The sequence below is a fragment of the Streptomyces sp. NPDC055632 genome (assembly GCF_053618675.1).
In genome coordinates this window covers 114,288-160,600 of the sequence record NZ_JBSHHY010000018.1, presented here as the reverse complement: position 1 = coordinate 160,600, position 46,313 = coordinate 114,288, and the positions used below count along the sequence as shown (strand labels likewise).

At 76.4% G+C, this 46,313-nt stretch carries 23 protein-coding genes (1 of these 23 only partly in view); 14 read left to right on the top strand and 9 right to left on the bottom strand.

Going from position 1 to position 46,313, the window contains the following annotated elements:
* Positions 1-89: 89 nt before the first annotated feature.
* The 5 genes from ACWGSR_RS23175 to xylA all read right to left on the bottom strand — a co-directional run bounded on the left by ACWGSR_RS23175 (position 90) and on the right by xylA (position 4,627).
* Positions 90-347, bottom strand: coding sequence for a hypothetical protein (locus tag ACWGSR_RS23175; protein ID WP_376238627.1), 258 nt, complete (start codon positions 345-347; stop codon positions 90-92).
* A gap of 134 nt (positions 348-481) precedes the next feature.
* Complete coding sequence (locus ACWGSR_RS23170; RefSeq protein ID WP_453568600.1) at positions 482-1,117, bottom strand: LutC/YkgG family protein; 636 nt, start codon at positions 1,115-1,117, stop codon at positions 482-484.
* Positions 1,114-2,511: a lactate utilization protein B gene (locus ACWGSR_RS23165; RefSeq protein ID WP_376238693.1), complete on the bottom strand. Its 1,398-nt coding sequence runs from the start codon at positions 2,509-2,511 to the stop codon at positions 1,114-1,116. The genes ACWGSR_RS23170 and ACWGSR_RS23165 overlap by 4 nt, the downstream gene beginning before the upstream one ends.
* Positions 2,512-2,561: 50 nt before the next feature.
* Entirely contained in the window at positions 2,562-3,287 is a 726-nt protein-coding gene (locus ACWGSR_RS23160) for a (Fe-S)-binding protein (RefSeq protein WP_453568598.1), read from the bottom strand.
* Positions 3,288-3,454: 167 nt separating this feature from the next.
* Positions 3,455-4,627, bottom strand: a complete 1,173-nt coding sequence (gene xylA, locus ACWGSR_RS23155; protein ID WP_453568596.1) for a xylose isomerase — start codon at positions 4,625-4,627, stop codon at positions 3,455-3,457.
* 288 nt (positions 4,628-4,915) lie between these two features.
* On the opposite strand from xylA, the gene xylB reads away from it, so the two are divergent.
* The 5 genes from xylB to ACWGSR_RS23130 all read left to right on the top strand — a co-directional run bounded on the left by xylB (position 4,916) and on the right by ACWGSR_RS23130 (position 10,191).
* A complete protein-coding gene (xylB, locus tag ACWGSR_RS23150; RefSeq protein WP_453568594.1) occupies positions 4,916-6,424 on the top strand; it encodes a xylulokinase in 1,509 nt (502 codons plus the stop codon).
* 73 nt (positions 6,425-6,497) lie between these two features.
* A complete protein-coding gene (locus ACWGSR_RS23145; RefSeq protein WP_376238639.1) occupies positions 6,498-6,731 on the top strand; it encodes a hypothetical protein in 234 nt (77 codons plus the stop codon).
* A 264-nt stretch (positions 6,732-6,995) separates the two neighbouring features.
* A complete protein-coding gene (locus tag ACWGSR_RS23140) occupies positions 6,996-8,213 on the top strand; it encodes an ROK family protein (RefSeq protein ID WP_453568591.1) in 1,218 nt (405 codons plus the stop codon).
* A 56-nt stretch (positions 8,214-8,269) separates the two neighbouring features.
* Positions 8,270-9,703, top strand: a complete 1,434-nt coding sequence (locus ACWGSR_RS23135; protein WP_376238643.1) for a WGR domain-containing protein — start codon at positions 8,270-8,272, stop codon at positions 9,701-9,703.
* Complete coding sequence (locus tag ACWGSR_RS23130; protein WP_453568589.1) at positions 9,700-10,191, top strand: hypothetical protein; 492 nt, start codon at positions 9,700-9,702, stop codon at positions 10,189-10,191. Before ACWGSR_RS23135 ends, ACWGSR_RS23130 begins: the two co-directional genes overlap by 4 nt.
* A gap of 10 nt (positions 10,192-10,201) precedes the next feature.
* Here the strand turns inward: ACWGSR_RS23130 and ACWGSR_RS23125 are convergent, their stop codons facing one another.
* The 3 genes from ACWGSR_RS23125 to ACWGSR_RS23115 form a co-directional block, all read right to left on the bottom strand.
* Complete coding sequence (locus ACWGSR_RS23125) at positions 10,202-10,624, bottom strand: DUF350 domain-containing protein (RefSeq protein WP_376238648.1); 423 nt, start codon at positions 10,622-10,624, stop codon at positions 10,202-10,204.
* 146 nt (positions 10,625-10,770) lie between these two features.
* A complete protein-coding gene (locus ACWGSR_RS23120; RefSeq protein ID WP_376238650.1) occupies positions 10,771-11,385 on the bottom strand; it encodes an HdeD family acid-resistance protein in 615 nt (204 codons plus the stop codon).
* A 32-nt stretch (positions 11,386-11,417) separates the two neighbouring features.
* Positions 11,418-12,794, bottom strand: a complete 1,377-nt coding sequence (locus ACWGSR_RS23115) for a M20/M25/M40 family metallo-hydrolase (RefSeq protein ID WP_453568586.1) — start codon at positions 12,792-12,794, stop codon at positions 11,418-11,420.
* A gap of 207 nt (positions 12,795-13,001) precedes the next feature.
* On the opposite strand from ACWGSR_RS23115, the gene ACWGSR_RS23110 reads away from it, so the two are divergent.
* Positions 13,002-13,535: a DoxX family protein gene (locus ACWGSR_RS23110; RefSeq protein WP_376238656.1), complete on the top strand. Its 534-nt coding sequence runs from the start codon at positions 13,002-13,004 to the stop codon at positions 13,533-13,535.
* Positions 13,536-13,651: 116 nt separating this feature from the next.
* Positions 13,652-14,563, top strand: a complete 912-nt coding sequence (gene opcA / locus ACWGSR_RS23105; RefSeq protein WP_376238659.1) for a glucose-6-phosphate dehydrogenase assembly protein OpcA — start codon at positions 13,652-13,654, stop codon at positions 14,561-14,563.
* Positions 14,564-14,752: 189 nt separating this feature from the next.
* On the opposite strand, the gene ACWGSR_RS23100 is transcribed toward opcA, so the two are convergent.
* Complete coding sequence (locus tag ACWGSR_RS23100; protein ID WP_376238662.1) at positions 14,753-15,391, bottom strand: 4'-phosphopantetheinyl transferase family protein; 639 nt, start codon at positions 15,389-15,391, stop codon at positions 14,753-14,755.
* 363 nt (positions 15,392-15,754) lie between these two features.
* Between ACWGSR_RS23100 and ACWGSR_RS23095 the strand changes: the two genes are divergently transcribed.
* From ACWGSR_RS23095 to ACWGSR_RS23065, 7 genes are all read left to right on the top strand, one after another.
* Positions 15,755-16,783, top strand: coding sequence for a 3-oxoacyl-ACP synthase III family protein (locus tag ACWGSR_RS23095; protein ID WP_376238667.1), 1,029 nt, complete (start codon positions 15,755-15,757; stop codon positions 16,781-16,783).
* 1 nt (position 16,784) lies between these two features.
* Positions 16,785-17,030, top strand: a complete 246-nt coding sequence (locus ACWGSR_RS23090; RefSeq protein ID WP_366378908.1) for a phosphopantetheine-binding protein — start codon at positions 16,785-16,787, stop codon at positions 17,028-17,030.
* Positions 17,027-17,782 carry a 2-oxo acid dehydrogenase subunit E2 gene (locus ACWGSR_RS23085; protein WP_376238671.1) on the top strand — a complete coding sequence of 252 codons (756 nt, stop codon included), beginning with the start codon at positions 17,027-17,029 and terminating at the stop codon, positions 17,780-17,782. Before ACWGSR_RS23090 ends, ACWGSR_RS23085 begins: the two co-directional genes overlap by 4 nt.
* Positions 17,779-18,897 (top strand): alpha/beta hydrolase, encoded by a 1,119-nt coding sequence (locus ACWGSR_RS23080; RefSeq protein ID WP_453568582.1) that lies wholly within the window; start codon positions 17,779-17,781, stop codon positions 18,895-18,897. The genes ACWGSR_RS23085 and ACWGSR_RS23080 overlap by 4 nt, the downstream gene beginning before the upstream one ends.
* Complete coding sequence (locus tag ACWGSR_RS23075) at positions 18,894-19,760, top strand: thioesterase II family protein (RefSeq protein ID WP_453568580.1); 867 nt, start codon at positions 18,894-18,896, stop codon at positions 19,758-19,760. The genes ACWGSR_RS23080 and ACWGSR_RS23075 overlap by 4 nt, the downstream gene beginning before the upstream one ends.
* Positions 19,761-19,778: 18 nt before the next feature.
* Entirely contained in the window at positions 19,779-38,822 is a 19,044-nt protein-coding gene (locus ACWGSR_RS23070; protein ID WP_453568578.1) for an SDR family NAD(P)-dependent oxidoreductase, read from the top strand.
* Positions 38,823-39,030: 208 nt separating this feature from the next.
* On the top strand, positions 39,031-46,313 hold the 5' portion of the coding sequence (locus ACWGSR_RS23065) for an SDR family NAD(P)-dependent oxidoreductase (RefSeq protein WP_453568576.1). The gene runs 3,427 nt beyond the window's last position; the window shows 7,283 of its 10,710 coding nt (coding positions 1-7,283); its start codon is at positions 39,031-39,033; its stop codon lies off the right edge, out of view.

Below are 46,313 nucleotides of genomic sequence, written 5' to 3'. Positions count from 1 at the left end.
GGCCGTACCCCGCTCGCGGGAGGGGTACGGCCACCGGCCGGGACGGTTTCGGCGCGGGGCCTCTGTTCATCCGGCCACGAGCGACGAGGTCACGCGCTCGCCACGACGGCACCGAGGATCATGCCGCCGACCAGGCCCGCGGCGCTGACCACGAGGGCGACGGTGGCGAGCCGCTCGTGCCGGACGAACTTGGCGACGGCGGCCAGCACCAGGGCGATCACGCCGAACACGATCGGGAAGAAGACCAGCGAGATCACACCCAGCACGATCGCGATGATGCTCATCACGTTGCCGTTGGTCCCGCGGGTCTGCTGATCGGCCGGACGGTTGTCATACTGCGTCGTCATGTTCCACTCCTTCGGGACGATCACTCCGAGGGCTGATCCGGAGGTGGACCGGCCCACCACCCGGGTACCCCGAAGTTCCTTGCCCACACGGTGACTTGAGGGAGGGATGAGGAGCGTCGCCCCGGCCGGGCCCGTCAGGGTCCCGTCACCAGGACCACCTCCAGGGTCCGGGGCCCGTGGACGCCCTCGACGCGGTCGAGTTCGATGTCGCTCGTCGCGGACGGGCCCGAGATCCAGGTCAGCGGGCGTGCCGGGTCGAGGCGGGGGAGGGCCCGGGGGACCGAGGCGACGACCTGTTCCGGGGCCCGGACCACGCACAGGTGCAGGTCGGGGACGAGGGTGAGGGCGCGGCGGCCCTGTCCCGGGCCGCCGTCGAGGACGATCGTGCCGGTCTCGGCGACCGCCACCGCGCACCCCGTCACCACGGCGTCGGCGCCGTCCAGTTCGTACGGGGTCAGCCGGGGGTCGTCGGTCCGCCGGACGGCCTCCGTGGCGGCGAGCCAGCCGGCGGGCAGTCCGGGCGGTACGACGACGCTGCGGGCGCCGCGCTCCGCGAGGAGCCGGGCGATCAGCCCGGCCAGGCCGTCCGGGGCGGTCCGGTGGACGTGGGCCCGGTAGTCGACGAGGTTCTCGTGGAGCAGGTCGAGGAGGGCCGCCGGGTCCTCGGCGGTGTGGCTCGTCCGGTAGTCGCGGGCGGTGGCGGGCGCCTCGGGCGCGTCCGCGACGGCGGCGCGGATCCGGGCGAGTACGCGCGCGCGTGCGTCGGTCATGTGCGGTTCTTCCTCCACCAGTCGCGGAACGGTTCGGCGGGCATCTCCGGCAGGTCGCGGCTCCCGGTCCACCGGCGGACGCCCGGACCCGGCGCCCGCCGGGGGTGCAGCGCGCGGGTGCGGGAGGCCAGGCGCTCCCCGGCCGCCAGCACGCCCGGGTGGTCCAGTACCCAGGCGGAGGCCTTGACCGCCGCCCTTTCGAGGGGGTGACCGCCCTGTTCCGCGACCTTTCCGCGCAGGTGGACCAGGACCTCGGGGATGTCGATGGCGACCGGGCACACCTCGTAGCAGGCGCCGCAGAGGGAGGAGGCGTGGGGCAGGGAGGCGTCGATCTCGCTGGTGGTGCCCCGGAGTTGGGGGGTGAGGATCGCGCCGATGGGGCCGGGGTAGACCGAGCCGTAGGCGTGGCCGCCGGCCCGTTCGTACACCGGGCAGACGTTGAGGCAGGCCGAGCAGCGGATGCAGCGCAGGGCCTGGCGGCCGACCTCGTCGGCGAGGGCGGTGGTGCGCCCGTTGTCGAGGAGGACGAGGTGGAAGGACCGGGGGCCGTCGCCGTCGGTGGTGCCGGTCCACATCGAGGTGTACGGGTTCATCCGCTCGGCCGTGGAGGAGCGGGGCAGGGTCTGGAGGAAGACCTCCAGGTCCCGCCAGGTCGGCACGACCTTCTCGATGCCGACGACCGAGATCAGGGTCTCGGGCAGGGTCAGGCACATGCGGCCGTTGCCCTCGGACTCCACGACGACCAGGGTGCCGGTCTCGGCGACCATGAAGTTCGCCCCGGAGATCCCGACCCCGGCGCGCAGGAACTTCTCCCGCAGGTGCAGCCGGGCCGCCTCCGCCAGCTCGGCCGGGGTGTCGCTCAGCCCCTCCGGCGCCGGGCGCCCCCAACTCCCCATCCTGTCGCGGAAGATGTCGCGGATCTCGCCCCGGTTGCGGTGGACGGCCGGGACCAGGATGTGCGAGGGGCGGTCCTCGCCGAGCTGCACGATCAGTTCCGCGAGGTCCGTCTCGTAGGCGGCGATCCCCTCGGCCTCCAGGTGCTCGTTGAGCCCGATCTCCTGCGTGGCCATCGACTTGACCTTGACGACCTCGCGCTCGCCGGTGGCCCGCACGAGATCGGTGACGATCCGGTTCGCCTCGGCCGCGTCCTCCGCCCAGTGCACGGTGCCGCCCGCCGCCGTCACCGCCTCCTCCAGCCGGAGCAGGTGCGCGTCGAGGTGGCGGAGCGTCTCGTCCTTGATCCGCTTCCCGGCCTCGCGCAGGGCGGCCCAGTCGTCCAGCTCGGCCACCGCCCGCGCCCGCTTGTCCCGGATCGTGTGCGTGGCGTGCCGGAGGTTGGCCCGCAGGGTCGTGTCGCCGACGGCCCGCCGCGCCGCCTCCGGGAACGCCGGCATGCCGACGAAGGCCGGACCGGACCTCGTCGGGGGTGTCCTCTCCTCGCCGCTCAACGCCAGGGCTCCTCTTCCGTGCTCGCCAGGATCTCCGCCAGGTGCAGGGGGCGCAGCGGCGCCTCCCGTCTGCTCGCCATGCCGCCCAGGTGCAGCAGACAGGAGTTGTCCGCGCCGCACAACACCTCCGCGCCCGTCGCCAGCGCGTTCGCGAGCTTGTCGGCGCCCATGGCGGCCGAGACGTCGGGGTTCTTCACCGCGAAGGTCCCGCCGAAGCCGCAGCACTCCTCCGCGCCCGGCAGCTCCACCAGGTCCAGGCCCTTCACCGCCTCCAGGAGCCGCCGGGGCCGCTCCCCGAGCCCGAGCAGGCGCAGGCCGTGGCAGGAGGGGTGGTACGTCACCCGGTGCGGGAAGTACGCGCCCACGTCCGTCACGCCGAGCACGTCCACCAGGAACTCCGTCAGCTCGTACACGCGCGGCGCCAGGCCTGCCGCTCCCGGCACCTCCGCGCCGAACGTCCCGTAGTGGTGCCGCACCATGGCCGCGCACGAACCGGACGGGACGACGACGTGCTCGTACCCCTCGAAGGCGCGCACCGTGCGCCGTACGAGGGGCACGGTCTCCCCGCGGTAGCCGGTGTTGAACTGCGGCTGTCCGCAGCAGGTCTGCGCGGCCGGGAAGTCGACCTCCACGCCGAGTCGTTCGAGCAGCCGGACCGTGGCCACGCCCGTCGAGGGGAAGACGGCGTCGTTGACGCAGGTGACGAAGAGGGCGACACGCATGGCGGATTCCTCGGGGACGGCTCGGCGCGGGGTCTGACGCGGTCCGTAGTCTGGCAGGGGGCGCGGCCGGACGCCCGGCCGACGCCCCGCGCGGCCGCGGGCGTCCGTACGTCCACCGACCCCCGTACGCCCACTGACGCCCGCGCGCCCACCTGCGTCCCGTCTGCCTACCGGCGCACCCCGAGCAGGTGCTCCAGGGCCAGCTGGTCGAGGCGCTCGAAGGCCATCGAGCGCTCCGCCGCCGCGTCCGCGTCGAACGTCTCGTACGCCGTGGGGTCGGCGAGCAGACCGGCGAGGCCGTCGGCGGCCGTGGGCACGGCCAGCTCGGGCAGCCGGGAGGCGTCGAGCGCCGCCACGACGTCCGGGTCGGCGCGGAAGGCCGCCGAACGCTCCTTCAGGATCAGGTAGTTGCGCATGCAGTTCTTCGCGGACTCCCACACCCCGTCGAAGCCGTCCGTGCGCACCGGCTTGAAGTCGAAGTGGCGCGGCCCCTCGTACCCGGCCGTCTCCAGGAGGTCCACCAGCCAGAACGCCTGGCGCAGGTCGCCCGCCCCGAAGCGGAAGTCCTGGTCGTACTTGATGCCCGACTGCCCGTTGAGGTCGATGTGGAACAGCTTGCCCGCCCACAGCGCCTGCGCGATGCCGTGCGGGAAGTTGAGCCCCGCCATCTGCTCGTGCCCGGTCTCCGGGTTCACCCCGACGAGGTCCGGGCGCTCCAGGCGCTCGATGAAGGCGAGCGCGTGCCCGATCGTGGGCAGCAGGATGTCGCCGCGCGGCTCGTTCGGCTTGGGCTCGATCGCGAAGCGCAGGTCGTAGCCCTGCTCGGTGACGTACTGGCCGAGCAGGTCGAAGGCCTCCTTCATGCGGTCCAGCGCGACCCGCACGTCCTTCGCCGCGCCGGACTCGGCGCCCTCCCGGCCGCCCCACGCCACGTAGACGCCGGCGCCGAGCTCGGCGGCGAGGTCGATGTTGCGGAGCGTCTTGCGCAGGGCGAAGCGGCGCACGTCCCGGTCGTTGGCGGTGAACGCGCCGTCCTTGAAGACGGGGTGGGCGAAGAGGTTCGTGGTGGCCATCGGCACCGCGAGCCCCGTGCGGTCCAGGGCGTCCCGGAAGCGCTTCACGACCGCGTCGCGCTCGGACTCCGGCGCGCCGAAGGGGATCAGGTCGTCGTCGTGGAAGGTGACGCCGTACGCGCCGAGCCCGGCGAGCCGCTCGACGGCCTCCACGGGGTCGAGGGCGGGGCGCGTGGCCTCGCCGAAGGGGTCGCGGCCCTGCCAGCCGACGGTCCAGAGACCGAAGGTGAAGCGGTCCGCGGGGGTGGGGGAGAAGCGCTCCGGCATGGGGTGTCCTTCTTTCGTGCGCCGGGGGCCGCGCTCCGTGAGCGGCGGGCCCGTGCCGTGCGAGCGGGGGACCGTCCGGCGGCCGGGTACTGGCCACCGGATTTGTTTTCTGAGATAACTAATACGGGACGGGGCGCCGCCGCGCCAGACCCGCCCCGGAACGAAAGCCCCGGAACGAAAGCTCCGGAACGAAAGCTCCGGAACGAACCCTCGGGACGAACCCGAACGAACCCCAGGACGCTCCTCGGTGCCACCCATCGAGAGACGAGACCGAGACGAGGTGAGGGCGTGCCCGCGAGCCGCTCCGTCGTGATCGGCGTGGACAGCTCCACGCAGTCCACCAAGGCCGCCGCCGTCGACGCCGACACCGGTGCGCTCCTCGCCGTCGGCCGCGCCCCGCACACCGTCACCGGGGCCGGCGGCGCGCGCGAGAGCGACCCGGAGGAGTGGTGGACGGCGCTCGTCACCGCCGTCCGCTCGGCCGTACGGGACGCCGGCGTCCCCGCCGGAGCCGTCACCGGCATCGCGGTCGCGGGCCAGCAGCACGGCCTCGTCACCCTCGGCCCCGGCGGACGGCCCCTGCGGCCCGCGCTGCTCTGGAACGACACCCGCTCCGCGCCCCAGGCCGCCGCGCTCGCCGCCCGCCTCGGCGGCCCCGAGGCCTGGCCGGCCCGCACCGGCTCCGTCCCCGTCGCCTCCATGACCGCCGCCAAGTGGCAGTGGCTGCGCGAGCACGAGCCCGAGCGGGCCGACGCCGTCACCGGCGTCCGCCTCCCGCACGACCACCTCACCGAGCGCCTCTCGGGAACCGCCGTGACCGACCCCGGGGACGCCTCCGGGACCTGCTGGTACGGCACCGCCACCGGCGCCTACGACCGGGAGGTCCTCGACCTCCTCGGCCTCGACCCGGCCCTGCTGCCCGCCCTCGCCCCCACCGGCGCCACCCGCGTCGGCACCCTCGCCCCGGCCGCCGCCGGGGCCCTCGGCCTGCCCCGCACGGTCGCCGTCGCCGCCGGGACCGGCGACAACATGGCCGCCGCCGTCGGGCTCGGCCTCGGCGGCGCGGGCCTGCTCGACCACCCCGTCGTCAGCCTCGGCACCTCCGGCACGGTCTTCGCCGCGACCCGCGTCCGTCCCGCCGCCCCCGGGCTCGCCGGCTTCGCCGCCACCGACGGCACGTACCTCCCGCTCGGCTGCACGCTCAACTGCACCCTCGCCGTCGACCGGTTCGCCGCCCTCCTCGGCCTGGACCGGGAGGACGCCGTGCCCGGCGGCGGGGTCGTCGTCCTGCCGTACCTCGACGGCGAACGCACCCCCGACCTCCCGCACGCCGCCGGACTCGTCACCGGCCTCCGGCACGGCACGGACCCCCGGGCGGTCCTCGGCGCCGCCTACGAGGGGGCCGCCTTCACCGTCCTGCGCGCCCTCGACGAACTCCTCGCCGCCTGCGGCCTCGACCCGGCCGCGCCGGACGCGCGGGACCGGCCGCTGCGCCTGATCGGGGGCGGCGCGCGCGGCCGGGCCTGGACCGACACCGTCCGCAGGCTCTCCGGGCGCCCCCTGGTCGTCCCCGCCGCCGGTGAACTCGTCGCCCTCGGCGCGGCCGCCCTCGCGGCGGGCGCGGTCACCGGCGCCGACCCCGTCGCCCTGGCCGCCGCGTGGGGCACGGGCGCCGGCGAGGTCCTGCCCCCGCTGCCCCGCGACGGAGAGGCCTGGGACCGGATCGCCGGAGTCCTGACGGCCGCGACGCCGACCCTGCTGAGGGACCGACAGGGCACGCAAGCGGAACGGAGATGATCTACTTCGCCGCCGGGACCTGGTCCGGTCGTGATCTCCGGGTTACCCTGCCGTCAACCACGGGGAGGCACACATGATCGCTCTGCTCATCCTGTTCGGGGTCATCATCGGCGCGGGGGCACTGGCGTTCGTCGTCGTGCACCGCCGGGGCGGAAGCAGGACGGACACGGTCGAGGGCCTGCTCCAGGAGCAGGAGGCCGGGCGCCAGGCCCGGATGGACAGGGTCTCCTTCAACTCCCGGTCCGTCCACAACTCCCTGCCGACCACCAGCGACGCCCACCACCGCCGGGGCGGCAACCGGTACTAGCGCGCGTGCCGGGCGCCGCCGGGCAGGCGGGACTTTCGACACACCTGGGGCCTGTCCGGCGGATCAGGGGCGGGGCCGCGACGCCCGGCACGGCTGCCCGTCGCGTTCATCGCTGCTCTCCGGCCCACTGCGCGGCCCGCACCCCGCCCTCCGCGAAGTCCCGGCGCGACGGGCCCGGCACCGGGGGAGCCGTACGGCGCCGGGGACACGGCACCGGACGCCGTTGTCGTGCGAACGAAACGGGCGACTAGGCTCTCGCTCACCATGAACCAGCCCACGGAACCCAAGGCCGACAAGTCGGGAGTGCGACGGCACAACCTGAGCCTCGTCCTGCGGACCGTCCACGAGGCGGGCGAGACCACCCGGGCCGCCGTCGCGGCCCGCGTCGGACTCACCCGGCCCGCCGTCTCCTCCCTCGTGGAGCAGCTCCTCGACCTCGGCCTCCTCGTCGAGTCGGGCAAGACCTTCAGCGGGCAGGCGGGCCGGCCGGGCACCGTCCTGAAGCCGGCCGACACCGGCCCCGCCGGACTCGGCGTCGAGATCAACGTCGACTACGTCACCGCCTGCGTCGCCGACCTGACCGGCACCGACCGCGTCCGGCGCACCGAGCGCCTCGACAACCGCGCGGCCGGCGCCGGCGAGGTGCTGGCCGGGGCCGCCCGCATCGCCGCCGGAGCCCTGGACGAAGCGGCCGGCCTCGGCCTCTTCCCGGCGGGGGCCGGACTCGCCCTGCCCGGCCTCGTCTCCGGCGGGACCGTCCGGCAGGCCCCCAACCTCGGCTGGAACGAGGTCCCCGCCGAACGCCTCTTCGCCGAGGCCCTCGCCGCCCTGCGCCCCGCCACCACCGGCCTCCCCGTCGCCTCCGACAACGAGGCGAACTCGGCGGCCCTCGCCGAGCTGTGGTCCGGCTCCCTCGGCGAGGTGCGCACCTTCCTGCACCTGACGGGGGAGATCGGCGTCGGCGGCGCGATCGTCGTCCACGGCGAACTCCTGCGCGGCGCGCACGGGTTCGCGGGCGAGATCGGGCACATGGCCGTCGACGCCGAGGGCCCCCGCTGCCGCTGCGGCTCGCGCGGCTGCCTGGAGCAGTACGCCGGGCAGGCGGCCCTCCTCGCCTCGGCCGGGGCGACCGGCGTCCCCGACCTGGCGCGCCGCGCAGGAGCGGGGGAGCCGCGCGCCCTCGCCGCCCTCGCGAAGGCGGGCCGCATGCTCGGACGCGCCCTGTCGGGGGCCGTGAACCTCCTGGACCCCGAGGCCGTCGTCCTGGGCGGCATCTACCCGCGCCTGATGCCCTGGCTGGCGCCCGCCCTGACGGAGGAGCTCGCCGACCGGGTCGTCTCCGGCCTCTGGACCCCGGACGCGGGCCGTCTGCGCCCGGCCTCCGCCGCCGCGGACGCGGCCCGGGGCGCGGCGGCCCTGGTCCTCCGCGACGTCCTGGCCGACCCGCTGGCCCACGCCGCGGCGGGCGACCGGGGGGCGTGAGGGCGCCGGCACCGTCTCCGGGGACGTTGTCAGTGGTCGCCCCTAACGTTCTCCCCATGACGACGACTTACCTGGAGCTGTCGCAGGACGGCGGCGGTGCCCACAAGTTCTACGAAGTGACCGTCGAGGACCTCGCGGTGTCGGTCCGCTACGGCCGGATCGGCGCGGACGGGCAGACGCAGCGCTCCACCTTCCCGACCGCGCAGAAGGCCCAGGCCGCCGCCGCGAAGAAGATAGGGGAGAAGGTCCGCAAGGGCTACGCCCCCGCGGTGCGCGGAGCGCGCGCCGCCCGCGCGGTGACGCGCCGCGCGGTGACCTCGGCGCCCTCCACCGCGCGGGCCGTCGCCCCGGTGCTCTGGCGCTTCCGGACGGGCTCGGCGGCCTTCGGCGTCCACGTCGACGAGGAGCGCTGCTGGGTGGGGAACCAGGCGGGGGACGTCTTCACGCTCGACCGCACCGGCGAGGTCCAGGCCCGCTTCAGCCTGCCGGACGGCGTCAAGTGCCTGGTGGCCGACGACTTCTGGATCTACGCGGGCTGCGACGACGGCAAGGTGTACGACCTGTCGTCCAAGCTCCCCTTCGCCGCGTACGACATCGCCACCGACGTCGACATCTTCTGGCTCGACATCCACGAGGGCGTCCTGCACGTCGCCGACCGCTCGGGCCGGCTCACCGTCATCGACCACGAGGACGAGCACCAGTGGGCGCGCGGCGGCCAGGGCGAGCACGCCTGGATGGTCCGCGCCGACGGCGACGCCGTCTACTACGGGGACACGCGCGGCGTCGCGGCCCACGCGCCGGACGGCGGCGGCGAGCTGTGGCACACGGCCACCGACGGCGCGGTCCTCTTCGGCTGGCAGGAGGACACCGCGGTCTACGCGGGCACGGGCCGCAGGAAGGTGCAGCGGCTCGCGAAGAAGGACGGGCGCGTGGAGGCGGTGTACTCCTGCGACAGCGCGGTGTACTCCTGCGCCACCTCGCCCGGCGGCCGGTTCGTCTTCGCGGGCGACTCGTCCTCCTCCGTCTACTGCTTCGCGGAGGACGGCACCCGGCTGTGGAAGCTCGGCACGGGCGGCGGCTCGGCGCTCTCCATGCAGTACCGGGACGAGCGGCTCTACCTGGTGACCACCGACGGCTCGCTGGTCTGCGTGGACGCGAGTGAGGCGGCGATCACGGCCGCCCAGCGGGGCACGGTCCCGGTCGCCCGGGACGTCAAGCTGGCCGCCGCGATGCCGGTGTACGAGCCCGCCACGACCGCCACGGCCGTGACCGTCGTCAGCGACGCCCCGGCCGGCGCGGTGGTCGTGGAGTGCGTGAACGAGTCGGGCCGGACCCGGGTGCGGGTCGTCTCGGGGGGCTACGACTCCTCGTGGAACGTGCAGTTCCCGCGCGCGATCCGCGAGCCCGGCGCGCGGTACGTGGTCGACGCCCTGCACCCCGCCGCGGGCGGCTTCTACCGGGTCCGCGGCGACATCCGGCGGCTGCGGTGACGGTGCGGGGAGCCGGCGGCGGGGGCGGCGCCGGCGTCTTCGAGGCGGCCACGGGCGACGGCCCGCCCCTGCCCCCGGCCGACGCCGAGCAGCGCTCCCGGGAGGTCCGGGCGGCCCTCGACGGGCTGCTCCGGATCAGAGGGCTGACCGGGGAGCGGGGCGAGGACCCGAAGGCCGTGCCCGCCGACTGGGAGCGCCGGCAGCCGGTCCGGGCGGTGGCCCTGGCCCTGGAGTCCGGCGGGATCGCGCCCTCGTCCGTGGACGCCGCCGGGGCGCGGAGCTCCACCGGCTACCGGGTCGCCGCGGGGGAGAGGCCCGGCACGGCCGTGGTCGAGTGGCTGGGGCCGCCGGGCGCGGGCGCCGCGCGGGAGGAGGCGGAGGCGCTCGGCGCGTGCGTTCCCGTCCTGGCCCGGCTCGGCTGGGACGCCCTGCTCTACAAGGGGCCGCGCGGCCGCCGCTTCCTGGAGGTGGAGCCGATGGGGGCCTGAGCCCCGGGGCTCAGGCGATCGAGGCGGAGACGATCGCCGAGACCGCGATGTTGCAGGAGGCGGTGACCCAGACCGCCGGGTGCGGCTCGGGGTCGACGAGGGTGGCGCCCAGCTTCCCCGGCGTGACCAGGTCGACGACGAGGAAGGCCACCGCCATCATCACCAGGCCGAGGAGGCCGAACGCGGCGGTCGAGACGAGGCCCTTGCCGAAGTCGTCGTACGTGGTCCAGATCGAGGTGAAGACGATGCCGCCGATGCCGAGGAGCGCCGAGCTGAGCAGGATCGCGGCGTTGCGGTTGCGGTCCTCCCAGATCTGCCGCCCGAGCTTGCCGGGGGTCAGCACGTCCACGAGCACGATGCCGAGGATCAGCAGGACCACGCCGAGGGCGCCGTAGGCGCCGGTCCGGCCGAGGCCGTTGACGATGTCGCTCATGGGATGCGGGCTCCGGAGGGTTCACGATCGCGGGGGATCGGACGGTCGGGGACCGGCAAAATGTAGCGCACGCGTCAACGACGACCGCCGCCCGCCCGGGGACCGGACGGACGGCGGAGGACGACGATCGGGCAGGTGAGCCCCGGTCAGGTCCCCGGCGGCAGGTTCCTGGCGCGCGAGCGGACCTGGAGGGCCGTGACGATCTCGACGGCGCCGACGGCGACCAGCCAGATGCCGCCGAGGAGCGTGAGCACCGCCGCCGACTCCAGCGGGGACACGATGAGCACCACCCCGGCCAGCGCGCTGACGATGCCGAGGAAGACCTGCCAGCCGCGGGCCGGCATCGCCGGGTCGGAGGCCGCCGCCACGGTCTGGGTGATGCCCCGGAAGAGCCAGCCGATGCCGATCCAGAGCGCGAGCAGCAGGATCGACTGCATCGCGCCCCGGAAGCAGAGCAGACCGAGCAGGATCGAGAGGGCGCCGCTGATGAAGGCCATGACCCGCAGCGCGGTGCTCACATGGGTGCCGAAGGCGGCGACCAGCTGCATCACACCGCTGAACAGCAGGTACAGGCCGAAGAGCACACCGGCCACGACCAGCGAGGCGCCGGGCCAGACCAGGACGAGGACGCCGAGGACCAGCGCCGCCAGACCGGCGAGGAGCAGGGCCTGCCAGGCGGCGCCCGCCAGCATGCCGAGGGGCCCGGTCGGTACGTCCCGGTCCTGGGGCCTTTCGTGGGACCGGTCATGAGTCTGTGTCATGGGACGGAAACCGTTCTGTTCGCGGGGGAGGTTCAGAGGGGGGTGGCGTAACCGCTGAGGAAGAGCGCCTCGGTCAGCGCCATGTGCTCGATCTCCGAGGGGTCCACGCTCTCGTTGGGCGCGTGGATGAGGCAGCCCGGCTCCTCGACGCCGATGAGCGCGATCTCGGCGTCCGGGAAGTGCGCGGCGAGCACGTTGCACAGCGGGATCGACCCGCCCTGCCCCGCCTGCACCATGTCCTTCCCGTACGCCTCGCGGAACGCCGTCGCCAGGGCCCGGTAGGCGGGGCCGTCGGTGCGCGCCCGGAAGGGCTGGCCCGCGCTCTCCGGCTCCACCTCCACCCGGGCGCCCCACGGGGCTGCCGAGGTCAGGTGGTCGGTCAGGGCGCGCAGGGCGTCGTCCGCGTCGATCCCCGGTGGGACCCGCAGGCTGACCCTGGCCCGTACCTTCGCCTGCACCGCCGCCGAGGAGCCCACGACCGGCGGGCAGTCGATGCCGAGGACGGTGACGGCCGGCCGGGCCCACAGCTCGTCGGCGACCGAGCCCGTACCGACCAGGGACACCCCGTCCAGGACGCCGGCGTCGGAGCGGAACTGCTCGGCCGGGTAGTCGACGCCCTGCCAGGAGCCGTCGCCCGCGAGCCCCTTGACCGCCGTGTCGCCGTGCTCGTCGCGGAGGCCGTCGAGCATCCGGACGAGCGCGGCCAGGGCGTCGGGCGCGGGCCCGCCGAACATGCCGGAGTGCATCTCCCCCTTCAGGGTGGAGACGGTCACCACGACGTTGGTGAGCCCGCGCAGCGAGGTGGTCGCGGTGGGCAGGCCGCGCGCGAAGTTGCCGGTGTCGCAGATCAGCAGGGCGTCGGCCGCGAACAGCTCCGGCTGGAGCGGGACGAGCCTCTCCAGACCGGCCGTCCCCTGCTCCTCGGAGCCCTCCGCCACGAACTTGACGTGCACGGGGAAGCCCCGCCCCTCCGGCCCGCCGAGCGCGCGCAGCGCCGTCAGGTGCATGGCGATGTTGCCCTTGCAGTCGGCGGCGCCGCGGCCGTACCAGCGCCCTTCGTGCTCGGTGAGCTCGAAGGGCGGGGTGCGCCAGGCGGCGTCGTCGAGCGGCGGCTGCACGTCGTAGTGGCAGTACAGCAGGACGGTCGGCGCCCCCTCGGGGCCCGGCGCGTGCCCCACGACCGCGTCCGTGCCGTCCGGGGTCGTCACCCGCCGCATGTCCCTGAGTCCGGCCTCCGTGAAGGCCCGGACGAGGAAGTCGGCGGCCTTCGCGCACTCCTCGGGCGGGAACTGGCGCGGGTCGGCGACGGAGCGCATCACCACCAGCTCGGTCAGGTCCTCCTTCGCCCGTGGCATCAGGGCCCGGACCCTCTCCCGCAGGGCTGCGGTCTCGGTGGACTCGGCGGTCATGCGTACCCACTTCCCTCGGGCCGCTTCCGGGGGCACGGCTCGCGACGGTCCCGGGACGGCGACAGCCCTCTCACTAAAGCAACAGCCGACAAAAGCCGCAAAAGGGTACTCGAATGGAGTACGGATCCGGGGCCCGGACGGCGGGAGTCCCGGCGGACGCGGACAGTGGACGGCGTACGCGTCCCCCTCCCGCACCTGGAGAACCCCATGGCCCACCCCAACCGACGCGATCTCGGGCTGCTCGTGCTCAGGGTCGGCACCGGCGCCGTGCTCGCCGCGCACGGCACGCAGAAGCTCTTCGGCTGGTTCGGCGGCGGGGGCGTCGAGGGCACGAGCGAGGCGATGGAGGCCATGGGCTTCTCGCCGGGCCGGCAGAGCGCGATCGCCGCCGGTCTCGGCGAGGCGGGCGGCGGCGCCCTCCTCGCCCTCGGCATCGCCACCCCGGCCGCCGGGGCCGCCGCGGCCGGCGCCATGGCGGGCGCCGTCTCGGTGCACGCCCCGGCCGGCTTCTTCGCCCAGGGCGGCGGCTACGAGTACCCGGCCTTCCTCGGCTTCACCGCCGCCGCGATCGGTGTCACCGGCGCCGGGCGGTACTCCCTGGACCACCTCACCGGCCACGCCCTCGACCGGCCCTGGGTGGTGGCCGTCGCCTTCCTCGGCACCGCGCTCGCGGCCGCCGCCGTCGTCGGCCGCCGCGCCCAGGGCCAGGCCGCCCCCGAACCGGACCCCGAGCAGGCCTAGGGCCTGTCCGGCGGATCAGGGTCGGACGGGCCCTGGAGGGATCCGCCAGGGGCCCGCACGCGTTCGCCGCGCGGGGGAGTTAGGCTCGCCGGAGAGGAAGGGACGGGCGCCGCGACATGAAGATCGATCTGACGGACACCAATTCCAGCAAGATCAACAAGGCGATCCTGAAGGGCCGCAGGGACGTCGGCACCCCCGCCGTCGGCGCCGTGCTCACCCTCGTCGTCGTCACCGACGAGGAGAACGCCTACGACGCCGTCAAGGCGGCCAACGAGGCCTCCCGGGAGCACCCCTCCCGCATCCTCGTGGTCATCAAGCGCCACGCGCGCACCCCCCGCGAGCGGCACGAGACCCGGCTCGACGCCGAGGTCCGGCTCGGCAGCGACGCCGGTTCGGGCGAGACGGTCGTGCTCCGGCTCCACGGCGAACTCTGCGCCCGCGCCGAGTCCGTGGTCCTGCCCCTGCTCCTGCCGGACGCGCCCGTCGTGGTCTGGTGGCCCGTCGACGCGCCCGAGGTCCCCTCCAAGGACCCGCTCGGCTCGCTCGCCCAGCGCCGCATCACCGACGCGTACGCGGTGGAGGACCCGCTCGCCGTCCTGGAGACCCGCGCCGCCTCGTACGCCCCCGGCGACACGGACCTCGCCTGGACGCGGCTCACCCCCTGGCGCTCGATGCTGGCCGCCGCGCTCGACCAGGCGCCGCTCGCCGTCACCTCCGCCGCCGTCGAGAGCGAGGCGGAGAACCCCAGCGCCGAACTCCTCGCCCGCTGGTTCGAGGTCCGCCTCGGCGTCCCCGTCGACCGGGTCGTCACCGACGGCCCCGTGATCACCGGCGTCCGCATGGGCACCCCGGACGGCGAGATCCTCATCGACCGGCCCGAGGGCCCGGTGGCCCGCCTCGCCATCCCCGGCCAGCCCCACCGCGTCCTCGCCCTCAAGGTCCGCTCCACTGCGGAGCTGATCGCCGAGGAACTGCGCCGCCTCGACCCCGACGAGGCCTACGAGAGCGCCCTGCGCGGGCGGGCCTGAGCCCGGGCGGATCCGATCCGGGCGGGGCCGAACCCCGGCGGGGCCGACCCCGAGTGGCCCTGAACCTGGGCGGGGCTGACCCGGAGCGGGCCTGAATCGGGCAGGCCCGAACCCGAGCGGCCCGAACCCGAGCCGGCCTGAGCGCCCGGCAGCCGCCCCCGGCCGTCGGCGCGAAGCCCTCCCGGCAGGTCAGCCCCGGTACGTCACCGCCGTGACCAGCAGCCCGCCGGCCACCAGCCACCGGCCGGTGAACTCCGAAGGCCCGGGGCTCCGGAGCAGCGCCGCCCGGAACGAACCCGCCGGATCGAAGGTGACGTCCGCCTCCTCGAAGCCGAGCCGGGTCCGCGTCAGCGGGAACCACGCCTTGTAGACGCTCTCCTTCGCGCTGAACAGCAGCCGGTCCCAGTGGACGTACGGACGCGAGCGCACGAGGCGGTCGAGGCGGCGGAGTTCGGCGGGCCGCGCGATCGCCGCCAGCACGCCCGGCGGCAGGCCCCGGTGCGGTTCCGCGTCGATGCCGACGGACAGCACCTCCGGCGCCCGCCGCGCGACGGCCGCCGCGCGGTAGCCGTCGCAGTGGGTCATGCTGCCCACCACCCGCTCCGGCCAGCGCGGCGCGCCCTGCTCGCCCGGCAGCAGGGGCGCGGGGGCGACGCCAAGGCCGGCGAGGGCGCGCCGGGCGCACAGCCGCACCGTGGTGAACTCGCGCCGGCGGCCCTCCGAGGCCCGGCGGAGCAGCGCCTCCTCGGCGGGGAACAGCGGCGCGTCCGGCGGATCGCCGTACGCCTCCGCCGACGCCACCCCCGGCGGCAGCAGCAGCTCGATCACGTCGTCGTACCGAACGGGTGCGAGGGGGCGGGCCCCGCGTCCGGCGGGTCGCCGGGGGCGGGGAGCCCGGTCGTCTCCGTCACTCCGGTCGTCCCTGTCGCTCCCGTCGTCCCCGTCGTCCCGGTCGGGAAGCGGCCCGGGGCGCCGCGCGGCGCGGTCGGCCGCCCGGGCGCGGCCGTGGATCCGATGGCTGTCACCCGCCCAGGCTCGGCGGCCCCGCTGAAGCGCCGCTGAAGGCACGTCACCCCCGGTGCGGTGGTTCAGGGCTGCTTTAGAACCCGGACCTAGCGTCCCGACGCAAGCCGGGCGGAAGACCGGACGGAACGAGAGAGAGGACGCCACGTGGTGGACCCGGACCGTACGGTGCGTGTTCTGTCCGCGGGGACCGCCCTGCCGGGCTCCCCCATCGACACCGAGGCGCTGGCCGGACGCTTCGGAATGGACCGGCTCTGGCAGCAGTGGGTCGACACGTTCATCGGCACCCGCACCCGCCATCTCGCCCTCGACCTCGCGACGGGCGAACCCCGCGAGTCGCTCGCCGACCTCGCCACGGCCGCCGCCGCGACCGCGCTCGACCGTGCCGGGCTGTCCCCGGACGACGTCGACCTCGTGGTCCTCGGCACCGCGACCCCCGACACCCTGATGCCGGCGACCGTCAACGTCGTCGCCGACCGGCTCCGCATCGACGGCATCCCGACCTTCCAGCTCCAGTCCGGCTGCTCGGGCGCCGTGCAGACCTTCGACCTGGCGACCTCGCTGCTCGCCGCCGGCCGCCACCGCACGGCCCTCGTCATCGGCGGCGACGTCATCGCCAAGCACTACGACGTGACCGCGGACCTCGGCGCCCTGCCGCCCGAGGAGCTCGTCAACTACGTGCTCTTCGGCGACGGCGCCGGCGCGGCCGTCCTCACCACCGCGCCCGGCCACGACGACGCCCCGGCCGTCCGCACCGTCCTGACCCGGCTCTCCGGACTCGACCGGGAACCGGGCCAGGTGCTCCGCTGGTACGGGCTCGCCGACCGCGACAGCCCCCAGGCGCCCGCGGGCGAGGACTACAAGGCCATCGAGGAACTGGTCCCCGAACTCGCCGCCGACGTGGCCGACGAGATCCTCGACGACCTCGGCTGGGAACGGGAGGACGTCGCCTACCTGCTGCCCCCGCAGCTCTCCGTCACCATGACCGACCGGATCGTGAAACGGCTCGACTTCCCGCTGGCCGAGGAGATCAGCTGCGTCGGCGAGACCGGCAACAACGGCAACGCCCTGCTCTTCTTCCAGCTGGAGCGGCTGCTCGGCGCGATGGACGCCCCGTCGCGGGCCGTCGCCGTGGCCATCGAGTCCAGCAAGTGGATCCGCTCGGGCCTCGCCCTGGAACTGAACGGGAGCACCTGACATGAGCGCCGCACCCGGCCGCCCCCTGGGCCGCCAGGAGTTCGCCGACCTGGTCCGCGACGAGATCGGGATCGACGTCACCGAGGCCGAACTCGACCTCCCCCTCGACGCGTTGACCGGCTGGGACTCCGTACACCTGCTGTCCCTGCTCGTCCTCCTGGAGAAGGAGACCGGCAGGCCGCTGTCCCTGCCGGACTTCCTCGACGCGGGCAGCCTGGCCGCCATCCACGAGGCGGTGGCCCGGTGACCGGCCGCCCCTTCCCCAGCCAGCGCCGGCACACCCTCTTCTTCCTCGACCAGATCAGGGACTTCTCCCCGGTCCACCTCGACACCGAGGTGGACGCCACCGCGATCGTCGCCTCCCGCCGCCGCGCCCGCGAGGCCGGCGCGCGCCGCTCGGTCGTCGCCCACGTCGTGCACGCCGCCGCCGGAGTGCTCCGCGAGCACCCCGAGGCCAACGCCGCGATCCACGGCCGGCTCGACCCGACCGTCGCCACCTACGACACCGTCAGCGCCAAGGTCACCCTCGACCGGAACCTGGACGGCCGCCGCGTCGTCCTCGCCACGGTGGTGCCCCGCCTGGAGGACGCCGACCTCGACGCGATCCAGGAGCACCTCGACCGCGCGCTCGCCGACGACCCCGACACCGCCGAACGGTTCGCCCCCGTACGGGCGTTGAGGGCACTGCCCTGGCAGGAGGCCCTGGACCGGTTCCGGGCCGCCGCCGGACTGCTCGAACGCCGCCCCGAGATCACCGGCACGTTCAGCGTCACCTCGCTCGGCCACCGGGCCGTCGACGGATTCCACTCCGTCGGCGGCACCACCGTCACCCTCGGCGTCGGCCGCATCGCCGACCGGCCCGTCGTCCGCGACGGAGCGGTCGTCGTCGCACCGGTCCTGCGGCTCTCCCTCACCTTCGACCACCGGGTCATCGACGGCGCCGAGGCCGCCGACGTCCTCACCGAGATCAAGGACGCGCTGGAGGCGTACCCCGCATGACCGACACCACCGGAGGGCCCGGCCGTGGCAACGACCTGGACGAACTCAAACGCTTCGTCGTCGCGCACGCCGTCTCCCAGAACCTTCCCGCCGACCACTACGCACCGCTCCTGGACCGGATCACCACCGACACCGGCGACGCCCCCGGCTCCTGGGCGTACGAATGGATCCGCGCCGGCGACGAACTGGACGCGGCCGGGCAGACCCTGGCCGCCGGCCAGTACTACGTCCTGGGCCGCTTTCCGTTCGTGGACGGCCCCGGCCGGGCCCGCGCCCTGGCGCGCTCCGTCGACGCCTTCGACCGCTGGCGCAAGGCCGAGGACACCGGGATCGAGAGCGGGACGGCCGACGTCGACGGCGTCCCCGTCCGGATCTGGACCGCCGGCCTCGACGCCGCCCGCCCCCGCCCGCTGCTCGTCGTGACCGGCGGGATCGTCAGCACCAAGGAGCAGTGGGGACCGCTGCTGCCGCAGCTCGCCTCCCTCGGCCTGGCCGCCGCCGTCGCCGAACTGCCCGGCGTCGGCGAGAACCCCCTGCGCTACGAGCGCGACGGCGCCCGCCTGTTCGGCGCGATCCTCGACGCCCTCGCCGACCGCGCCGACGTCTCCCGCACCTATCTGCTCGCCCTCAGCTTCAGCGGCCACCTCGCCGTCCGCGCCGCCCTGGCCGACCCCAGGATCCGCGGCATCGTCGGGAACGGCACCCCCGTCCACGACTTCTTCACCGACCCGGACTGGCAGCGGACCGTCCCCGAGGTCACCCGCGACACGCTCGCCCACCTCACCGGCGTCCCCGCCGACACCGTCTACGACCACCTGCGGGACTGGGCCCTCACCGACGACGAACTCCGCTCCCTCGACGTCCCGTTCGCCACGGTCACCGCCCTCCGCGACGAGATCGTGCCGCCCTCCGACGCCGAACGGCTGCGCCGCCACGTCGCCGACCTCGACGTCCTGGAGCACGACGACGTGCACGGCGCCCCCGCCCACCTCGCCGAGACGAAGGCGTGGAGCCTGCTCGCCGTCCAGCGGATGCGCCCCGACGCCGACCCGGCGGTCACCGAACGCCTCACCGCCGCCGTCGCCGCGGCACGCGGCGCGGGAGCCGCCCGATGAGCACGGCCGGGCCCGCCACGACCACGGCCGGGCCCGCCACGACCACGGCCGGGCCCGCCACGACCACGGCCGGTCCCACGACCACGGCCCGGACCGGTGCCGCGGCCGACTGGCTCCGCCAGTACGCCCCCGCCGACGCCGGAGCCCCCTGCCTGGTGGTCTTCCCGCACGCGGGCGGATCGGCCGGGTTCTTCACCCCGCTCGCCCGCGCCCTCGCCCCCGCCGTCCGGGTCCTGGCCGTCCAGTACCCCGGCCGGCTCGAACGCCGCACCCACCCGCCCGCCGGGGACGTCCGGGAGCTCGCCCGCCACGCGCTCGCGGCCGTCGCCGAGGCCGTCGCCGGGACCCCGGCGGGCGACGGGACCGCCCCGCTCGTCCTCTTCGGGCACAGCATGGGCTCGCTCGTCGCCTTCGAGGCCGCCCTGCTCGGAGAGCGGGGGCACGGACCCGCCCCCGCCGCGCTCCTGGCGTCCGGCGGCCGCGCCCCGGCCCTGACCCGGGTGGACCCGTCGATCCTGCGCAGCGACGACTCCCTCGTCGAGGAGGTCCTGCTGCTCGGCGGCACCGACCGGGCCGTCCTCGACGACCCCGACCTGCGCGAGCTGATCCTGCCCGCGCTGCGCGCCGACTACCGGGCGCTCCAGTCCTACGTCCCCGATCCCGCCGCCCGCGTGCGCTGCCCCGTCCGGGCGCTCGTCGGCGACCGCGACCCGCTGGTGCCGGTCGCCGACGCGCGGCGCTGGCGGGACCACACCACGGGACCCTTCCGGCTCCGGGTGCTCCCGGGCGACCACTTCTATCTGAATCCGCGGCTGACGGACGTGGCGGACACCGTACGCACGGTGCTCGCGGAACTGTCCTGACCGAGAGTGAGGCTGTAGTTGAGCGGCAAGGGCAACGACACGCAGGGAACCCCGAGGACCACGACCGCCACGGCCGGGCCGGTCGCCCCGATCGCGGTGATCGGCCTGGCCTGCCGGCTGCCCGGGGCCCCCGACCCCGAGGCCTTCTGGCACCTCCTGCGCGAAGGACGCAGCGCCGTCCGGGACGTGCCCGAGGACCGCGCCGGACCGGCGTCCGGACCGGGCTCCGTCGCCGAACTGGCCGGCGGTCACCCCGGCGTCCGGTACGGCGGGTACCTGGAGTCCGTCGACGGGTTCGACCCCGCCTTCTTCGGCATCTCGCCGCGCGAGGCGGCCGCCGTGGACCCGCAGCAGCGCCTCGTCCTCGAACTGGCCTGGGAGGCGCTGGAACACGCCGGCGTCCTGCCCGCCGCGCTGCGCTCCACCGCCACCGGCGTCTTCGTCGGCTCGCTCGCCGACGAGTACGCCGCCCTCGCCCGCCGCACCGGGCCCGGCCGCCACACCCTGACCGGCACCACCCGGGGCATCCTCGCCAACCGCGTCTCCTACGTGCTCGGACTGCGCGGACCCAGCATCGCCGTCGACACCGCGCAGTCCTCCTCCCTCGTCGCCGTCCACCTCGCCTGCGAGAGCCTGCGGCGCGGCGAGTCCGCGCTCGCCCTCGCCGGCGGCGTCAACCTGATCGTGGACCCCGCCTCCACCGCGGCCGTCGCCCGCTTCGGCGGACTCTCGCCGGACGGCCACTGCTACACCTTCGACCGCCGCGCCAACGGATACGTGCGCGGCGAGGGCGCCGGCCTCGTCCTGCTCAAGCCGCTCGACGCCGCCCTCGCGGACGGCGACCGCGTCCACGCCGTCCTCCTCGGGAGCGCCGTCAACAACGACGGCGCGACCGACGGCCTCACCGTGCCCAGCCCCGAGGCGCAGGCCGACGTGGTCCGGCGCGCCTGCGCCGCCGCCGGAGTGGCGCCCGAGACGCTCCAGTACGTCGAACTCCACGGCACCGGGACCCCGGTGGGCGACCCGCTGGAGGCCCGCGGACTCGGCCTCGCGCGGGACGGCGCCGAGGACCGGCCGGTCCTGGAGGTCGGCTCGGTCAAGACCAACATCGGCCACCTGGAGGGCGCGGCCGGCATCGCGGGACTGCTCAAGACCGTCCTCGGGGTCGCGCGCCGCGAACTGCCGGCGACGCTCAACCACGCCGAGCCCCACCCCGACATCGACCTGGACGGGCTGCGCCTCGCCGTCCGCACCGAGCCCGGCGCCTGGCCGCGCGCCGGCGAACGGCTCCTCGCGGGCGTCAGCTCCTTCGGCATGGGCGGCACCAACTGCCACGTCGTGGTCGCCGAGCCTCCGGCGCCGGCCGGTGGGGGCGGGCCGTCGGCCGTCGCGGGGACTCCGGTACGGGCCGAGGCCTTGGTACTCGTCGGGGCCGGGGCCTCCGCCGATCCCGAGGCGCCCGGCTCCGAGGCGCCCGATCCCGAGGCGCCCGGTGCGGAGCCGGTCCTGCCCCTGGTGCTCAGCGCCCGCACCCCGGCCGCGCTGCGCGAACAGGCCGCCCGGACCGCCGCGCTGATCGAGCGCGAGGGCGGGGTGCCGCTCGGCCTGGCCCGCGCCCTCGCCACCACCCGTACCGCCTTCGAGCACCGTGCCGCCGTGACCGGCGACGTCCGCGCCGGGCTCGCGGCCCTCGCCGCCGGCCGCGCCTCCGCGGGCGTCGTCACCGGCACGGTCGCCGCACCGGGCGCGGGCCCCGGGACGGACGCCGCGCCCGCCGGGACGGGCCCGGCCGTGCTCTTCCCCGGCCAGGGCAGCCAGCGGCTCGGCATGGGACTCCGCGCCCACGCCGAGTCCCCGGTCTGGCGGGCCGCGTTCGACGAGGCCGCCGAGGCGCTCGCCCCGTACCTCCCGCGCCGGATCGAGGACGTGATCCGGGCCGAGCCGGGCACGGAGGAGGCGGCCCTCCTCGGCCGCACCGCCTTCACCCAGCCCGCGCTGTTCGCCGTCGAGGTCGCCACCTACCGCTGGCTGGCCTCGACGGGCCTCGAACCCGCCTTCGTCGCCGGGCACTCGATCGGCGAGGTCGCCGCCGCGCACGTCGCGGACGTCCTCGACCTCGACCGTGCCGCCGAACTCATCGCCGCACGCGGCCGGTTGATGGACGCGCTCTCCGGGGGCGGCGGCATGCTGGCGGTCGGCGCCACCGAGGAGACCGCCGCCGAACTGCTCGCGCACACCGCCGGCACCGTCGCCGTCGCCGCCGTCAACGGCCCGGCGTCGGTGGTCCTCTCGGGCGAGACCGCCGCGCTCGACGAGATTGCCGCGCGCGCGGCCGAACGCGGCCTGCGGCACCGCAGGCTCGACGTCAGCCACGCCTTCCACTCGCCGCTCATGGAACCGATGCTGGACGAGTTCCGCCGCACCCTGTCCGGAATCGCCTTTCGGCCCGCCCGCATCCCCTTCGTCTCGACGGTGACCGGCGACCTCGTCACGACCACCGACGCCGACTACTGGGTGGAGCACGCGCGCCGACCGGTCCGGTTCGACGCGGCCGTCCGCCGGCTGACGGACCTCGGCGCGACCGTCCTCCTGGAGGCGGGCCCCGGGACGACGCTCAGCGCGCTCGGCCGGGAGGTCACCGGCCGCGCGGCGACGTTCGTGCCCGTCCTCGGCAAGGACGACGCGCCCGCCGCCGCCCTCGGCCGGCTCTTCACCGCCGGGGCCGACCCGGACTGGGACGCCGTGGCCCCGCCCGGCGGCCCCCGCCCGGAGCTGCCCACGTACCCCTTCCAGCGGGAGCGCCACTGGCTCGACCTCGGCCCCGACCTCGACCTCGGCCCCGGCCCCGGCCCTGATTTCGGCCCCGGCCGGGACGCGGATGCCACCGCCCCGGGCTCCGAGGCTCCGGTCGCCCCCGCGAAGGATTCCGCGCCCGTGTCCGTCGTCGACCTCCGGCTCGAACAGCGGGTCGTCGAAGAGGTCGCCGCCGTGCTCGGCTTCGCCGACCCGGCGCGCCTCGACCGCACCGCCACCTTCAAGGACCTCGGCATCGACTCCCTCGGCCTGGTCGAACTCCGCGACCGGCTCGACACCGCCCTGGGCACGGAACTGCCGGCCGCGGCCCTGTTCGCCCACCCGACGACCGAGGCCCTGCTCGACCTGCTCCGCACCGACGCGGACGTTCCGGGGAAGGCCGCGAAGCCCGTGCGGGCCGCGAAGCCCGTGGCGGCCGCCGGGCAGCGGGCCGACGACGATCCGGTGGTCATCGTGGGCATGGGGTGCCGGTTCCCGGGGGGCGTGGCCTCGCCGGAGGACCTGTGGCGCCTGGTCACCGACGGCGTCGACGCCATCGGTCCGTTCCCCACCGACCGGGGCTGGAACCTCGACTCCCTCTTCGCCGACGACCCCGACCGCCCCGGCACGTCCACCACCCGGCACGGCGGATTCCTCGACACGGCCGCCGAGTTCGACGCCGAGTTCTTCGGCATCAGCCCGCGCGAGGCACTCGCCCTCGACCCGCAGCAGCGGCTGCTGCTCCAGACCTCCTGGGAGGCCCTGGAGCGGGCCGGCATCGACCCGCACGGCCTCAAGGACTCCGACACCGGCGTCTTCGTCGGGGCGACCGCCTCCGACTACGCGCCCCGGCTCCACGAGGGCGGCGCGGGCTCCGACGGCTACCTCCTCACCGGCTCCACCATCAGCGTGGCCTCGGGCCGCATCGCGTACGTACTGGGGCTGCGGGGACCGGCGCTGACGGTGGACACGGCGTGCTCGTCGTCGCTGGTGGCCCTGGACCTGGCGGTCCGGTCGGTCCGGTCCGGCGAATGCTCCGTGGCGCTCGCCGGCGGTGTGGCCGTGATGGCGTCGCCCGGGATGTTCGTGGAGTTCTCGCGCCAGCGCGGCCTGTCGCAGGACGGCCGGTGCCGCGCCTTCGCGTCTGGTGCCAGTGGCACCGGCTGGGCGGAGGGCGTCGGCGTACTCGTGGTCGAGCGGTTGTCGAAGGCGCGTCGTGAGGGTCATCGGGTGCTCGCGGTGGTGGCGGGTTCGGCGGTGAACCAGGACGGTGCGTCGAACGGTCTGACGGCGCCGAACGGGCGTGCTCAGGAGGAGGTGATCGGTCGGGCGCTGGCGGACGCGGGTCTGGTTCCTTCGGACGTGGACGCGGTGGAGGCGCATGGCACCGGGACGCGGTTGGGTGATCCGATCGAGGCGCAGGCGTTGATCTCTGCTTATGGCGGGGATCGTGAAGTGCCTCTGTTGCTCGGGTCGTTGAAGTCGAACATCGGGCACGCGCAGGCGGCCGCCGGTGTGGGTGGGGTGATCAAGACGGTGATGGCGTTGCGGGAAGGGGTGTTGCCCCGGACCTTGCACGCCGAGGAGCCGTCGCCGTTCGTGGAGTGGGAGGGGTCGGGAGTCCGGCTCCTGGGGGAGCAGGAGGTGTGGCCCGAGCGCGGTCGTCCGCGCCGGGCCGGGGTGTCCTCGTTCGGGATCAGCGGCACCAACAGCCACGTCATCCTCGAACAGGCTCCGGAGTACGTGGATCACGCTGACCATCCCGGTCGCCCCGATCACGTCGGGCCCGTCGAGCCCGGACCGTCGCCCGACCGGCCCGGCACCGCCCCCGACCGTCCGGCCCCGCCCGTCCTGCTCTCCGGCAACACCCCGGCCGCGTTGCGCCGCCAGGCCGCCGCGCTCGCCGACCACCTGCGTGCCCACCCCGACACCGACGCGCACGCGCTCGCCGCCGCCCTCGTCCGGCGCGCCCGCCACGCCCACGGCGCGGCGGTCCCGGTCGACGGCGACCCGGGCCGACTCCCCGCCGCCCTGCGCGCGCTCGCCGCCGGAGAGGTCCACGACGCCCTGATCACCGGCGAACGGGCCGCCGGACGGACCGTGTTCGTCTTCCCCGGGCAGGGCTCCCAATGGAGCGGCATGGCCCGTGAACTCCTCGGCTCCAGCCCCGTGTTCCGGGCCGGGATCGAGGCCTGCGCCGACGCGTTCGCCCCGCACACCGACTGGTCCCTGCTCGACGTGCTGCACGGCGCCCCCGACGCCCCCGGCCTCGACCGGGTCGACGTCGTCCAGCCGGTCCTCTTCGCCGTGATGGTCGCCCTCGCCGGACTGTGGCGGTCGGCCGGCGTCGTGCCCGACGCCGTCGTCGGGCACTCCCAGGGCGAGATCGCCGCCGCGCACGTCGCGGGCGCGCTCTCCCTCGCGGACGCGGCGAAGCTCGTCACCCTGCGCAGCCGCGCCCTGACCGGCATCGCCGGCGACAGCGGCATGGTCTCCGTCGCCCTCGACGCCGACGGCCTCGCCCCCGTACTCGCCGAGCACCCGGACGAGCTGGAGATCGCGGTGCTCAACGGGCCCCGCGCCACCGTGGTCGCCGGCGGCGACAGCGCCCTCGGCGCGCTTCTGGCCTGGTGCGAGGAGCGGGGGGTGCGCGCCCGCCGCATCCCCGTCGACTACGCCTCGCACACCCGTTACGTCGAGCCGCTGCGCGACCACCTGCTGGAACTCGGGGCCGGTCTGACGCCGGGCACGGCCGGGACCGCGTTCTACTCCGCCGTGACCGGCGGCCCGGTCGCCACGGACGCCCTCGACGCCGGGTACTGGTACCGCAACCTGCGCGAGACCGTGCGGTTCGAGACCGCCGTCGGTAGCCTGGTCGACTCCGGGCACCGGCGCTTCGTCGAGATCAGCCCCCATCCCGTCCTCACCTTTGCCGTCGAGGAGATCCTCGCCGAGCGCGGCGTCACCGCCTTCACCGGCGGCACCCTGCGCCGCGACCACGGCGGCCCGGACACGTTCCGGCGCTCCCTGGCCGCCGCGCACCTCGGCGGCGCGCCCGTCGACTGGGCCGTCCCCGCGACCGCGCCGGACCTCCCGCTGACGTACCGCTTCGCCGCCGACCGCCACTGGCTCGTCCCGTCCGGCGGGCCCGCGGCCACGGCCCTGCCCGGCCTCACCGCCGACGCCCACCCGCTGCTCGGCGCCCGCGTCGAACTCGCCGACGGAGCGGCGCTGTTCACCGGCCGGATCGACCTGCGCGCACAGCCGTGGCTCACGGACCACAGCGTCTTCGGCACCGTCCTCGTCCCGGGCACCGCCTTCGCCGAACTGGTCCTCCACGCGGGCGCCGCCGTGGACCTGCCGACGGTGGCGGACCTGACCGTCCGCACCCCCCTCGTCCCCGACCCGGACCGCCCCACGGCGCTCCAGGTACGCGTCGCACCCGCCGACGCCACCGGAGCGCGCGAGGTGACCGTGCACGCGCGGCCCGACGACGCCGCCCCGTGGACCCTGCACGCCTCGGCGACCCTGCGCGCGGCCGGCCCGGCCGCGGCGCCGGCGGTCCCCGCGACCCCGCCCGCCGACGCGGAACCCGTCGCCCTCGACGACGTCTACGCCGGCCTGTTCCGGCTCGGCTACGACTACGGCCCCGCCTTCCAGGGCCTCGCGACCGCCCGCCGTACCGCCGACGGAGTGCTGTACGCCGAGCTCGACCCCGGCCTGTCCGACGGGGACGGCACCGCGCCCCGCGCGGGCTTCGCGCTCCACCCGGCACTGCTCGACGCCGCCCTGCACCCGGTCGTCGCCGGACTCGTCGGGACGCACGGCACGGACCCGGAACGACCTTTGCTGCCCTTCGCGTTCGAGGGACTGCGGATCACCGACGCGGCCGCGGCCGCCGACGCCGACCGGCTGCGCGTACGGATCGAACCGCTCGCCGACGCCCGGTTCCGCCTCACCCTGGCCGACGTCCACGGGAACCCGGTCGCGGAGGTCGACTCGCTGGCGTTCCGGCCGGTCGGCCGCGCCGAACTCGCCGGCCGCCCGGCGGCCGGGACCACCGCCCACCACCTCGACTGGCCCGAGCTGCCCCTCGCGGGCCCGGCCACGGGCACCCCCCTCGTTCTCGCCGGACTCGGCGACACCGGCCTCGTCACCGACGCGGAGACCGTCCCGGACACCGAGGCGCTGCTGCACCGCGCCACGCCGCCCACGGCCGTACTCGTCCCCGTCACCGGCACCACCGACGGCACCGACCCGGGCCCCCGCGCCGTCCCCGCCCGCGCCCACGCGCTCGCCGCCGCCGTCCTCGCCCTCCTCCAGCACTGGATCGCCACACCGGACCTGCACGAGGTCCCCCTGCACGTCGTGATCAGGACCGGGGACCTGGCCGCCGCCCCCGTACGCGGCCTCCTGCGCACCGCCGCCGCCGAACACCCCGGCCGCTTCGCGCTCGTCGAGACCGACGGACCGGCCCCGGCCGCCCTCCTCGCCGGCGACCACGGCGAACCCGAGTCCGCGCTCCGCGACGGCCGGATCCACGTGCCCCGCCTCGCCGTCCACGACCTCGCCCCGGCCTCCCCGCCCGCCCCGGACGGGGACGGCACCGTCCTCGTCACCGGCGGTACGGGAGCACTCGGCGCGCTCGTCGCCCGCCGGCTCGCGGCGCGGCCGAGGCCCCCGCACCTGCTGCTGGTCAGCCGCACCGGACCGGACGCGCCGGGCGCGGACGACCTGGCCGCCGAACTCCGCGCGGCCGGCGCCCCGACGACCGTCGCCGCCTGCGACGTGACGGACCGCGACGCCCTGGCGCGGCTGCTCGCCGCCGTACCCGCCGACCGTCCGCTGCGCGCGGTCGTCCACACGGCCGGGGTGCTCGCCGACGCCACCGTCACCGAGCTCACCCCCGAGCGGCTGGCCGACGTGCTGCGGCCCAAGGTCGACGCCGCCTGGCTGCTGCACGAGCTCACCGCGGAGCTGCCGCTCGACGCGTTCGCGCTGTTCTCCTCGGCCGTGGCCGTCGCCGGCGTGCCCGGCCAGGCCAACTACGCCGCGGGCAACGCCTTCCTCGACGCCCTCGCCGCCCACCGCCGCGACCTCGGCCTGCCCGCCGTCTCCCTCGCGTGGGGCCTGTGGGAGGAGACCGGGGCCATGACCGGGCACCTCGGCGCCGCCGACCGGGCCCGGCTCGCCCGGTACGGCGTCGGGCCCGTCGCGACCGAAGCCGGTCTGGACGCCCTGTTCGCGGCGGAACGGCCGCACACGATCGTCTCCCCGCTCGACGAGGGCCTGCTGCGCCAGGAGGCGGCGGACGGCCGGCTCCGCCCGGTGTTCGGCGCCCTGGTGCGCGTGCCCGCGGCCGCCCGGCGCACGGCAGGCCCGGGCGGCGGCGCGTGGGCCGACCGGCTCGCCGCCGTCCCGGCCCACGAGCGGCTGCGCACGCTCACCGCGCTGCTGCGCGAACAGGCCGCGCTCGTCCTCGGACACGACGGGACCGGGGACGTCGGAGCGGACCGGCCCTTCAAGGAACTCGGCTTCGACTCCCTGACCGCCGTCGAACTCCGCAACCGGCTCGGCCGGCTCACCGGCCTCGCCCTGCCCGCCACCGTCGTCTTCGAGTACCCCACGATCGCCGGACTCGCCGGCCACCTGCACGCCTCGCTCACCGCGGACGCGCCGGAGAACGCCGTGGCGGTCGTCCGGGAGCGGGCCGACGACGATCCGGTGGTCATCGTGGGCATGGGGTGCCAGTTCCCGGGGGGCGTGGCCTCGCCGGAGGACCTGTGGCGCCTGGTCGCCGACGGCGTCGACGCCACCGGAGGCTTCCCCGAGGACCGGGGCTGGGACCTGGAGAAGCTGTACGACCCCGATCCCGACCACAAGGGCACCACGTACACCCGGCGCGGCGGATTCCTCCACGACGCCGCCGAGTTCGACGCCGACTTCTTCGGCATGAGCCCGCGCGAGGCGCTCGCCACCGACCCGCAGCAGCGGCTGCTGCTCCAGATCACCTGGGAGGCCCTGGAGCGGGCCGGCATCGACCCGTACGACCTCAAGGACTCCGACACCGGCGTCTTCGTCGGCGCCATGTACGACGACTACGCGGCACGCCTGCGCACGGCCCCCGAGGACGTCGAGGGCCTGCTCCTGGCGGGCAACCAGTCCAGCGTGGCCTCGGGCCGCATCGCGTACGTGCTGGGGTTGCGGGGGCCCGCGCTGACGGTGGACACGGCGTGCTCGTCGTCGCTGGTGGCGCTGGACCTGGCGGTCCGGTCGGTCCGGTCGGGCGAGTGCTCCGTGGCGCTCGCCGGAGGCGTCGCCGTCATGTCCACCCCGGGCACCTTCGTGGAGTTCTCCCGGCAGCGCGGCCTGTCCGCCGACGGGCGCTGCCGCGCCTTCGGCGCGGGTGCCGACGGCACCGGCTGGGCCGAGGGCGCGGGAATGCTGGTCGTGGAGCGGTTGTCGAAGGCACGTCGTGAGGGTCATCGGGTGCTCGCGGTGGTGGCGGGTTCGGCGGTGAACCAGGACGGTGCGTCGAACGGTCTGACGGCGCCGAACGGGCGTGCTCAGGAGGAGGTGATCGGTCGGGCGCTGGCGGACGCGGGTCTGGTTCCTTCGGACGTGGACGCGGTGGAGGCGCATGGGACCGGGACGCGGTTGGGTGATCCGATCGAGGCGCAGGCGTTGATCTCTGCTTATGGCGGGGATCGTGAAGTGCCTCTGTTGCTCGGGTCGTTGAAGTCGAACATCGGGCACGCGCAGGCGGCCGCCGGTGTGGGTGGGGTGATCAAGACGGTGATGGCGTTGCGGGAAGGGGTGTTGCCCCGGACCTTGCACGCCGAGGAGCCGTCGCCGTTCGTGGAGTGGGAGGGGTCGGGAGTCCGGCTCCTGGGGGAGCAGGAGGTGTGGCCCGAGCGCGGTCGTCCGCGCCGGGCGGGAGTGTCCTCGTTCGGGATCAGCGGCACCAACAGCCACGTCATCCTCGAACAGGCCCCCGACGGCGCAGGATCCACCGCCCCCGATTCCGACTCCGTACCCGCCGCGCCGCTCGTGCTGAGCGCGCGGACCGAGCCGGCGCTGCGCGCCCACGCCGCCGCGCTGCACGACGTCCTCACGCGGGACACCGCCCCGCGCACCTCCGACGTCGCCCACACGCTCGCCCGCCGGGCCCGGTTCGACCACCGGGCCGTCGTGGACGCGGACGGGGACGTCCTGGCCGCCCTCGCGGCCGTACGGGACGGCCGACGGCACCCCGGGGCGGTCACCGGCCGCGCCGAACCCGACGGACGGCTGGCGTTCCTCTTCTCCGGGCAGGGCTCCCAGCGCACCGGCATGGGCGCCGAACTGCTCGCCGCGTCCCCGGTGTACGCCGCCGCGTTCGACGCCGTCGCCGCCCACCTCGACCCGCTCCTCGGCATCGCGCTGCGCGACCTGGTCACCGGGGCGGACGGGGCGCTGCGGGAGACGCGGTACGCCCAGCCCGCGCTGTTCGCCGTCGAGGTCGCGCTCTTCCGGCTCGCCGAGTCCCACGGCCTGCGGCCGGACTTCGTCGTCGGGCACTCGGTCGGCGAACTCGCCGCCGCGCACGTCGCAGGGGTGCTCGACCTGCCCGACGCGGCCGCCCTCGTGGCCGCGCGCGGCCGGCTCATGCAGTCCGCCCGGGAGGGCGGGGCCATGGCCGCCTTCGCCGCGACGGAGGAACAGGCGGCCGGACTCGTCGCCGCGTCGGACGGCGCGGTCGAGCTCGCCGCCGTCAACGGACCGGACTCCGTCGTCCTGTCCGGGGACGCCGACGCCGTCGACCGGCTCGTCCGGCACTGGAAGGAGACCGGGCACAAGGCCTCCCGGCTCAAGGTCGGCCACGCCTTCCACTCGGCGCACATGGACGACGTCCTCGACGAGTTCCGCGCCGTCGCCACCGCGCTCTCCTTCTCCGCCCCGCGCCTCCCGGTCGTCTCCACCGTCACCGGCGAGGTCGCCGACCCGCTGGAACTGACCGCCCCCGACTACTGGGTGCGCCAGATCCGGCGCCCCGTGCGGTTCGCCGACGCCGTGCGCACGGCCACCGGGCTCGGCGTGACCCGGTTCGCCGAACTCGGCCCCGACGGCACCCTGACCGCCCTCGCCGGGGACGGCGGGGCGGACCGCGTCGTGGCCGTGCCCCTCCTGCGCCCCGGCACCCCCGAACGCGACACCGTACGGGCCGCGCTGAGCCGCCTCCACGTCGCGGGCGTCGACGTCGACCTCGTCCCGGACCTTCCCGGCGCCGGGATCGTCGACCTGCCCTCGTACCCCTTCGAGACCCGCCGCTACTGGCTCGACGTGCCCGAGGAGAACGGCGGCGCCGACGCGTACGGCCTCGACGACGCCCGGCACCCGCTCCTCGCCGGGGCGACCGAACTGCCCGACGGCAGCACGCTGTTCACCGGATCGCTGTCGTCCCGGCGGCGGCCCTGGCTGGCCGACCACCGGATCGACGGCCGGACCCTCGTCCCCGCGGCGGCCCTCGCCGAACTCGCCCTGGCGGCCGGTCGCGTCCTCGGCCGGCCCACGCTCCGCGACTTCCTCGTCCGGTCCCCGCTGGAGCTCGACCCCGCCGCCGACGCGCCCCTCCAGGTCGCCGTCGACGCCGACGGAGAGCTCACCGTACGGGCCAGGGCCGCCGACGGGACGTGGACCGTCCACGCCACCGCCCGGCTCACCGACGACCCCGTCCCCGCCGGGCCCGCCCCGGGCGCGCCCGCCGGAGACCGGATCGACCCGGGCGACCGCGCCGCGACCTACCGCCTGCTCGACGACGCCGGCTACGGCTACGGGCCCGCCTTCCAGGGCCTGGCCGCCGCCCACCGCGACGCCACCGGCGCCCTGCGGGCCGAGGCCGAACTCCCGCCCGCCCTCCACGGCACCGCCGGCTCCTTCGGGATCCACCCGGCGCTGCTCGACGCGGCCCTGCACGTCCTGCCGCTGCACGCGCCCGGCGGCCCCCGCCTCGTCCCGTACGCCCTCGACGGCGTCCGGCTGCACCAGCGCGGCGCCTCCCGGGCGACGGCCCTCCTGACCCCCGTGGGACCCGACGTCCACCGGCTCGACCTGACCGCCCCGGACGGCCGGCCCGTCCTCACCGTGGAACGCCTGACGCTGCGGCCGCTGCCCGCCGGGTCCGACCTGTACCGGACGGCGTGGGAGCCCGTCGAACCGCTCCCCGCCCCGCCCGGCACCCCCGACGTGCTCACCGTCGACGTGCTCACCGTCGACGCGGCAGTGGAAGACGGGGCGGCGGACGACCGGACGGCGGAAGGCGGAACGGCGGAAGACGATCCGCTCGCCGCCGCCGACGCGGCGCGGGCCGCCGTCGCCGCACGGCTCGCCTCGGACGCCGTCGGCCCGCTGCTCGTCCTCACCCGGGGCCTCGCCGTCGCCGACGGCGAACCCGCCCGCGCCGGGACGGCCGCCGTGTGGGGCCTCGTCCGCGCCGCCCAGGCCGAACAGCCCGGCCGGTTCACCCTGGTCGACACCGACGGCAGCCACGACGACGCCCTGCTCGCCGCGATCGCGGCCCGGCTGCCGCAGGCCGCCGTCCGCGACGGCGTCCCGTACGTCCCGCGACTGACGCCCGTGCCCGACGCCCCGGACGCCGCGCCCGCCCCCTGGCCGCGCACCGCCGACGGCGGCACCGTCCTCGTCACCGGCGGGACCGGAGCCCTCGGCCGGGCCACCGCCCGCCACCTGGTCACCCGGTACGGAGCCCGCACCCTGCTCCTCGTCTCCCGGCGCGGCCCGGAGCACCCGGACGCGGACGCGATCGCCGCCGAACTGGCCGCGCTCGGCGCGAGGGCCGAGATCCGGGCCTGCGACACCGCCGACCGCGACGCGCTCGCGGCCCTGCTCGCCGGGCTCGACGCGCCCCTGTCCGCCGTCGTGCACACCGCCGGGATCGCCGAGGACACCGTCGCCGAACGGCTCACCCCCGACGCCCTGCGGCGCCTGTTCGCGCCGAAGGCGCTCGCCGCGCGCCACCTCGACGAACTGACCCGCGACACCGGACTCGACGCCTTCGTGCTCTTCGGCTCGGTCGCCGGAGTCCTCGGCACCGCGGGCCAGAGCGGCTACAGCGCCGCCAACGCCGCGCTCGACGCCGTCGCCCACGGACGGCGGCGCGCCGGCCGGACGGCGCTCACCGTCCACTGGGGCCTGTGGGACACCGAAGGCGGCCTCGCCGGGGACCTCGGCGAACGGGACGTCACCCGCCTGGCGCGGGCCGGGATCAGGCCCCTGCCGGCCGCCGACGCGCTCGCGCTGCTCGACCGCGCGCTGCGTGCCGACCTGCCCGTCGTGACGGCCGCCGGACTCGACGCCCGCGCGACCGCCCCCCGCCGGCTCCCCGCCGCCCCCGGACCGCGCACGCCGGACGGCGACGCGGGCCCCCGGGCCACCGGCGGCGACGTGCCCCGGATCGTCCTCGCCGCCGTCGCCGACGTCCTCGGACACGCGCCGGACACCGTCATCGACCCCGACCGCCCCTTCACCGACCTCGGCTTCGACTCCCTCACGGCCGTCGAACTGCGCAACCGGCTCACCGCCGACCTCGGCGTCCGGCTGCCCGGAACCGTCGTCTTCGACCACCCCACACCGGCCGCCCTGACCGCCCATGCCACCGCCCTCCTGACGGACCCGGCCGACGCCCCGGACGCCCCGGGCGCCGACCCGGAACCGGCACCCGCCGCCGACCCGGACGACGACGCCATCGCGATCGTCGGCATGGCCTGCCGCTTCCCCGGCGGCGTCCGCACCCCCGACGAACTGTGGGAGCTGCTCGCCTCCGGCACCGACGCCATCACCGAGTTCCCGGACGACCGGGGCTGGGACCCGGACCTCTTCGACCCCGACCCCGACCACCCCGGCACCTCCTCCACCCGGCACGGCGGCTTCCTGCACGACGCCGCCGAGTTCGACCCCGCGTTCTTCGGCATCAGCCACCGCGAGGCCCTGGCCGTCGACCCGCAGCAGCGGCTGCTGCTCCAGACCGCCTGGGAGGCGGCCGAGGACGCCGGCATCGACCCCGCGAGCCTGCGCGGCACCGACAGCGGCGTGTTCGTCGGCGTCATGTACGCCGACTACGGCGCCCGGGTCCACCAGCACCGGGGCGCGGCCGCCGACCTGGAGGGCTACCTCGTCAGCGGCAGCGCCGGCAGCGTGGCCTCCGGCCGCGTCTCGTACACCCTCGGCCTCCAGGGGCCCGCGGTGACCGTCGACACGGCCTGCTCCTCCTCGCTCGTCGCCGTCCACCAGGCCGCCCAGGCCCTGCGGCTCGGAGAGTGCTCGCTCGCCCTCGCCGGCGGCGCGACCGTGATGGCGAGCCCCGCCACGTTCGTCGAGTTCAGCCGGCAGCGCGGACTCGCCCCCGACGGGCGCTGCAAGCCCTTCTCCGCCGACGCCGACGGCACCGCCTGGGCCGAGGGCGCGGGCCTGCTCGTCCTGGAAAGGCTGTCGGACGCCCGTCGCGCCGGCCACCGCGTCCACGCCGTCCTGCGCGGCTCCGCCGTCAACCAGGACGGGGCCAGCAACGGGCTGACCGCCCCCAACGGCCCCGCCCAGGAGCGCGTCATCCGCAGCGCCCTGGCCGCCGCCGGACTCGGCCCCGGCGACGTCCACGTCCTGGAGGCGCACGGCACCGGCACCCGGCTCGGCGACCCCGTGGAGGCGGGCGCGGTGCTGCGCACCTACGGCCGCGAACGCGCCGGGAACGGACCGCTCCTGATGGGCTCGGTGAAGTCCAACCTCGGCCACACCCAGGCCGCGGCCGGTGTCGCCGGGATCATCAAGTCGGTCCTCGCCATGCGGCACGGCCGGGTCCCGGGCACGCTCCACCTGGAGCGCCTGAACGAACACGTCGACTGGACCGAGGGCGAGGTACGGGTCCCCACCCGCCCGACCCCGTGGCCCGGGGGCGACGGGCCGCGCCGCGCCGCCGTCTCCTCCTTCGGCATCGGCGGCACCAACGCCCACGTGATCCTGGAACGGGCAGAGGAGCCCGCCCCCGCCCCCGCCCCCGCCCCGGCGCCGGTCGTGGAGCCCCCGGCGCAGGACGCCGACCTGCGCGACACCACCTCGCACGTCACCACCCCGTACGTCACCACCCCGCACGCCACCACCCCGCACGCCACCGCCCCGCACGCCACCGCCCCGCACGCCGCCGCCCCGCGCGTCGTGCCCTGGGTGCTCAGCGCCCGTACCGAGGAGGCCCTGCGGGAGCAGGCCGTCCGGCTGCGCCGGCACGTCCTGGACGGGCCGGAACCGCGCCCCGCCGACGTGGCGCTCTCCCTGGCGACCACCCGGACCGCCTTCGAGCACCGGGCCGTCGTCCTCGGCCGTGACCTGCCCGAACTCCTCGCCGGGCTCGACCACCTCGCGGCGGGCACGAAGCCGGAGCCCGCCGGATTCCCCCTCGTCGTCACCGGCACCCCGGTGCGGGGCGAGACCGCCCTGCTCTTCACCGGACAGGGCAGTCAGCGGACCGGCATGGGCACCGTGCTCCACCAGGCGTTCCCGGCCTATGCGCGGGCCTTCGACGAGGCCGCCGAGGCGGTGCTCCGCGCGGGCGGCCCGGACGTCACCGCCGCCGTCAACGGCTCCACGCCGGACCAGGACCAGGACCAGGACCAAGACCAGGATCAGGAACCGGTCCTGGATCTGGACCGGACGGAGAACACCCAGCCCGCGCTGTTCGTGGTCGAGGTCGCCCTGTACCGGCTGCTCGCCTCCTGGGGCCTGTCCGCGCCGTTCGCCGCCGGCCACTCCGTCGGCGAGATCGCGGCGGCCCACGCGGCCGGGGCGCTGAGCCTCGACGACGCCGCCCACCTGGTCGTCCACCGCGGCCGGCTCATGGGCGAACTGCCCGGGGGCGGCCTGATGGCCGCGGTCCAGGCGGACCCCGCCACGGTCGAGGCCCTCATGGCGGAGACCGGCCTGCGGGCGGACGTCGCCGCCGTCAACGCGCCCGGCTCGGTCGTCCTCTCCGGCGACGCCGAACCCGTCGCCGAGCTCGCCGGACTGCTCGCCGGGCGCGGCCACCGCACCAAGCGGCTCACGGTCAGCCACGCCTTCCACTCCGCCCGGATGGAACCGATGCTCGACGCCCTCCGGGACCGGCTGGGCACGCTGGCCGCCGCAGAGCCGGCCGCCACCGTGGTCTCCACGCTCACCGCGCGCGAGGCCGGCGCGGACGTCCTCGGGTCCCCGGCGCACTGGGCCGACCAGGTGCGCGGCACCGTCCGGTTCGCCGAGGCCCTCGACCGGCTGCGCGCCCTCGGCGCCACCCGCTTCCTGGAGCTCGGCCCGGACGCCGCCCTCACCGCGATGGCCGCGCAGTCCGACCTCGGCACCGCCGTGGCCGTGCCGTCCCTGGACCGCCGGAAGGACGACCTCACGGCGCTCTGGTCCTTCGTGGCCGCCGCCCACGTGGCCGGCGTCGCCTGGGACTGGCACGCGCTGCTCGGCCCCGGCGCCGCGACCGTCCCGCTTCCCACGTACCCGTTCGCCCGGGAGCGCCTGTGGCTGCTGCCCCCGGCCGGCGGCGACGGCACCGCGACGGGCGTCGGCGCGGACGACCCCGGCCACCCGCTGCTGTCCGCCGCGATCGCCGATCCCGACGGCGGCCGGACCGCGTACACCGGCGTCCTGTCGCACCGCCGGCAGCCCTGGCTCGCCGACCACGCCCTGCACGGCTCGCCGCTGCTGCCCGCCGCCGCCCTCGTCGACCTGCTGACCCGGCTGGCCCGGCGGCACGACGCGGACGGCCTCGCCGAACTCACCCTGCACGCCCCGATCGTCGTCGGACCCGACACCGAGACCCGGCTGCGCGTCACCGTGGCCGAGGACGCCGTCCGCGTCCACGCCAGGACCGGCGAAGCGCCCTGGACCCTCCACGCGGAAGCCCTGCTCGCCACCGGGGGAACGGCCCCGGACGCCTGGACGGGCGACCGGCCGCAGCACGCGCGGACCGTCGAACTCGGAGACGTGTACGGGGAGTTCGCCGCGCACGGATACGACTACGGCCCCGCCTTCCGAGGACTGCTCGCCCTGTGGTCCGACGGCGACACCCTCTACGCGGACGTGGACACGGGCGACCCCCTGGCCGCCGGCCTCCTCGACGCCGCCCTGCACCCGTGGCTCGCCGACGCGCTGCGCCGCGAGGGGAGCGGCGAGGGCGGCGACGGGACCGACGGGACCGATGTGAACGTGCCGTACAGCTGGCACGGGATCCGCGCGTACGCCGAGCCCTCCGGGCCGCTGCGCGCCCGCGTCCGCCGCCTCGGCGCGGCGGCCTTCGCCCTGGACGTCACCGACGACCTGGGCCGGCCCGTGCTCGGCGTCGACGAGGTCCGGCTCCGCCCGGTCCCGGCGGCCGCGCTGGGCGCCGGCCGGCGGGGGAGCGGCACCCCGCTGCACGAGGTCGTCTGGAAGGAGGTCCCGCTCGAACCCGCCGGACCGGCGGGCCGCGCGGTCGCCCTCGTCCTGGGCGACCCCGCCACCGCCGGGGAACTTCCCTTCCCGGTCGTGGCCGCGCCCGACGGGACCGAGGACACCGTCGTCGCCGTCGCCGCGCACGGCGACGCGCGCGCCAACCTGCGGGCCGTGCGCGAGCTGATCCTCGCCCTGCCCGAGCACACCCGTCTGGTCGTACTGACCCGGGACGCCGTCGCGGTCGACCCGGCCGACCCGGTCACCGGGCTCGCCGAGTCCTCGCTCTGGGGACTCGTCCGCTCGGCGCAGCACGAACACCCCGGCCGGATCGGCCTCGTCGACACCGACGGCCACGCCGACTCGACCGCCGCGCTGCCGCGCGCGCTCGCCGCCGGGGCCGACCAGACGGCCCTCCGGCACGGCACCGCCCACCGGCCCCGGCTCGCCCCCGTCACCCGGCCGGCGGGCACCGCGCCCGCCTTCGGCGACGGCACGGTGCTCGTCACCGGGGCGGGCGGCGCCCTCGGCTCGGCCGTCGCCCGCCACCTCGCCGGCCGGTACGGCGTCCGCAGCCTGCTCCTGGCGAGCCGGCGCGGCGACGCCGACCCCGCCCTGCGCGCCCTCGCGGAGGAACTGCGCGCCACCGGAGGGGAGTCCGTCGACGTCCGTGCCGCGGCGTGCGACCTCGCCGACGCGGCGGCGGTCGACCGGCTCGTCGCCGGGATCGACCCCGCCCGTCCGCTCACCGCCGTCTTCCACGCGGCCGGCACGCTCGACGACGCCGTCCTCGCCAACCTGACCGACGAACGGCTCGACCACGTCCTGCGGCCCAAGGCCGACGCGGCCGCGCACCTCCACCGCGCCACCGCCGGGCTGCCGCTCACCGCGTTCGTGCTGTTCTCCTCCGTCGCCGGCGTCCTCGGCAACGCGGGCCAGGCCGGCTACGCCGCCGCCAACACCCACCTGGACGCCCTCGCCCAGCACCGGACCGCCGCCGGGCTCCCCGGCACCTCGCTGGCCTGGGGCCTGTGGGAGACCGACGACGCGGCCGGAATGGCGGGCTCGCTCGACAACGCGGCCCGGGCCAGGATCGACCGGCTCGGCATCCGTCCCCTGTCGACCGCCGACGGACTCGCCCTGCTCGACACCGCGCTCGCCCTCGGGGAGAAGGCGCCCGCCCTCCTCGTCCCGGCGCGGTTCGACACGGCGGCCCTCGCGCGCCGGCCCGGGGGCCCGCCCCCGCTGCTCGCCGACCTCGTCCCCGTACGGCGCGCGACGGCGGCGGACCGCGGCCCCGCGGCCGTCCCGCTCACCGAGCGGATCGCGGGCCTCGAACCGGAGGCCGCGCGCGTCCTCGTCCACGGGGTCGTCCGGACGTGCGTCGCCGAGGTGCTCGGTCTGCCGCGGAGCGTCCACGTCCCCGACGACCGGGGCCTGTTCGACCTGGGACTCGACTCCCTGACCGCGATCGAGCTGCGCAACCGGCTCGGCGCGGAGGCCGGCACACGGCTCCCGGCCACCGTCCTCTTCGACCACCCCACCCTCAGGGACCTCACCGGCCACCTGCTGGAACGCGCCGCCGGGGAGCGGACGGTGTACGACGCGGACGCCCTGGGCGACTGGGTGAGCGCGGCGTCCGGCCTCGGGGCCGAGGACGACCGGCGGGCCGGACTCGTACGGGCCCTCAAGACGGCCCTGGGACGCCTCACCGGCCCGGAGGACACCGATCCCGCGACCGCCTTTGGAATGGATTCAGCCTCCGATGATGAGCTGTTCGGGCTGCTGGACCGAGAACTGACCGACTGACCGGCCGAGTACCGACCGGCCCGGCCCGAACACGGGTCGGGCCGGGCCGGACACCGACCGAGTACCGAACGGGCCGGAGCGAACCGGGTGTCGGCCCGCACCGGGCGCCGGCCCACACCGAGTGCCGGCCCGAACCGGGCGCCGGCCCGAACCGAGTACCGACCCAGCCGAACTGAGCACCGACCGAGCTTCGGAGAGCGGTTTATCGATGGCGAACGAAGACAAGCTCCGCGACTACCTCAGGCGGACCACCGCCGACCTGCTGCGCACCCGCGCGCGGCTCGACGAGGTCGAGCAGGCCGCCGGCGAACCCCTGGCGATCGTCGGCATGGCCTGCCGCTACCCCGGAGGCGTCCGGTCGCCCGAGGACCTCTGGCGGCTGGTCGCGTCGCGGACCGACGCGATCGGGCCGTTCCCGCGCGACCGCGGCTGGCCGCTCGACCGGCTCGTCGACCCCGACCCGGCCAAGGAGGGCACCACCTACTCCGACCAGGGCGGCTTCCTCCACGACGCCGCCGACTTCGACGCCGAGCTGTTCGGCATCAGCCCCCGCCACGCCCTCACCGTCGATCCGCAGCAGCGGCTGCTGCTGCAGACCGCCTGGGAGGCCTTCGAACGCGCGGGCATCGATCCGCGCTCCCTGTCCGGGCAGTCCGTCGGGGTCTTCGCCGGCGTGATGTACGGCGACTACGGCTCCCGCCACACCCGCGCCCCCGAGGGCTTCGAGGGGTTCATCGGCACCGGGAGCGCCGGCAGCGTCGCGTCCGGCCGGGTCGCGTACACCTTCGGGCTCGAAGGCCCCGCCGTTACCGTCGACACCGCCTGCTCGTCCTCGCTCGTCGCCCTGCACTACGCCGCCCAGGCGGTGCGCCGGGGCGACTGCCGGATGGCCCTGGCCGGCGGGGCGACGGTGATGGCCACCCCGGCGACCTTCGTGGAGTTCAGCCGGCAGCGCGGCCTCGCCCCGGACGGCCGCTGCAAGGCGTACGCCGCCGGCGCGGACGGCACCGGCTGGGCCGAGGGGGCCGGCCTCGTCCTGGTCGAACGCCTCTCCGACGCACTCGCCGCCGGTCACCCCGTCGTCGCCGTGCTGCGCGGCAGCGCCGTCAACTCCGACGGCGCCAGCACCCAGTTGTCCGCCCCGAACGGCTCCGCGCAGCAACGGGTGGTCCGGGCCGCGCTCGACGACGCGGGGCTCGACGCGGCCGACGTGGACGCCGTCGAGGGCCACGGCACCGGGACGGGCCTCGGCGACCCGATCGAGGCCGCGGCGCTGATCGCCGTGTACGGCAGCGGGCGCACCGCCGCCGACCCGCTCTGGCTGGGCTCGCTGAAGTCCAACATCGGACACACCCAGGCCGCCGCCGGCATCGGGGGCGTCATCAAGATGGCCGAGGCGATGCGGCACGGCGTGCTGCCGGCCAGCCTCCACATCGACGCGCCGTCCCCGCACGTCGCCTGGGCCGACAGCGGCGTCGAACTGCTCGCCGAGGAACGCCCCTGGCCCGAGCGGGACCGGCCGCGCCGCGCCGCCGTGTCGTCCTTCGGGATCAGCGGCACCAACGCGCACGTCGTCATCGAGGCACCGCCGGAGCCCGCACGCGGGGCCGCGGCCGGTCCCGCGCCCACGCCCGGGGCCGTGACCGGCTCCGTACCCGAGCCCGCGTCTGCGTCCGCGTCCGTACTCGGGGCCGTACCCGAACCCGTACCGGGCGCCGAGACCGATCCCGCGCCGGATGCAGCCCCCGCCCCGCTCCACGCGTCCGCGCCCGATCCCGGCACCGTGCCCGCGTCCGGTACCGCCGATTCCGACACCGTGCCCGGTACCGCCGATCCCGGCACCGTGCCTGCGTCCGATCCCGCCGATCCCGCCGATCCCGCCGATCACGCCGACGCGCCCCCGCCCGTCGCCTGGGAGCTGTCCGGTCACACCGAGCAGGCGCTGGGCGAGCAGATCGTCCGGCTGCGCGCCCATCTCGACGCGCACCCCGGGCTCGCCCCGGCCGACGTCGCGCACACCCTGAGCACCGGCCGCGCCGCCCTGCCGTACCGGGCCGTCGCCGTCGGCCGCACTCCGGACGACTTCGCCCGGGAGCTCGCGGCCCTCGCGGACGGCGTGCCCTCCCGCCGCACCGCGCGCGGCGAGGCGCACGGCGGCGCCCGCCCCGTCTTCGTGTTCCCCGGGCAGGGCTCGCAGTGGGCCGGCATGGCCCGTGGACTCCTCGCCTCCTCCGAGCCGTTCCGGACCGAACTGACCCGCTGCGCCGGGGCCCTCGCCCCGCACACCGACTGGGACCTGCTCGACGTCGTGTCCCGGGACGACGCCCCCGAGCTCGCCCGCGTCGACGTCGTGCAGCCCGCCCTCTTCGCGGTCATGGTGTCGCTGGCCGCCGCCTGGCGCTCGCTCGGCGTCGAGCCCGCCGCCGTCGTCGGCCACTCGCAGGGCGAGATCGCCGCGGCGTACGTCGCCGGCGCCCTGTCCCTCGACGAGGCCGCCGCGCTCGTGGCCCGGCGCAGCAAGGCCCTCCTCTCGCTCGCCGGCACCGGCGCGATGGCCTCCGTGGAGCTGTCGGCGGACGACACGCGGCGCCGGATCGGCGCCCGTACGGACCTCGGCGTCGCGGCCGTCAACGGCCCCCGCTCCACCGTCGTGTCCGGTGACGCCGACGCCGTCACGGCGTTCGTCGCCGCCGCCCGGGACGACGGCCTGCGCGCCCGTCCGATCCCGGTCGACTACGCCTCGCACTCCCACGCCGTCGAACCGCTGCGGGAAGCCCTGCTGGACGAGTTCGCCGGACTGCACCCGCGCGCCTCCACCGTCCCCTTCCACTCCACGGTGACGGCCGGGGCGGAGGCGAGCGACACCACCCGGCTCGACGCCGCCTACTGGTACGCCAACCTCCGCGAGCCGGTCCTGCTCGCCGACACCGTGCGCGCGCTGATCGACGCCGGCCACCGGCACTTCCTGGAGGTCAGCGCCCACCCCGTGCTCGTCGCCGCCCTCACGGACACGGCCGAGGACGCCCAGCCGGACGAGGAGACGCCCGTCCACGTCTCCGGGACGCTCCGCCGCGACGACGGCGGCCCCGACCGGCTCCTCACCGCCGCCGCCGAGCTGTACGTCGCCGGGGCGGAGGTCCGCCGTCCGGCCGCCGCCGGGGGCCGGACGGTCCCGCTGCCCACGTACGCCTTCCAGGAGCGCCGCTACTGGCTCGACACCCGCACCGGCGCGGACGCGCCCGCCCCGTCCGACCCCGGCGGCCACCCGCTGCTCGGCCCCGCGGTCGAACGCGCCGACGGCCGGGGCGTGCTGTTCACCGGCGCCGTCCCCGCGAGCGGCACGGAACGGAACTGGACGCGCGGACACCGGCTCGGGGACCGGACGCTCCTCGTGTCCGGCGCGCTGACCGAGCTCGCCCTCGCGGCGGGCGAGCGCGTCGGGCTGCCCCGGGTGCGGGAGCTGACCCTGCTCGCCCCCGTCGACGTGCCCGAGGACGCGCCCGTACGGCTCCAGGTGGCCGTCCACGCCCAGGACGACGGCGACGCGACGGTCACCGTGCACGCGCGGCGGGACGACGGCACCCCGGACGCGGCGTGGCTGCTGCACGCCACCGGTGTGCTCACGGAGGAGGAGCCGGGGGAGGGGGACGCCGTCGGCGTCGCGCTCCCGGACGGCGGCGAGCCCGTCGACGTGGCCGCGGGCTACGCCGCCCTCGCCGAGCGCGGCGTGCACTACGAGCCCGCCCTCCGGTCGGTGCGCGAGGCCCGCACGGACGGCGTCACCGTCGTCGCCGACGTCCTCCCCGGGGCCTCGGGGCCGGGGTACGCGATCCATCCGGCGGTGCTCGACGCCGCGCTCCAGGCCTCCTTCCTGGCCGGACTCACCACGACCGCCCCGACCGGTCCGACCGCCCCGACTGGCCTGACCGGTCCGACCGCCCCGGCCGGGGCCGGTACGGCCACGAACGCCGGGGAGGCCACCGTCACGAGCGCCGGGGAGGCCGACACCGTCACGAACGCCGGGAACAATCCCGCGGCACCCCCCGTCACCGTCACCGTCCCCTTCGCCTGGACCGACGTCCGGGTGCACGCCCCCGGCACCCCCGTGGCCCGGATCGCCGTCACCCGGCGCGGCCCCGAGGAGCTCGCGGCCGCCGCCCTCGACGCCGACGGGCGGCCCGTCCTCACCGCCGCCGGGATACGGCTGCGCACCCTGGACGGCCCCCTGCCCGAGGCCCCGCCGACCGTCCCCGCGCGGGCCCGCCGCCTGGGCGTCGTCGGCCCGGCCGGACCGGAGGCCACCGGCCGTCCGGCCGACCCGGCGGAGCTGCTCGCCACGGTCTCCAGGGCGGTCGCCGGCATCCTCGGCTACGACTCGCCCCGGGACGTCCGCCCCGACCGGCCGTTCCGCGACCTCGGCATCGACTCGATCACGGCCGTGCAGCTCCGCGACCACCTCGGCAGGGCCGTCGGGCGCAGGCTTCCCGCCACCCTCGTGTTCGACCACCCCACGCCGCGCGCCGTCGCCTCCTACCTGGCCGCCGGGGCGGCCCCGGCCGACCCGGAGCGGACCCGGCCCGGCACCGCCGCGCGGACCGACGACGACCCGATCGCCATCGTCTCCATGAGCTGCCGCTATCCGGGCGGCGCCGACAGCCCCGAGCAGCTCTGGGCGCTCCTGGAGCGCGGCGGCGACGCCATCGGTGACTTCCCCGGGGACCGCGGCTGGGACCTGGACCGCCTCTTCCACGACGACCCCGACCACCCCGGCACCTCCTACGTCCGGCGCGGCGGGTTCCTCCACGACGCCGCCGACTTCGACGCCGACTTCTTCGAGATGTCCCCGCGCGAGGCCCGGGCCGCCGACCCCCAGCAGCGGCTCCTCCTGGAGACCTCCTGGGAGGCGTTCCAGCGCGCCGGCATCGACCCGGCCGGTCTGCGCGGCTCGCGCACCGGCGTGTACGTGGGCCTGATCTACACCGAGTACGGCGGCCGGGCGCAGGCCGATCCGCGCGAGCACGGCGGCTACCTCGGCACCGGCAGCGCCGGCAGCGTCGCCTCCGGCCGGATCTCGTACACCTACGGCCTGGAGGGCCCGGCCGTCACCGTCGACACCGCCTGCTCCTCCTCGCTCGTCGCCCTGCACCTGGCGGCGCAGGCCCTGCGCGCCGGGGAGTGCGACCTCGCGCTGGTCGGCGGCGCGACGCTGATGGCGACGCCCGCCACGTTCGTCGAGTTCAGCCGGCAGCGCGGGCTGTCCCCGGACGGCCGCTGCCGCGCCTTCGCGGACGCCGCCGACGGCACCGGCTTCAGCGAGGGCGTCGGACTGCTGCTCGTGGAGCGCCTGTCGGACGCGCGGCGCAACGGGCGTCAGGTCCTCGCCGTGCTCCGGGGCTCCGCCACCAACCAGGACGGCGCCAGCAACGGCCTCACCGCCCCCAACGGCCCCTCCCAGCAGCGGGTCATCGAGGAGGCGCTGCGCAACGCCGGGCTCGCGCCCTCGGACGTCGACGCCGTCGAGGCCCACGGCACCGGCACCACCCTCGGCGACCCGGTGGAGGCGCAGGCGCTGCTCGACGCGTACGGCGCGGGCCGGGACGGCCGGCCGCCGCTCCGGCTCGGCTCGCTGAAGTCGAACATCGGGCACACCCAGGCCGCGGCGGGCGTCGGCGGCATCATCAAGATGGTCCAGGCGCTGCACCACGAGACGCTGCCGCGCACCCTCCACGTCGACGCGCCGACCCGGCACGTCGACTGGGAGCGCGGCGGACTGGCCCTGCTCACCGAGAACGTCCCCTGGCCCGCGGGCGAACGCCCGCGCCGCTTCGGCGTCTCGGCGTTCGGGATGAGCGGCACCAACGCCCACGTCGTCATCGAGGAGCCCCCGGCGCCGGACCGCCCGGAGGACGCACCGGACCACGGACCCGGCGGCGGCGTCCCGTACGCGCTGGTCCTGTCCGCGAAGTCCGAGGGCGCCCTGCGGGGCGAGGCCCGGCGCCTGCTGACCCACCTGGAGGCCCGCCCGGACACCGAACTGAACGCCGTAGCCGCCGAACTCGCGGGCGTCCGGAGCGTGTTCGCGCACCGCGCGGTCGTCGTCGCCGGGGACCGCGCCGCGGTCCTCGAAGGGCTGGCCGCCGTCGCGGACGACGCCCCGTCCCCGTACGTCGTCACCGGCCACGCCCCCGCCGACCGCGCCCCGGTGTTCCTCTACCCGGGCCAGGGCGCCCAGTGGCCCGGCATGGCGCGCGAACTCCTGGACCGCTCGCCCGCGTTCGCCGGGCGGATCGCCGAGGTCGCGGCCGTCCTCGACCCGGTCACCGGCTGGTCGCTGCTCGACGCGCTGCGCGGCGACGCCGACCTGTCCCGGGTGGACGTCGTCCAGCCCGTGCTCTGGGCGACCATGACCGGCCTCACGGCGGTGTGGGAGTCGTTCGGAGTGCGCCCGGCGGCCGTCGTCGGACACTCGCAGGGCGAGATCGCCGCGGCCCCGGCGGCCGGGGCGCTGTCCCTCGCCGACGCGGCCGCCGTCGCCGCACTGCGCAGCAGGTCCCTCCGCGCCCTCGCGGGCGGCGGCGCGATGCTGTCGGTGGCCGCCGACGAGACCGCGGTCCGGGAGGTGCTCGACGCGACGGGCGCGGCGGCGGGCGTCGCCGCCGTCAACGGCCCCCGGTCCACGGTGGTCGCGGGCCCGCCCGCCGAGGTCGAACGGGTCCGCCGCGCCTTCGACGGGCGGGGCGTCCGCGTCCGGCTCATCGACGTCGACTACGCCTCGCACTCCGCCCAGGTGGAGTCCCTGGAGGCGGAACTCCTCGCCGTGCTCGCGGAGACCGGGCCCCGCGACGCCTTCACGGCCGAGGTCTTCTCGACCGTGACCGGCGGGCCCGTCACGCCCGGCGACCCCGAGTTCGGCTGGCCCGCCTACTGGTACCGGAACCTGCGCGAGACCGTGCGGCTGCGGACGGCCGTGGAAGCCGCCCTCGCGGCGGGCCACGAGGTGTTCGTCGAGATCAGCCCGCACCCGGTGCTCGGCGTCGGGGTCCAGGACGTCCTCGACGCCGCGCCCGGCGGCGACGCCACCGCCGTCCTCGGCACGCTCCGCCGCGACGAGGGCGGCCTCGACCGGGTGCTGCGCTCCGTCGCGGAGGCCTGGGTCCAGGGCGTGCCGGTCGACTGGACCGCCCACACCGGACCCCGGACACCGGGCCTGCCGCCCCTGCCCACGTACGCCTTCGACCGGCGGAGGCACTGGCTCGACCCGGCCGCCCCCGGACCCGCGGCCGGGCCCCCGGCCGCCGGCCTGCGCCCGGCCGGCCACCCGCTCCTCACCGGCGCGGTCCGCACTGCCGGGGCCGACGGGCTGCTGCTCCTCGGCCGGCTCTCCCCGCGCGAGCAGCCGTGGCTCGACGACCACGCCGTGGACGGCACGGTCCTCGTCCCCGGCGCCGTCCTCGCCGAACTCGCCCTGTACGCGGGCGGACTGGCGGGCGC

Coding starts and splice junctions, on each gene's coding strand:
- ACWGSR_RS23175 (WP_376238627.1), bottom strand. CDS start 347: ATGACGACGCAGTATGACAACCGTCCGGCCGATCAGCAGACCCGCGGG.
- ACWGSR_RS23170 (WP_453568600.1), bottom strand. CDS start 1,117: ATGACCGACGCACGCGCGCGCGTACTCGCCCGGATCCGCGCCGCCGTC.
- ACWGSR_RS23165 (WP_376238693.1), bottom strand. CDS start 2,511: ATGCCGGCGTTCCCGGAGGCGGCGCGGCGGGCCGTCGGCGACACGACC.
- ACWGSR_RS23160 (WP_453568598.1), bottom strand. CDS start 3,287: ATGCGTGTCGCCCTCTTCGTCACCTGCGTCAACGACGCCGTCTTCCCC.
- xylA (WP_453568596.1), bottom strand. CDS start 4,627: ATGCCGGAGCGCTTCTCCCCCACCCCCGCGGACCGCTTCACCTTCGGT.
- ACWGSR_RS23145 (WP_376238639.1), top strand. CDS start 6,498: ATGATCGCTCTGCTCATCCTGTTCGGGGTCATCATCGGCGCGGGGGCA.
- ACWGSR_RS23140 (WP_453568591.1), top strand. CDS start 6,996: ATGAACCAGCCCACGGAACCCAAGGCCGACAAGTCGGGAGTGCGACGG.
- ACWGSR_RS23135 (WP_376238643.1), top strand. CDS start 8,270: ATGACGACGACTTACCTGGAGCTGTCGCAGGACGGCGGCGGTGCCCAC.
- ACWGSR_RS23125 (WP_376238648.1), bottom strand. CDS start 10,624: ATGAGCGACATCGTCAACGGCCTCGGCCGGACCGGCGCCTACGGCGCC.
- ACWGSR_RS23120 (WP_376238650.1), bottom strand. CDS start 11,385: ATGACACAGACTCATGACCGGTCCCACGAAAGGCCCCAGGACCGGGAC.
- ACWGSR_RS23115 (WP_453568586.1), bottom strand. CDS start 12,794: ATGACCGCCGAGTCCACCGAGACCGCAGCCCTGCGGGAGAGGGTCCGG.
- ACWGSR_RS23110 (WP_376238656.1), top strand. CDS start 13,002: ATGGCCCACCCCAACCGACGCGATCTCGGGCTGCTCGTGCTCAGGGTC.
- opcA (WP_376238659.1), top strand. CDS start 13,652: ATGAAGATCGATCTGACGGACACCAATTCCAGCAAGATCAACAAGGCG.
- ACWGSR_RS23090 (WP_366378908.1), top strand. CDS start 16,785: ATGAGCGCCGCACCCGGCCGCCCCCTGGGCCGCCAGGAGTTCGCCGAC.
- ACWGSR_RS23080 (WP_453568582.1), top strand. CDS start 17,779: ATGACCGACACCACCGGAGGGCCCGGCCGTGGCAACGACCTGGACGAA.
- ACWGSR_RS23075 (WP_453568580.1), top strand. CDS start 18,894: ATGAGCACGGCCGGGCCCGCCACGACCACGGCCGGGCCCGCCACGACC.